General features: G+C 68.1%; 58 protein-coding genes and 1 riboswitch (2 of these 59 only partly in view). Of the genes, 30 read left to right on the top strand and 28 right to left on the bottom strand.

Annotated features, from left to right (window positions below):
- Together NUV79_RS17025 and NUV79_RS17020 are read left to right on the top strand one after the other, a co-directional pair.
- A protein-coding gene (locus NUV79_RS17025; protein WP_257734282.1) for a GMC family oxidoreductase crosses the window boundary here: on the top strand, positions 1-140 show its final stretch. It extends 1,525 nt beyond the left edge of the window; 140 of the gene's 1,665 nt are visible here — the last part of the coding sequence; the start codon falls outside the window, past its left edge; the stop codon is at positions 138-140.
- Between the two features lie 56 nt (positions 141-196).
- A complete protein-coding gene (locus tag NUV79_RS17020; RefSeq protein ID WP_257734281.1) occupies positions 197-724 on the top strand; it encodes a hypothetical protein in 528 nt (175 codons plus the stop codon).
- Between the two features lie 3 nt (positions 725-727).
- On the opposite strand, the gene NUV79_RS17015 is transcribed toward NUV79_RS17020, so the two are convergent.
- The 3 genes from NUV79_RS17015 to cobD all read right to left on the bottom strand — a co-directional run bounded on the left by NUV79_RS17015 (position 728) and on the right by cobD (position 4,054).
- On the bottom strand, positions 728-1,948 hold the full coding sequence (locus tag NUV79_RS17015; RefSeq protein WP_257734280.1) for an MFS transporter: 1,221 nt from the start codon (positions 1,946-1,948) through the stop codon (positions 728-730).
- 20 nt (positions 1,949-1,968) lie between these two features.
- Positions 1,969-2,940 carry a D-2-hydroxyacid dehydrogenase gene (locus NUV79_RS17010; RefSeq protein ID WP_257734279.1) on the bottom strand — a complete coding sequence of 324 codons (972 nt, stop codon included), beginning with the start codon at positions 2,938-2,940 and terminating at the stop codon, positions 1,969-1,971.
- An 82-nt stretch (positions 2,941-3,022) separates the two neighbouring features.
- A complete protein-coding gene (gene cobD, locus NUV79_RS17005; protein WP_257734278.1) occupies positions 3,023-4,054 on the bottom strand; it encodes a threonine-phosphate decarboxylase CobD in 1,032 nt (343 codons plus the stop codon).
- On the opposite strand from cobD, the gene cbiB reads away from it, so the two are divergent.
- Entirely contained in the window at positions 4,053-5,030 is a 978-nt protein-coding gene (gene cbiB, locus NUV79_RS17000; protein WP_257734277.1) for an adenosylcobinamide-phosphate synthase CbiB, read from the top strand. The two genes, cobD and cbiB, sit on opposite strands and share 2 nt — an antisense overlap.
- Before the next feature lie 4 nt (positions 5,031-5,034).
- On the opposite strand, the gene NUV79_RS16995 is transcribed toward cbiB, so the two are convergent.
- The 5 genes from NUV79_RS16995 to cobU all read right to left on the bottom strand — a co-directional run bounded on the left by NUV79_RS16995 (position 5,035) and on the right by cobU (position 9,164).
- A complete protein-coding gene (locus NUV79_RS16995) occupies positions 5,035-6,690 on the bottom strand; it encodes an acyl-CoA dehydrogenase family protein (protein ID WP_257734276.1) in 1,656 nt (551 codons plus the stop codon).
- Positions 6,687-7,307 (bottom strand): TetR/AcrR family transcriptional regulator, encoded by a 621-nt coding sequence (locus NUV79_RS16990; protein WP_257734275.1) that lies wholly within the window; start codon positions 7,305-7,307, stop codon positions 6,687-6,689. Before NUV79_RS16990 ends, NUV79_RS16995 begins: the two co-directional genes overlap by 4 nt.
- Before the next feature lie 168 nt (positions 7,308-7,475).
- A complete protein-coding gene (locus NUV79_RS16985; protein WP_257734274.1) occupies positions 7,476-7,940 on the bottom strand; it encodes an MgtC/SapB family protein in 465 nt (154 codons plus the stop codon).
- 97 nt (positions 7,941-8,037) lie between these two features.
- Positions 8,038-8,646 carry a cob(I)yrinic acid a,c-diamide adenosyltransferase gene (cobO, locus tag NUV79_RS16980; RefSeq protein WP_257734296.1) on the bottom strand — a complete coding sequence of 203 codons (609 nt, stop codon included), beginning with the start codon at positions 8,644-8,646 and terminating at the stop codon, positions 8,038-8,040.
- Positions 8,646-9,164 (bottom strand): bifunctional adenosylcobinamide kinase/adenosylcobinamide-phosphate guanylyltransferase, encoded by a 519-nt coding sequence (gene cobU, locus NUV79_RS16975; protein WP_257734295.1) that lies wholly within the window; start codon positions 9,162-9,164, stop codon positions 8,646-8,648. Before cobU ends, cobO begins: the two co-directional genes overlap by 1 nt.
- Before the next feature lie 54 nt (positions 9,165-9,218).
- A riboswitch (cobalamin riboswitch) is annotated at positions 9,219-9,404 on the top strand.
- Between the two features lie 37 nt (positions 9,405-9,441).
- Between cobU and NUV79_RS16970 the strand changes: the two genes are divergently transcribed.
- The 9 genes from NUV79_RS16970 to cobJ are packed head-to-tail and all read left to right on the top strand — an operon-like array spanning position 9,442 to position 18,605.
- Complete coding sequence (locus NUV79_RS16970) at positions 9,442-9,618, top strand: CbtB domain-containing protein (protein ID WP_257734273.1); 177 nt, start codon at positions 9,442-9,444, stop codon at positions 9,616-9,618.
- A gap of 12 nt (positions 9,619-9,630) precedes the next feature.
- Positions 9,631-10,371, top strand: a complete 741-nt coding sequence (locus tag NUV79_RS16965; RefSeq protein WP_257734272.1) for a CbtA family protein — start codon at positions 9,631-9,633, stop codon at positions 10,369-10,371.
- A 10-nt stretch (positions 10,372-10,381) separates the two neighbouring features.
- The gene (locus tag NUV79_RS16960) at positions 10,382-10,771 is read left to right on the top strand and encodes a DUF1636 family protein (RefSeq protein WP_257734271.1); all 390 of its coding nucleotides are present in this window, start codon (positions 10,382-10,384) and stop codon (positions 10,769-10,771) included.
- A gap of 4 nt (positions 10,772-10,775) precedes the next feature.
- A complete protein-coding gene (gene cobW, locus NUV79_RS16955; protein ID WP_257734270.1) occupies positions 10,776-11,846 on the top strand; it encodes a cobalamin biosynthesis protein CobW in 1,071 nt (356 codons plus the stop codon).
- Positions 11,847-11,855: 9 nt separating this feature from the next.
- Positions 11,856-15,167: a cobaltochelatase subunit CobN gene (gene cobN, locus NUV79_RS16950; protein ID WP_257734269.1), complete on the top strand. Its 3,312-nt coding sequence runs from the start codon at positions 11,856-11,858 to the stop codon at positions 15,165-15,167.
- Entirely contained in the window at positions 15,164-16,444 is a 1,281-nt protein-coding gene (gene cobG / locus NUV79_RS16945) for a precorrin-3B synthase (RefSeq protein WP_257734268.1), read from the top strand. Before cobN ends, cobG begins: the two co-directional genes overlap by 4 nt.
- Entirely contained in the window at positions 16,441-17,073 is a 633-nt protein-coding gene (locus tag NUV79_RS16940) for a precorrin-8X methylmutase (protein WP_257734267.1), read from the top strand. Before cobG ends, NUV79_RS16940 begins: the two co-directional genes overlap by 4 nt.
- Before the next feature lie 3 nt (positions 17,074-17,076).
- Positions 17,077-17,817 carry a precorrin-2 C(20)-methyltransferase gene (locus tag NUV79_RS16935; protein WP_257734266.1) on the top strand — a complete coding sequence of 247 codons (741 nt, stop codon included), beginning with the start codon at positions 17,077-17,079 and terminating at the stop codon, positions 17,815-17,817.
- Entirely contained in the window at positions 17,814-18,605 is a 792-nt protein-coding gene (gene cobJ, locus NUV79_RS16930) for a precorrin-3B C(17)-methyltransferase (protein WP_257734265.1), read from the top strand. Before NUV79_RS16935 ends, cobJ begins: the two co-directional genes overlap by 4 nt.
- Here cobJ and NUV79_RS16925 read toward each other — a convergent pair.
- The gene (locus NUV79_RS16925; protein ID WP_257734264.1) at positions 18,548-19,312 is read right to left on the bottom strand and encodes a cobalt-precorrin-6A reductase; all 765 of its coding nucleotides are present in this window, start codon (positions 19,310-19,312) and stop codon (positions 18,548-18,550) included. The genes cobJ and NUV79_RS16925 overlap by 58 nt on opposite strands.
- On the opposite strand from NUV79_RS16925, the gene cbiE reads away from it, so the two are divergent.
- Genes cbiE through bluB form a run of 5 tightly spaced genes read left to right on the top strand, consistent with a single transcriptional unit; the run spans position 19,311 to position 23,644 of the window.
- Complete coding sequence (cbiE, locus tag NUV79_RS16920; RefSeq protein WP_257734263.1) at positions 19,311-20,561, top strand: precorrin-6y C5,15-methyltransferase (decarboxylating) subunit CbiE; 1,251 nt, start codon at positions 19,311-19,313, stop codon at positions 20,559-20,561. The two genes, NUV79_RS16925 and cbiE, sit on opposite strands and share 2 nt — an antisense overlap.
- Positions 20,558-20,950, top strand: a complete 393-nt coding sequence (locus NUV79_RS16915) for a cobalamin biosynthesis protein (protein WP_257734262.1) — start codon at positions 20,558-20,560, stop codon at positions 20,948-20,950. Before cbiE ends, NUV79_RS16915 begins: the two co-directional genes overlap by 4 nt.
- Entirely contained in the window at positions 20,947-21,711 is a 765-nt protein-coding gene (gene cobM, locus NUV79_RS16910) for a precorrin-4 C(11)-methyltransferase (RefSeq protein ID WP_257734261.1), read from the top strand. Before NUV79_RS16915 ends, cobM begins: the two co-directional genes overlap by 4 nt.
- A complete protein-coding gene (locus tag NUV79_RS16905; RefSeq protein WP_257734260.1) occupies positions 21,708-23,036 on the top strand; it encodes a cobyrinic acid a,c-diamide synthase CobB in 1,329 nt (442 codons plus the stop codon). Before cobM ends, NUV79_RS16905 begins: the two co-directional genes overlap by 4 nt.
- Complete coding sequence (bluB, locus tag NUV79_RS16900; RefSeq protein WP_257734259.1) at positions 23,033-23,644, top strand: 5,6-dimethylbenzimidazole synthase; 612 nt, start codon at positions 23,033-23,035, stop codon at positions 23,642-23,644. Before NUV79_RS16905 ends, bluB begins: the two co-directional genes overlap by 4 nt.
- Here the strand turns inward: bluB and NUV79_RS16895 are convergent.
- The gene (locus NUV79_RS16895; protein ID WP_257734258.1) at positions 23,619-24,851 is read right to left on the bottom strand and encodes an MFS transporter; all 1,233 of its coding nucleotides are present in this window, start codon (positions 24,849-24,851) and stop codon (positions 23,619-23,621) included. The genes bluB and NUV79_RS16895 overlap by 26 nt on opposite strands.
- Positions 24,852-24,944: 93 nt before the next feature.
- Between NUV79_RS16895 and NUV79_RS16890 the strand changes: the two genes are divergently transcribed.
- Complete coding sequence (locus NUV79_RS16890; RefSeq protein ID WP_257734257.1) at positions 24,945-25,853, top strand: LysR family transcriptional regulator; 909 nt, start codon at positions 24,945-24,947, stop codon at positions 25,851-25,853.
- Positions 25,854-25,927: 74 nt separating this feature from the next.
- Here NUV79_RS16890 and NUV79_RS16885 read toward each other — a convergent pair whose 3' ends face one another.
- A complete protein-coding gene (locus NUV79_RS16885; RefSeq protein WP_257734256.1) occupies positions 25,928-27,538 on the bottom strand; it encodes a caspase family protein in 1,611 nt (536 codons plus the stop codon).
- 440 nt (positions 27,539-27,978) lie between these two features.
- Between NUV79_RS16885 and NUV79_RS16880 the strand changes: the two genes are divergently transcribed.
- The 5 genes from NUV79_RS16880 (at position 27,979) to NUV79_RS16860 (ending at position 32,773) form a co-directional block, all read left to right on the top strand.
- Positions 27,979-28,749, top strand: a complete 771-nt coding sequence (locus tag NUV79_RS16880; protein ID WP_257734255.1) for an ABC transporter ATP-binding protein — start codon at positions 27,979-27,981, stop codon at positions 28,747-28,749.
- Positions 28,736-29,482 (top strand): ABC transporter ATP-binding protein, encoded by a 747-nt coding sequence (locus tag NUV79_RS16875; RefSeq protein WP_257734254.1) that lies wholly within the window; start codon positions 28,736-28,738, stop codon positions 29,480-29,482. The genes NUV79_RS16880 and NUV79_RS16875 overlap by 14 nt, the downstream gene beginning before the upstream one ends.
- A gap of 60 nt (positions 29,483-29,542) precedes the next feature.
- Positions 29,543-30,745 (top strand): ABC transporter substrate-binding protein, encoded by a 1,203-nt coding sequence (locus tag NUV79_RS16870; protein ID WP_257734253.1) that lies wholly within the window; start codon positions 29,543-29,545, stop codon positions 30,743-30,745.
- Positions 30,746-30,870: 125 nt separating this feature from the next.
- Positions 30,871-31,758 carry a branched-chain amino acid ABC transporter permease gene (locus tag NUV79_RS16865; protein ID WP_257734252.1) on the top strand — a complete coding sequence of 296 codons (888 nt, stop codon included), beginning with the start codon at positions 30,871-30,873 and terminating at the stop codon, positions 31,756-31,758.
- Positions 31,759-31,780: 22 nt separating this feature from the next.
- Positions 31,781-32,773, top strand: a complete 993-nt coding sequence (locus tag NUV79_RS16860; RefSeq protein WP_257734251.1) for a branched-chain amino acid ABC transporter permease — start codon at positions 31,781-31,783, stop codon at positions 32,771-32,773.
- A gap of 13 nt (positions 32,774-32,786) precedes the next feature.
- Here the strand turns inward: NUV79_RS16860 and NUV79_RS16855 are convergent, their stop codons facing one another.
- A complete protein-coding gene (locus NUV79_RS16855; RefSeq protein ID WP_257734250.1) occupies positions 32,787-33,317 on the bottom strand; it encodes an isochorismatase family protein in 531 nt (176 codons plus the stop codon).
- A gap of 132 nt (positions 33,318-33,449) precedes the next feature.
- Between NUV79_RS16855 and NUV79_RS16850 the strand changes: the two genes are divergently transcribed.
- The 3 genes from NUV79_RS16850 to NUV79_RS16840 all read left to right on the top strand — a co-directional run bounded on the left by NUV79_RS16850 (position 33,450) and on the right by NUV79_RS16840 (position 36,163).
- A complete protein-coding gene (locus NUV79_RS16850) occupies positions 33,450-33,896 on the top strand; it encodes a MarR family winged helix-turn-helix transcriptional regulator (RefSeq protein ID WP_257734249.1) in 447 nt (148 codons plus the stop codon).
- Between the two features lie 117 nt (positions 33,897-34,013).
- Positions 34,014-35,507 (top strand): MDR family MFS transporter, encoded by a 1,494-nt coding sequence (locus NUV79_RS16845; protein ID WP_257734248.1) that lies wholly within the window; start codon positions 34,014-34,016, stop codon positions 35,505-35,507.
- A gap of 95 nt (positions 35,508-35,602) precedes the next feature.
- Positions 35,603-36,163: a DUF1269 domain-containing protein gene (locus NUV79_RS16840; protein WP_257734247.1), complete on the top strand. Its 561-nt coding sequence runs from the start codon at positions 35,603-35,605 to the stop codon at positions 36,161-36,163.
- Positions 36,164-36,252: 89 nt separating this feature from the next.
- Here NUV79_RS16840 and dapD read toward each other — a convergent pair whose 3' ends face one another.
- The 7 genes from dapD to NUV79_RS16805 form a co-directional block, all read right to left on the bottom strand.
- Entirely contained in the window at positions 36,253-37,095 is an 843-nt protein-coding gene (gene dapD / locus NUV79_RS16835; RefSeq protein ID WP_047580860.1) for a 2,3,4,5-tetrahydropyridine-2,6-dicarboxylate N-succinyltransferase, read from the bottom strand.
- Positions 37,096-37,156: 61 nt separating this feature from the next.
- Positions 37,157-37,915, bottom strand: a complete 759-nt coding sequence (gene cobF, locus NUV79_RS16830; protein WP_257734246.1) for a precorrin-6A synthase (deacetylating) — start codon at positions 37,913-37,915, stop codon at positions 37,157-37,159.
- Positions 37,916-37,967: 52 nt separating this feature from the next.
- Positions 37,968-38,285: a hypothetical protein gene (locus NUV79_RS16825; RefSeq protein WP_257734245.1), complete on the bottom strand. Its 318-nt coding sequence runs from the start codon at positions 38,283-38,285 to the stop codon at positions 37,968-37,970.
- Positions 38,275-38,559 carry a hypothetical protein gene (locus NUV79_RS16820; protein WP_257734244.1) on the bottom strand — a complete coding sequence of 95 codons (285 nt, stop codon included), beginning with the start codon at positions 38,557-38,559 and terminating at the stop codon, positions 38,275-38,277. Before NUV79_RS16820 ends, NUV79_RS16825 begins: the two co-directional genes overlap by 11 nt.
- Positions 38,560-38,716: 157 nt before the next feature.
- Positions 38,717-39,496: a VOC family protein gene (locus tag NUV79_RS16815; RefSeq protein ID WP_257734243.1), complete on the bottom strand. Its 780-nt coding sequence runs from the start codon at positions 39,494-39,496 to the stop codon at positions 38,717-38,719.
- A gap of 23 nt (positions 39,497-39,519) precedes the next feature.
- Positions 39,520-40,506, bottom strand: a complete 987-nt coding sequence (locus NUV79_RS16810; protein ID WP_257734242.1) for a TRAP transporter substrate-binding protein — start codon at positions 40,504-40,506, stop codon at positions 39,520-39,522.
- 66 nt (positions 40,507-40,572) lie between these two features.
- Entirely contained in the window at positions 40,573-41,172 is a 600-nt protein-coding gene (locus tag NUV79_RS16805; RefSeq protein WP_257734241.1) for a nitroreductase family protein, read from the bottom strand.
- 290 nt (positions 41,173-41,462) lie between these two features.
- Between NUV79_RS16805 and NUV79_RS16800 the strand changes: the two genes are divergently transcribed.
- Complete coding sequence (locus NUV79_RS16800) at positions 41,463-42,338, top strand: aldose 1-epimerase family protein (RefSeq protein WP_257734240.1); 876 nt, start codon at positions 41,463-41,465, stop codon at positions 42,336-42,338.
- Between the two features lie 163 nt (positions 42,339-42,501).
- On the opposite strand, the gene NUV79_RS16795 is transcribed toward NUV79_RS16800, so the two are convergent.
- The 6 genes from NUV79_RS16795 to NUV79_RS16770 form a co-directional block, all read right to left on the bottom strand.
- Positions 42,502-44,091 (bottom strand): ABC transporter substrate-binding protein, encoded by a 1,590-nt coding sequence (locus NUV79_RS16795; RefSeq protein ID WP_257734239.1) that lies wholly within the window; start codon positions 44,089-44,091, stop codon positions 42,502-42,504.
- Between the two features lie 71 nt (positions 44,092-44,162).
- Complete coding sequence (locus NUV79_RS16790; RefSeq protein ID WP_257734238.1) at positions 44,163-45,668, bottom strand: serine hydrolase domain-containing protein; 1,506 nt, start codon at positions 45,666-45,668, stop codon at positions 44,163-44,165.
- An 11-nt stretch (positions 45,669-45,679) separates the two neighbouring features.
- On the bottom strand, positions 45,680-46,840 hold the full coding sequence (locus NUV79_RS16785) for an amidohydrolase (RefSeq protein ID WP_257734237.1): 1,161 nt from the start codon (positions 46,838-46,840) through the stop codon (positions 45,680-45,682).
- A 221-nt stretch (positions 46,841-47,061) separates the two neighbouring features.
- Positions 47,062-47,277, bottom strand: coding sequence for a hypothetical protein (locus NUV79_RS16780; protein WP_257734236.1), 216 nt, complete (start codon positions 47,275-47,277; stop codon positions 47,062-47,064).
- 93 nt (positions 47,278-47,370) lie between these two features.
- Positions 47,371-48,111, bottom strand: a complete 741-nt coding sequence (locus NUV79_RS16775) for a M48 family metallopeptidase (RefSeq protein ID WP_257734235.1) — start codon at positions 48,109-48,111, stop codon at positions 47,371-47,373.
- Between the two features lie 47 nt (positions 48,112-48,158).
- Entirely contained in the window at positions 48,159-49,463 is a 1,305-nt protein-coding gene (locus NUV79_RS16770) for a polyhydroxyalkanoate depolymerase (protein WP_257734234.1), read from the bottom strand.
- Positions 49,464-49,644: 181 nt separating this feature from the next.
- Here NUV79_RS16770 and NUV79_RS16765 point away from each other — a divergent pair, with 181 nt between their 5' ends.
- Together NUV79_RS16765 and NUV79_RS16760 are read left to right on the top strand one after the other, a co-directional pair.
- On the top strand, positions 49,645-50,997 hold the full coding sequence (locus NUV79_RS16765) for an ActS/PrrB/RegB family redox-sensitive histidine kinase (RefSeq protein ID WP_257734233.1): 1,353 nt from the start codon (positions 49,645-49,647) through the stop codon (positions 50,995-50,997).
- A gap of 84 nt (positions 50,998-51,081) precedes the next feature.
- Positions 51,082-51,648 (top strand): ActR/PrrA/RegA family redox response regulator transcription factor, encoded by a 567-nt coding sequence (locus NUV79_RS16760; protein WP_257734232.1) that lies wholly within the window; start codon positions 51,082-51,084, stop codon positions 51,646-51,648.
- Positions 51,649-51,721: 73 nt separating this feature from the next.
- Here the strand turns inward: NUV79_RS16760 and NUV79_RS16755 are convergent, their stop codons facing one another.
- Positions 51,722-52,900, bottom strand: a complete 1,179-nt coding sequence (locus NUV79_RS16755; RefSeq protein ID WP_257734231.1) for an MFS transporter — start codon at positions 52,898-52,900, stop codon at positions 51,722-51,724.
- 99 nt (positions 52,901-52,999) lie between these two features.
- Here NUV79_RS16755 and NUV79_RS16750 point away from each other — a divergent pair, with 99 nt between their 5' ends.
- Positions 53,000-53,965: a LysR family transcriptional regulator gene (locus NUV79_RS16750; RefSeq protein ID WP_257734230.1), complete on the top strand. Its 966-nt coding sequence runs from the start codon at positions 53,000-53,002 to the stop codon at positions 53,963-53,965.
- On the opposite strand, the gene NUV79_RS16745 is transcribed toward NUV79_RS16750, so the two are convergent.
- Both NUV79_RS16745 and NUV79_RS16740 read right to left on the bottom strand, forming a co-directional pair.
- Positions 53,957-54,424 carry an MmcB family DNA repair protein gene (locus tag NUV79_RS16745; protein ID WP_257734229.1) on the bottom strand — a complete coding sequence of 156 codons (468 nt, stop codon included), beginning with the start codon at positions 54,422-54,424 and terminating at the stop codon, positions 53,957-53,959. The two genes, NUV79_RS16750 and NUV79_RS16745, sit on opposite strands and share 9 nt — an antisense overlap.
- Before the next feature lie 42 nt (positions 54,425-54,466).
- Positions 54,467-55,162, bottom strand: the 3' portion of a protein-coding gene (locus NUV79_RS16740; RefSeq protein WP_257734228.1) for a threonine ammonia-lyase. Its footprint extends 249 nt past the window's final position; 696 of the gene's 945 nt are visible here — the last part of the coding sequence; the start codon falls outside the window, past its right edge; it ends in the stop codon at positions 54,467-54,469.

Genomic DNA, 55,162 nt, shown 5'->3' with positions numbered 1-55,162 from the left:
TCAGGGTACGCGGCGTCGAGGGCCTGCGCGTCATCGACGCCTCGGTGATGCCGACGATCACCTCCGGCAACACCGCCAATCCGACGATGATGATCGCCGAGAAGGGCGTGGCGATGCTGAAGGAAGACGCTCGCCGCTAGAGGCAAGCCGGGCGGCATGGAATTGCCGCAAATCGCGATCTATGAATCGGATCGCGATGCCCGACGATCTCCAGCCCTCGCCCGCGCCCGAACGCGGTCCGCTCATGCGCGGGTTGCTCGCACTCCTGCGTGCCGTCATCACCGTGTTCGTCATCCTCGACGAGTTCCTGCGGCCGCTCTATCGGCCGCTGCTGCGCCGGCTCGCGGAGCTGCGCATCATGCGCCGGCTGGAGGAGAGCGTCGCCGCGCTGCCGCCGCCGCTCGTCCTGCTGGCGCTGGCCATCCCCTTCGCCATCGCCGAGCCCTTGAAGCTGTTCGGCCTGCTGCTCTTCGCGCGCGGGCAGTTCTGGGCCGGACTGATCGTGACAGCCTTCGCCCATCTGATGAGCTTCGTCTTCGTCGAACGCATCTACCATGCTGGCCGCGAGAAGCTTTTGAGTTATCGCTGGTTCACCTGGGTCATGGGCCAGATCGTGCGCGTGCGCGACAACGTGCTCGGCTGGGTTCGGAGCACCGCCGCCTATGGACTGGCAATGCGGACGCGTGACGCCGTGCGCCATTGGTGGCGAACGGTGCGAGCCTGAAATTCAGACCGAACGCCCGCGCGCCAGCAGCATGAGCGCACCGGCGGCGAAAGCCGAGAAGGCGATCAACAGCAGCGTCGAGAGCATGACGCCGCCACGTTCCAGCGCGATGGCGAAGACGAGCGGCGCCGCCGCTTTGATGACGAGGCCGGGCGCCGCAAGCTTGCCCATGGTCGCGCCGAAGCCGACCGGGCCGAAAAGCTGAAGCGGGACGGTGCCGCGCACGATCGAGCTCAGGCCCATGCTGATGCCGAAGGCGATGGCGAAGAGTCCGGCGACAGCCGGCAGCGAGCCGCCGATCAGGAGCAGGACGAGGCCGAACGGCATCAGCCAGGCCGAGACCCAGGCCGTCGTGACCGGCGCAACGCCACGCCCGAACAGCATCTCGGTCAGGCGCCCGGCGACCTGAGAAGGCCCGAGCATCGCGCCGATGCCGACCGCGACGGCAGCGCCGAGGCCAAAACCCTGCAGCAGCGCCAGCATATGCACAGCCATGGCCGAGACCACGAAGCCCTGCAGCGACAAGGCCAGCGCCAGCAGCAGGAAGGCGCGGCGACGGATATCGCCCGTCAGGTAGGCCGTCTCCGGCTCCTGCGCGACGGAAGGAGCCACAGCACCGGCCTCGGCGGCGACCGGTCTCTTCACCCGGCCGGGCAGGAAGACGAGATGCAGGGGCAGGCAGAACAGGATCTGCGAGAGGCCGTAGAGCCGGTAGACGCCGCGCCAGTCGAGGAAGGCGAGCAGGCTCGATGTCAGCGGCCAGAACAGGGTCGAGGCGAAGCCGCCGATCAGGGTGAGCTGGCTGATGGCGCGGCGCGCCTGACTGCCGCGGGCCTGCGTCAGCGCGGCGAAGGCGGCGTCATAGAACACGGCGGTGGTCACTGCCTGGAGGGCGGCCATCGCGAGCGTGTAGCTGACGATGCCGCGTGCCTCGGCCAGCACGAAGAGCGAGAGACCCGCCAGCCCGGAACCGGTCGTCATCACCAGCCGGGTGCCATAGCGATCGATCAGGCTGCCGGTGACAGGAGCGACCGCGCCGCCCAGCAGAAGCCCGACGGCGAAGCCGCCAAAGGTCCATTCCGGCGCCCAGCCGAAATCGGCGGTCATGCGCGGCGCCAGCACGGTGAAGGCGTAGAACAGCGTGCCGTAGCCGAAGACCTGCGTGACGCCGAGCGCAGGGATAAGTGACGGCCCGCCCGGCCGGGCGAAACGCGGCGAAGCCATGGCCGCCTCCTCGCTCTCGCTCAGACGATCTGGTTGCGCAAGCCCGTTTCGCCGCGCGCCAATCGGTCCAGATTGTCGAGGAGGATATCGACGACATTGCCTTCATAGGCACGGGTCTCGCCGGCGCTATGCGGGGTGACGATGACCTGCGGCATGCGCCAGAAGGGTGAGATCGGCGGCAATGGCTCCTCGTGGAAGCAATCGAGTCCGGCACCGGCGATGCTGCTGTTGCCGAGCGCATCGAGCAAGGCCATCTCGTCGACGACGCGGCCGCGCGCGACGTTGATCAGGTAGGCGGAAGGCTTCATCGCGCCGAGAATGCGGGCATCGATCAGCCCTTCCGTCTCCGGCGTCAGCGGGCAGGTCAGGGCGACGAAATCGGCCCCGGCCACCGTCTCGGCCAGCTTGTCCGGATGGACGACCGCCTCGACATGCGGCTGCGGCTCGGCGCTGCGGCGCACGCCGATGACGCGCATGTCGAAGGCGCTCGCGAGCTTCGCGAGCCTGAGGCCGATGCGGCCGAGCCCGACGATGACCAGCGTCTTGCCGCCGAGTTCGTCCTCGCGACGCGCACGATCCCCGATCATCGGGCGCCAGACCTGCTTCGCCTGATTATCCCTAGCGAAATGGATCTGGCGGGTGAGCGCCAGGATCAGCGACATCGCATGCTCGGCCACGGCCCGCTCATTGCCGCCCTGGGCGCTGGCAAGACGGGCGCCGGCCTTGCCGATCGCCGGCTTGTCGAACTGGTCGGTGCCGGCGCTGATCGACTGGATGAAGCGCAGCTTCGGCAGGCGTGGCAGCAGATCGTTGCGCCACAGGCCGGAAACGACGAGCACATCGGCCTCCGGCGCCCGCTCGCGCAACTCGTCCAGGCTGCGGACCTCGAAACTCCCAGCGGCACGGCCGCGCGTCAGGAATTCGTCGCGGAGCTGATAGGCAGCGTGAGCGAAGCCGATCGTCAGGTCGCCTTCCGGCGGCAGGAATACCATGCGTCTTCTCTCCCCGAATCCCTATGCGCTCGACGTTAGCCGGCCCGCCGGCTCCTGTCCCCGCATCCGCCGCATGCAAGCTTCACGCTGGCGGCGATGCTTCCGGGGCATCGAGGGTGAGCGCCGCGCGCAGACGCGACCATTCGGCCTCGTCGCCGGGCAACCCGAAGCGAAGTCGATCCGGCGCATTCTGGAAGCGGCGGACATAGATGCCGTGCTGGCCGAGACGGGCGAAGAGCGCCGCCGCTTCCGGTGTTTCGAGCAGGCGGAACAGGGTCGTGCCGCCAACGATCCGGCCATGCGGCGCCAGCAGGGCGTCGAGGCGGGCGGAATCGCGGGCACGCTCCCGGCCGGTCTCGGCGAGCCAACCGGCATCGGACAGCGCCGCGGCACCGACGTGGAGCGCAGGACCGGCCACCGACCACGGACCGAGAGCCGCCTTGAGCTTCGCCATCGGCTCGGGCGCACCGATGGCGAAGCCGAGCCGCAGGCCAGCGAGGCCATAGGTCTTGCCGAAGGAGCGCAGCACGATCGTCGCGGGCGGCAGTTCCGGCACGATGCTGGCTTCGGGCGTGAAATCGGCGAAGGCCTCGTCGATGACGAGCAGGCCGCCATCGGCGGCACAATGCGCGGCGAGGCTTGTGAGCTCGCCCCGAGACAACAAGCGCCCATCGGGGTTGTTGGGATTGACCACGACGACGGTCGCGGCCGCCTCGGCAGGTGCAGCGGTTTCGGCGACGGCATAACCCGCCTTGCGCCAGGCATGGCCGTGCTCGGCATAGGTCGGCCCGAGGATGGCGACAGGACCGGAGGGCAACAGGCGTGGCAGCAATTCGATCAGGATCTGCGTGCCTGGCGCGGCGACGATGCCGGCATGGGCCGGCACGCGATAGGCGGCACGGGCGGCTGTGATCAGCGCGGCCTCGTCATCGGCGCCGGGCAGGCGTGTCCACAGGCTTAACGGGAGCGCCGGAAGCGGATAGGGGATCGGATTGATCCCGGTGGAGAGATCGACCCAGGGCTGCGGCGCCTCCGGAAAGAGCGCGCGGGCCGTGGCGAGATCGCCGCCATGCCAGATACCGTCCTCAGCCAAGATCGCGCCCGCCCCTCGCATGAACCTCACCGTCAGCCTTGCATTGCTGCTTCTCGCCCTCGCGATCGAGGCCGGCATCGGCTATCCCCAGCGCTTCTATGCCGCGATAGGCCATCCCGTCACCTGGATCGGCAAGCTCATCACAACGCTCGATCAATGGTTCAACCGCGAGAGCGACTCCTTCATCACCCGCGAGATCATGGGCGTGTTCGTGACCACGCTCATCGTGGTCGCCGCGCTGGCCTTGGGTGCGTTCATCCAGCAGCTGTGCCTTTCATTCGGCCTCCTCGGGTTGATACCGCTCGCCCTGATCGCCTCGACGCTGATTGCGCAGCGTAGCCTCTACGAGCATGTCGCCCGTGTTGCCGAGGCATTGGAACGGGAGGGCCTCGAAGGCGGGCGGCAGGCTGTCTCGATGATCGTCGGGCGCAATCCGCAGACGCTTGACGAGGCTGGCGTATCGCGCGCGGCGATCGAAAGCCTTGCCGAGAATTTCTCCGACGGCATCGTCGCGCCGGCCTTCTGGCTCGGCCTCGGCGGTTTGCCGGGCATCGCCGCCTACAAGGCGATCAACACCGCCGATTCGATGATCGGCCACCGCACCCCGCGCCACCTCGCCTTCGGCTGGGCTTCGGCCCGCCTCGACGATCTCGTCAACCTGCCGGCTTCACGATTGACGGCGTTGCTGCTGGCCGCCTCCGCCGCCTTCGACAGGTCCGCGGATGCCGGGGGCGCTTGGCGGGCGGTCTGGCGCGATGCCGGCAAGCACCGCTCGCCCAATGCCGGCTGGCCGGAGGCTGCGATGGCCGGGGCGCTGGGGCTGCGCCTCGCCGGGCCACGCATCTATGGCGAGACCCATGTCGAGGATCACTGGATGGGCGATGGCCGTGCGGAGGCGAACGCCGCCGATATCCGGCGGGCTCTCACGCTCTACAAACGCTCCTGCGGGCTGCTGTGGGCGCTGGCCGCACTGCTAGCCGCCGTGACGCTGCTCTGAAGCCTCAGTTCGGCACCGGTACGGCCCGCCGGGCTATCGCCTGCAGATCGGCGCCCTGCGGCAGCGAGCCGAAATGGCCGGACCAGCCGCCGGCCAAGCGCGAGGCCACATAGGCATCGGCGACCGCGTGCGGCGCGTGGCGGATCAATAGCGAGGCCGCAAGGGCCAGCGCCATGCGCTCGACGAAGCGCCGCGCCAGATGCTCGTGCCTGAGCACATCGACCAGATCGGTCTCCAGTTCGGTCAAGAAGGCGTCGTAACGCGGGTCGCTGCCGCGGGCAGTGCGCAACTCGTCGAGCAGGGCCGGCACGCAATCGGGATAGCGGCGGATCGAACGGAGCACGTCGAGGCAGACGACATTGCCCGTGCCCTCCCAGATGCCGTTGAGCGGCGCCTCGCGATAGAGCCGCGCCATCAGATGGTCCTCGATGAAGCCGTTGCCGCCATGGCATTCAAGCGCCTCGACCACGACCGGGGTGGCGCGCTTGCAGTTCCAGTATTTGGCGATCGGCGCACCGATGCGGCCGATCAGCTTCTCCGCCTCGCTCGCATCCTCCCGGTCGAGCGCATGGACGAAGCGGAAGGCGAGCCAGGCGGAGGCTTCGACCTCAAGCGCAAGGTCGGCGATGACATTCGCCATGATCGGCTGGTCGATCAGCGCCTTCTGGAAGGCGCGTCGATGGGCGGTGTGGTGCGCGGCCTGTGCCACCGCATGGCGCATCAGCCCGGCCGAGCCCACGGCGAAATCGAGCCGCGTGTAATGGTTCATCTCCAGCCCGGCGCGGATGCCATGGCCGGGCTCGCCGATGAGATGGGCGATCACGCCGCGGAATTCGACCTCGGACGACGCGTTCGACTTGTTGCCACACTTGTCCTTGAGCCGCTGGACCTGCAGCCGGTTGCGCGACCCATCCGGCAGCCAGCCCGGCACGACGAAGCAGGAGACGCCCTCCTCGGTCCGCGCCAGCGTCAGGAACACGTCGGAATGCGGAACCGAGAAGAACCATTTATGGCCGGTGAGGGAATAGGTGCCGTCGGCATTGCGCGTCGCGACAGTCTGGGTCTGGCGCAGGTCGGAGCCGCCCTGCTTCTCGGTCATCGCCATGCCGACCGTGCCGCCGCGCTTCTGCGCCGCCGGCAGCGGGCGCCCATCGTAATCGGTTGAGGTGATCAGCCGGCCGAACTCGGCCCAGCGCGCCGGATCGCGCTGCAGGACGGGAATCGCCGAATAGGTCATGCCGAGCGGGCAGCAGATGCCGTTCTCGCCCTGGTTCCAGAGATAGGAGATGGCGGCCCGCGCCACCTGCGCACCGGGGCGCGGTTTCGTCCAGCACAGCGAATGGAACTCGTCGCGCATCGCGAGCCCCATCAGTTCGTGCCAGGCCGGGTGGAACTCGATCTGGTCGATGCGCCGGCCCCAACGGTCATGCGTGCGCAGTTCCGGCAGGCTGCGATTGGCCTGCCGCGCCAGGTCCTGCACGCGTTGCGACCCGACATGACCGCCGACGACACTCGCCTGCTCGCGGAACCAGCCGGCGCCGAAGGTGTCGAGGATATGGCCGAGCGCAGGGTCTGCGGCGAAGGCATCGTAATCCGCGAGCGCAGGCGCCTGATTCAACACCTCATGGGTGTCATAGCCGTAAGCATCGAGCGTGGTCATGCGGCCTGTCCTTCTCGGGAAATCAGCGCGGCGAGGGAGAGATCGGCCAGCGCCGTCGCGATCTCGCGGCCGCGTTCGGGCGTGATCGGGCGATCCGGCGAGAGCGGGCCGATCAGCGCCTCCATGAAGCCGCCGACGATCATCGCGGCCGCGGCATCGGGGTCGACCGGGCGAAAGGCGCCCTGCCCTTCACCTTCGACGACGAGCGCGCGAAAAATGCCGGCGATCTCACGGCGATAGTCGAGCCTCGTCGCGTCGACGGCCGGATCGGCAGGTTCTGCGATCATCGACCAGGCGAGGCGACGATTGGCGAAGGCCCGGCGGGCGAAAGCCTCGACCGCAGCAGTCAAACGCTCGGCGACGGGCGCGTCGCTCGCGGCAATCTCGCGCAGCACGGCCAACTCGCGCGACGACACGGCCGCGACGATCTCGGCCATCAATTCGGCCTTCGAGGCGAAATAGGAATAGACGCTGCCGGTCGAGACGCCGCTGGCGGCAGCGACCGCAGCGATCGCGGTTTCATGGAAACCGACCTCCGAGACGATGCCGCGCGCGGCGGCAAGGATCGCTTCGCGCTTCCCTGCCTTGCGCGGTTGCTTCTGCTGAGTGCCAACCATACACGGCCTCGAAACTGAATCTGAATTCAGATTCAGTTTGAAGAGATAGCTTGGAACCGTCAAGGGGCGGCGGTTGGGGCGCGTGGCAAAGCAGGGCAGCCGGAGACTCAGGTCGCCGACAGCATCCTCCCGCGTGCCCTGATGTCAGGATGTAAGCCGATCCGGAACTCAGGAAGGCGGCGCCTCGCCCGTTCCGGCCGCTCCGTCGCGGCCGGCCCAACGCTCGACCGAATGGTCGATGGCGAGCAGGACGAGTGCAAGCAGCGTGGCCGACACCACAATCGCATGATCGCCGAGCCCGGCAGCGCAACCGAGCGCAGCGGTGACCCAGATGGCTGCGGCGGTGGTCAATCCGGTCGGCGTCGAATGGCCCCGGCGCAGCACGATGACGCCGGCGCCGAGAAAGCCGATTCCGGTCAGCAGCCCCTGGACGACGCGGCTCGCGGCGTCAGCCTCGTTCGGCTCGCTAAAGATCGTCGCGGCGGCGGCCGTGCCCAACCCGACCAGCCCGAAGGTGCGGATCCCGGCCGCGCGTTGCTTGTTGGTCCGCTCCCAGCCCACGACGATGCCGGCGGCCATGCCGGCCAGCAATCTGAGCAGCAGATCCAGCTCTCCCCAGAGAAAACCACTCATCGCCCTACCCCCGAAAACTGTGATCGAGGACATGAACGCATGAGAGCCGCCCGCGTTCGTTCTCCGGCAAACGAGCGGCAGCCGGCGGCGTGGCCTGCTAGAACTCGATTCCCTGCTGCGCCTTCACGCCTGCCGCGAAATGGTGCTTCACCAGCGTCATCTCGGTGACGAGGTCGGCAGCTTCGATCAATTCCGGCTTGGCGTTGCGGCCGGTGACGACGATGTGCAGGTCAGGCCGGCGCGCGGCCAGCGTCGCGACGACCTCGGCGAGCGGCAGGTAGTCGTAGCGCAGGGCGATGTTGAGTTCGTCGAGGACGACAAGCCTGATCTCGGGATCGGCCATCAGCTCCTTCGCCTTTGCGAAGGCGCGCTCGGCGGCGGCGATGTCGCGGGCCTTGTCCTGCGTCTCCCAGGTGAAGCCCTCGCCCATGCTGTGCCAGCTCACCTGATCGCCGAAGGCTTCGAGCGCCTTGCGCTCACCGGTCGACCAGGCGCCCTTGATGAACTGCACCACGCCGATGCGCCAGTCATGGCCGAGCGCACGCAGGATCAGGCCGAAGGCCGCCGTCGACTTGCCCTTGCCGGGGCCGGTATTGACGATCAGCAATCCCTTTTCGAGCGTCTTGGAGGCGACTTCGGCGTCCTGCACCGCCTTGCGCTTCTCCATCTTCGCCTTGTGGCGGGCGGCGTCTTCACTGTCGGTCATCATTTCACTCGCATCGGCAGTCCGGCGACCATGAAGACCACGCTGGCCGCACGCGCCGCAAGCGTCTGATGGAGGCGCCCGGCCTCGTCACGGAAGCGGCGAGCGAGCGCATTGTCCGGCACGATGCCGAGCCCGACCTCGTTGCCGACCAGCAGGAGCGGGGCGGATGCGCGCTCGCAGACGGCCATCAGGGCCTCGCGTGCGGCGGCGGTATCGTGCTCTGCGAGAATGAGATTGGTCAGCCAGAGCGTCAGGCAATCGACCAGGATCGGGCGCCCTTCCGGCTGGACGGTGATGGCTTCGGGCAGGTCGAGCGGCGCATCGACCGTCTGCCAACCCGCCGGCCGGCGCGCGCGGTGCTCGGCGATGCGCTCCCGCATCTCGTCGTCATAGGCCTGCGCCGTGGCGATATAGGTCCAGGGCGCAGGCCACGCCTCGATCAGCGCCTCGGCATGGCGGCTCTTGCCGGAACGGGCACCGCCGAGGACGAGGGTGAGGTGGGGTATGTCGTTCGGCATCGCGGAAGCAGGGCTCAAGGGACCATCCTGCATTGCACAGCAACACGGCGATGGCTAATGATGATCCGTGACGGTGCCTCCGCGAGGAGGTGAAAAGGGAACGCGGTGCGAGACCGCGGCTGCCCCCGCAACTGTAAGCGGATGTCCTTCGCCATCGGCCACTGGAGCGTACGTTCCGGGAAGGCGGCACGGGGCGCCAAATCCGCGAGCCAGGAGACCTGCCGTCGACCCGCAGAGATCCAACCGGCTGCCGGCGGGGCGGCCACGGAGAACGCCTATGAACACCGCTTCGGTTTCCACCCCCACGCTCAGCGTTTCGGAACGCGTCAAGGCGGTCGCCGCCGCGCTCGTGATCGGCGTCGCGCTGATCTACACGACCGGCTTCGCGGCCTCGACCAATGTCCACAACGCCGCGCACGACACCCGTCACGGCCTCGCCTTTCCCTGCCACTGAGGGAAAGCATCCATGGTCACGCGCGTTCTCACGGTCAGCATCCTGGCCGGGCTTCTGGCTGGCTTGATCGTCGCCGCCCTGCAGCATGTCACCACCACCCCGCTGATCCTCAAGGCCGAGACCTATGAGGCCGCGCTCGCGCTGAAAGCGCCGACGCTGGCAGCCTTCGACGGCGAGGCGAAGATCATCCTCGCGCACGGACCGGCAGGCGATGCGCCCGGCCATGACCATGCCGAATGGAAGCCGCAGGACGGCCTCCAGCGCACGCTTTTCACCAGCGCTGTGACGATCGCGACCGCGATCGGCTTCGCGGCGCTGCTACTCGCGGGCATGATCGCAGCCGGCGACAGCATCGACCAGCGCAGCGCCCTCGTCTGGGGGGCCTGCGGCTTCCTCGCGCTCGGGCTCGCGCCTGCCATGGGTCTCGCGCCGGAACTGCCGGGTGCGGCTTCTGCCGCGCTGGAGCAGCGTCAGCTCTGGTGGCTGTGGACCGCCGTCGGCACCGCGGCCGGACTCTTCCTGTTCCTGCGCTTCGATCAGCCCTGGCTCAAACTCGTGGCGATCGTCCTGATCCTGCTGCCGCATGTCGTCGGCGCCCCGCATCCGGCCGCGCCGGAGAGCAAGGTGCCGGCCGAGGTCGCCGCGCATTTCGCGTCGCTCTCGCTCGGCATCCAGGCTGCGCTCTGGCTCGTCACCGCCTTCATGGTCGGCGTGCTCTGGCCTCGGGCGAGCCGCCGGGCCGCCGAAGCCTGAAGGCAAGCCAATGTCCGAGGGCGACCTCACCATCCATGTCTGCACGGCCTGCCGCCGTGCCCGCGCCGATCTCCCGGAGGGTTACGACCAACCCGGGCTGGCGCTGGCCGAGCGGCTCTCCGCGCAGCTCGCAGCCAAGGGCAGCACGATCCCCGTGCTGCCCGTCGAATGCCTCGCCGTCTGCAAGCGGCCCTGCACCATCGCGCTCAGCGCCGATGGCAAATGGACCTATCTGATCGGCGATCTCGACACCGACACCCATCTCGACGAAATCGTCGGCGCCGCGGAGGCCTATGCCGCCAGCGCCAACGGCATCGTTCCCTGGAAAGAGCGGCCGCAGTCCTTCCGCAAGGGCGTGGTCGCGCGCGTGCCGCCTTTGCCGGCGCGCCAGCAAGGATGACATCATGAACGCTCCGCAGACCGCCAATCTGGGCAAGACGTCACTTAGCAAGACGCCCTGCACCATCATCACCGGCTTCCTCGGCGCCGGTAAGACGACGCTGGTACGCCACCTCCTCGAGAACGCGCAGGGCAAGAAGCTCGCCGTGCTCGTCAACGAATTCGGCGATCTCGGCTTCGACGGTGAGTTCCTGAAGGGCTGCGGCATCGCCGGCTGCAGCGACGAGGATGTCGTCGAACTGCCGAACGGCTGCATCTGCTGCACCGTCGCCGATGATTTCGTGCCGGCGCTGGAGAAGCTGCTGAACCGACCCAATCCGCCGGAGCATATCCTGATCGAGACTTCCGGCCTCGCCTTGCCGAAGCCGCTCGTCACCGCCTTCAACTGGCCGGCGATCCGTTCGCGCGTCACCGTCGACGGCGTGATCGCGGTGGTCGACGGCCCGGCCGTGGCCGAGGGCCAGTTCGCCGATGATCCCGAGGCGCTCGCCGCGCAGAAGGCGGCCGACGCCTCCGTCGAACACGACAACCCGCTGGAGGAGGTGTTCGAGGACCAGATCCTCTGCGCCGACCTGATCCTGCTCAACAAGAGCGACCTCGTCGACGAGGCCGGCCGGGCGCGGGTCAAGGCCGAGATCGCCGAGCATCTGCCGAAGGCGATCAAGATCATCGAGACCGCCCATGGCAAGGTCGAGCCGGCGCTGATCGTCGGCCTCGGCGCCGCCGCCGAAAGCGACCTCGCCGCCCGCCCCTCGCATCACGGCGAGGGCGAGCATGATCACGACCATGACGATTTCGACTCGGTCGCCGTGCAGCTGCCGGCCGGCTTGTCGCCGGAGGAGCTCACGGCGCGCGTCGCCAAGGCGGCCGAGGCCGAGGGCGTGTTGCGGCTCAAGGGCTTCACCGCCGTGCCGGGCAAGCCGATGCGGCTCGTCGTGCAGGGCGTCGGCCGGCGCGTCGGCCATCATTTCGACCGCCCTTGGGGTGCAAGCGAGCCGCGCGATGGCCGCCTCACCGTGATCGGCCTCAAGGGCTTCGACCTCAAGGCCGTGGAAGCGGCTCTCGCGGGGGCGTAAACTGGCGCGATGCATCTTCTCCCGACCATCGAGATCAGGCTCGACGACGGCGAGGACGCCGTCGATCTCGCCCTGCCGCCGGGAGACGTGCTCGTGCTGTCCTTCACCGACAGCGACCTTTCGGCGCTGGCGGTGACAGCAGTTGACAGCGGCCTGTCGGTGCGGCTCGCGCCGCTCCGACGCCTGAAGCATCCGCTCTCGGTCGATTTCCTGATCGAGAAGACGGCGGCGCAGTGCCGCTTCGTGCTGCTGCGTTGCCTCGGCGGGCTCGACTACTGGCGCTACGGCATCGAGCAGCTCGGCACGATTTGTCGTGAGCGCGGCATTCCGCTGGCGATCCTGCCCGGCGACGAGCGCGACGATCCAAGGCTGGGCGAGCATGCGACGGTGCCGGCGGAGTTCGCTGTCGAGCTACTGGCCTATTTCCGGGTCGGCGGCGGCACCGAGAATATGCGGCGGTTGCTGGGGCGGATCGAGGGATATCTGGCGGATCAGCGTCAGCGGGACAGTACTGAAATCGCTCCCGTCCCGCTGCCTTCCTTCTTCGCGCTTGGCGCCGGTGGCCGCCCCTTGCCTTGGCGCGCCGCGCTTGCCGCCCTGCCCCCCGATCACGCGCTCGTACCGGTCCTGCTCTATCGCTCCGGCGTCGCGGCCGGCGACACCGCCATGGGCGAAGCGATCGCCTCCTCGCTGACCGCACGCGGCCTGGCGCCCTTGCCGCTCGCGCTGACCAGCCTGAAGGACCCCACCACCACGGCCGAACTCGCGGCGCTGATTGCGATCCGGAAGCCCGCGCTGATCATTACCACCACCGCCTTCTCCGCCCGCGAAGGTGCGGATTTCTTGCTCGACGGCGCCGATTGCCCGATCCTGCAGGCGGTGCCGGTCGGCAGCCCCCGCGAGGCGTGGGAGGCATCGCCGCGCGGGCTATCGGCCGCCGATCTCGCCATGCAGGTGGCGCTGCCCGAGTTCGACGGGCGCATCGGCGCGGTCCCCGTCGCCTTCAAAGCGGAACAGACCGATCCGGCGACCGGCCTGTCCATCCGCCGGCTCGTGCCCGATCCGGAGGGGATCGCCGCGCTCACCGATCTGGCGGAAAGCTGGGTCGCGCTGGCCCGAAAGCCTGTGGCAGAGCGCCGGCTGGCGCTGGTGATGTCGGACTACCCCGCGCGCGGCGGACGCGCCGGCTTCGCCGTCGGGCTCGACACGCCGGCGAGCGTGGCGGCGATCCGGGAATTGCTGGCTGGAGCGGGATATGAGGTCGGTGAGGCTCGGCCCGATAGTCAGACTCTCATGGCCGCCCTGACGACGGGTTCGCTCAGCCTCAGCATCCCGCTCGCTGCCTATCGCGACTGGCTCGCCACGATCCCCGCCGCCGCCCGCGAAACCCTCGTCGCCAGCCACGGCACTCCCGAAGCAGACCCCGCCTGCCGCGATGGCGTCTTCCATTTCCGGGCCGTGCGCCATAGCCATCTGACGGTGGCCCTGCAGCCAGCACGCGATGCGACCCCCGACCGCAAGGCACGCTATCACGACCCCGACGCGCCGCCAGGCCATGGCTATCTCGCCTTCTATCTCGCACTGCGCCAGACGGAATCCATCGACGCGCTGATCCATCTCGGCACCCATGGCACGTTGGAATGGCTGCCGGGCAAGGCGGTTGCGCTCTCGACCGGTTGCTGGCCGCGGCTCGCCATCGGCGGGCTGCCGGTGGTCTATCCCTATGTCGTCGACGATCCCGGCGAGGCCGCTCCGGCCAAGCGGCGGCTCTCGGCCCTCACGCTCGGCCATCTGCCGCCGCCGCTCGCCGAGACGGAAGCCGCCGGCGAAGCCGCCCTGCTGCGCGACCTCGTCGAAGAGTTCTCGCAGGCGCAGGTGCTCGACCCGCGCCGCGCCGACATCGTCGCGAGCGAAATCCGGGCCCGGGCCGAGGCGAGCGGGCTCGCCGCCTCCTGCGGCGTCGCAGAGGATACCGAGATGAACGAGGCGCTGACGCGGCTCGACGCGCATCTCTGCGACATCGCCGAACTGCCCTTCCGCGACGGCCTGCATGTCTTCGGCCGTTCCGCGATCGACGCGGTCTCCGCCCGCAACGAACGCGACAACCTGCTCGCCGCCCTCGATGGCCGTTTCGTTCCGCCCGGCCCCGCCGGCTCGCCGCATCGTGGGCGGCCTGATGTGCTGCCGACAGGGCGCAATCTCTCGACCCTCGATCCGCGCGCGATCCCGACGCGCGCAGCCGCAAGGCTCGGCAAGTTGGCGGCGCAGGCGGTGGTCTCGCGCCACCTGCAAGACCATGGCGACTATCCGCGCCGGATCGTCATGGATCTCTGGGCCTCGCCGACACTGCGCTCGGGCGGCGAGGATATCGCCCATGCTCTGGCGCTGATGGGCGTCGAGCCCATCTGGGACAATGCCTCGACCCGCGTCACCGGCTTCAGCATCGTCCCGCAGCCAAAGCTCGCCTATCCGCGCCTCGACGTGACCGTGCGCATCTCCGGCACCTTCCGAGACACTTTCCCCGGCCAGATCTCCTTGCTCGACCAGGCGGCGCGCGCCGTCGCGGCGCTGGACGAGACCGACGACTGGAACGAGCCTGCCGCAGCCCGCCGCCGCGGCGAGTACAATGCGCGCATCTTCGGCGCCGCGCCCGGCCGCTATGGCGCTGCCATGGCCGATCGCGCGCTCGACGGCGACTGGACGGAGCGCGCCGAACTCGGCGCCGCCTATCTCGCCGCTTCCGATCATGCCTATGGCGGGCCGGAAGGCGTGGGCAGCACGGATGCCGGCTTCGCCGAGCGCATCCGCGCCTCCGATGCCTTCATCCATGTCAGCGACACGGCCGGGCGCGACATCCTCGAAGCCAGCAGTGCGGCCGACGTGATCGGCGGGCTTGCGGCGGCGGCGAAGGCGCTCGGCGCCGATCCCGCGCTCTACAGCCTCGACAGCTCCAACCCGGAAGCGCCGAAGGCCCGGACGTTGGCCGAGGACATTGCCCGCATCGTCCATGGCCGCCTCACGCACCCGCGCTGGATCGCCGGTCAGCTCGCCCATGGCTGGCGCGGCGCGGCGGAACTGGCCGAGGCCGTCGACACGCTCTTCGTCTTCGCGGCGAGCACGGATGCCGTCGCGGATGGGCTGTTCGATGCCGTTTTTCAGGCCTATTGCGCCGATCCGCAGGTCTGGTCCGCGCTCGAAACCGCCAACGCACCGGCCGCCGCCTCGATCCGCTCGCGATTGGCCGAGGCAGCGCGGCGCGGGCTCTGGAACAGCCGGCGCAACTCGGTCGGCGCCTTCCTGGCGCGGGAGGCGGCGGAATGAGCGCCCTCCCCAAGGAAGCGCTGCGGCGAGGCTGGTGCCCAAGCACGCTCAGGCCGATGGAGACTGGCGATGGCTGGCTGGTGCGCCTGCATCCGCCCGGTGCACAGCTGACACCTGCGCAGTTGCGGCGGATCGCGGCACTGGCGGACGCGCATGGCAACGGACTGATCGAGATTTCCGCCCGCGCTAATCTTCAGCTCCGCGGCGTGACGTCCAAGAGCCATCCCGTGCTGGTCGAGCACCTGCTGGCGGAACATCTCGTCGATGAGCACGAAGGCGACGGACCGCAGCGCGTGACGCTGGTCTCGCCGCTGGCTGGGCGGGACCCGACCGGCCTGATCGACGCCGCCGCACTGGCCGCGCAGATCGAGCAGCGCGCCCGCGCTGTATCCGGCCTGCCGGTCAAGCTCAGCGTGGTCGTGGATGATGGCGGCGCGCAAGCGCTGGATGAATTTCCCTGCGACATTCGCCTCGTTGGCGTCGCGGCCGGGCGCGCAGCCCTCTGCCTCGGAGATCGCCTCTGGCGTAGTCAGGTTGCCGAAGCGGAAGCCGCTGCGGAAGTCGAAACCGCCCTGCGCCGTTTCGCGGCCCTGCGCAAAGCCGCGCCCGATCGCATCCGCCGCCTGCGCGATCTTTCGCCCGATGAACTCGCGGGGCTGACCGACCTGCCTGCCACCGATGCTCCCGGCCTGCGCCCGGCTCCCCGGCGCGCGGGACTCTTCGCCTGGGGCGAGGATCGCTTCGCCCCACTTATCGGCCTGCCCTTCGGGCGCTACGATGCGACAGCACTCGACAGGCTCGGCGCAGAGCTCGATCGGGCCGCGATCGGGCTCTCGCCCTGGCGCGGGCTGGCATTCCGCGATCTCGGCCGCACCGAGGCCGAGAGCCTGCTGGCGCTGGCCGACGATCTCGGGCTGATCACGCGCGACGACGATCCACGCCTTTCGGTGCAGGCCTGCGCCGGCAGTCCCGCCTGCTCGCGCGCCGAGGCGCCGACCATGGCGGATGCCGCCAAGCTCGCCGAAGCTGCCGGCGACCTGCTTGCGCAGGGCGTGACGCTGCACGTTTCCGGCTGCATCAAGGCCTGCGCCCATCCAGCCGCGGCGGATCTCACGCTGGTGGGGCGTGACGGGCGCTATGACGTCGTGATGAGCGGCACGACGCGGGACAAGCCGGTCGCGACGCTTGACCTTCCGGCGCTGCTCACGCGATTGCAGCCCGGACAGGATATTCAAGCCCGGCTGAAGGCCGCGCGTTCGACGGGATCGCAGGGTTGAACAAGGCATACGACTATATCCAGGACGGCGCGGCGATCTACGAGCGCTCCTTCGCCATCATCCGCGCCGAGGCCGATCTCGCCCGCTTCAGCGGCGCGGCCGAGCGCGTGGTCGTCCGCATGATCCATGCCTGCGGCATGACCGACCTGCCCAGGGATGTGGAGATGTCCGCAGGATTCGCCGAGGCCGCGCAGGCCGCCCTCAAGGCTGGCGCGCCGATCCTCTGCGACGCCAAGATGGTCGCCAACGGCGTGACGCGCGCCCGCTTGCCGGCAAACAATGAGGTTCTCTGCACGCTGGACGATCCGCAGGTCCCGGCGCTGGCGGCGCAGATGGGCACGACACGCTCCGCCGCCGCCATGGAGCTTTGGAAACCGCGCCTCACCGGCGCCGTCGTCGTGATCGGCAATGCGCCGACCTCGCTTTTCCGCCTGCTCGAGATGCTCGATGCGGGTGCGCCCAAGCCGGCTGCCGTGATCGGCATCCCCGTCGGCTTCGTGGGCGCGGCCGAATCGAAGGAAGCGCTCGCTAAGGACGGGCGCCTACCCTTCGTCGTCGTGCATGGGCGGCGCGGCGGCTCGGCCATGGCCGCGGCGGCGGTCAACGCGCTGGCGCAGGACAAGGAATAAGCGATGAGCGGGACGAACAGGACCCTGCTCTACGGCGTCGGCCTCGGGCCCGGCGCCCCGGACCTGATGACGGTCAGGGCGCGGGAGATCATCACAACGGCCGACCGCCTCGTGCATTTCTGCAAGCGCGGCCGGCGCGGCAACGCCCGCAGCACGGCGGATGCGATCATCGCGCCCGATCCGGCCCGCGAGATCGAGCTCGCCTTTCCCGTGACGATCGAGGCCAGCGTCGGCGAGCCCGACTATGACGGACCGATCGCAGCGTTCTACGAGGAGGCGGCGGAACGGCTCGCGATCGAGATGCAGGCTGGGCGGACCCTTGCCGTGCTCTGTGACGGCGATCCGTTCTTCTACGGCTCCTTCATGCATCTGTGGCGGCGGCTTTCGCAGCGCTTTCCGACCGAGGTCGTGCCCGGCGTCACCGGGATGACCGGCGCCTGGGGCGAAGCCGGAGCGCCGATCACCTGGGGCGACGATGTCATGACCGTGCTGCCCGGCACTTTGCCAGAGGCGGAACTCGCGCGCCGTCTTGCCGATACCGACGCCGCCGTCATCATGAAGCTTGGCCGCAACCTGCCGAAGGTGCGCCGCGCGCTCGTGGCCGCCGGGCTGGAAGGGCGCGCGATCTATGTCGAGCGCGCGACGATGGCGCGGCAGGTCGTGGCGCGCCTCGCCGACAAGGCCGATGACGAGGCCCCCTATTTCGCGATGGTGCTGGTGCCAGGCGAGGGGCGGCGCCTGTGACGGGCTCGCTCACCATCGTCGGGCTCGGCCCGGGCACGGCGGAGTGGATCACGCCGGCCGCACAGGCCGCGCTCGATGCCGCGACCGATATCGTCGGCTACGGCCCCTATGTCGACCGCGTACCGGAGCGGACCGGGCTCACCAAGCATGCTTCCGACAATCGCGTCGAGGTCGAACGGGCTTCCCATGCCCTGCAACTGGCGGCGGAGGGCCGGACGGTCGCGGTGGTCTCGGGCGGCGATCCCGGCGTCTTCGCGATGGCGGCGGCGGTGTTCGAGGCGCTGGAGGCCGGGCCGGCGGAATGGCCGGCCATCACGATCACGGTCGAGCCCGGCATCACCGCGATGCTGGCAGCAGCGGCACGGGCCGGCGCCCCGCTAGGCGGCGATTTCTGCGCGATCTCGCTCTCGGACAACCTGAAGCCCTGGGATGTCGTGACGGCGCGGCTCGAAGCGGTGCTCGCCGCAGACCTAGTGATCTGTCTCTACAATCCGATCTCGAAGGCCCGGCCCTGGCAGCTCGGCGCGGCATTGGAACTCGCGGCAGAACAGCGTGACGCGGCGACCCCGGTGCTTTTCGCCCGCGCTGTCGGGCGGCCGGACGAGATTCTGCGCATCCTGACGCTGGCGGAGGCCGTCACAGCCGCGAGCACGGCGGACATGGCGACGCTGGTGATGATCGGCGCGTCGAGCACGCGCCTGATCGCGCGCGAGGGCGCAGCGCCTTACGTCTACACGCCGCGCTCGGTGGCGAAGATGCCCTGCGCCACCAGCCAGGGCAGGACCTGATCGATATGATCGACGGTCTCGACAGCAGGCTTGGGCGGGCGCTCCACCATCACCACCGGCAGGGACAGCCGGCGCGCCGCCACGAGCTTGCCGACCGTCGCCGGCCCGCCGGAATTCTTGCTGACGAGAATCTCGATGCCCTCGCGGCGCATCAGATCCTCCTCGTCATCGGCATCGAAGGGGCCGCGCTGCTGGATGACATCGACATGCGGCACGGGCAGACGGTCGCCGATCGGCTCGATGGCGCGCACGAGATAGCGATGCTGGGGCGCATCCGCGAAGGCCGGCAGTTCGAGCCGGCCGACGGTGAGGAAGACGCGCCGCGGCTCGTCGCCCAGCGCCTGCGCGGCCGCCTCGATGTCGGGCACGGATTTCCAGCGATCTCCGGCGCGCGGCTTCCAGGACTCGCGGCGGATCGCGAGCAGCGGCACGCCCTCGGCCTTGCAGGCATGCTCGGCATGGAAAGGCATGATCGCGGCGAAGGGATGGGTCGCGTCGACGACGGCGACAATGCCTTCCTCGACCAGATAACGCCTCAAGCCCTCGACGCCGCCGAAGCCGCCGACGCGGACCGGCAGATTGCTCGGGCGGGGATCGACGGTGTGCCCCGCCAACGAGATAATGGCGCGAATATCGGGAGCCTGATCAGCCAGGTGCTGGTCAAGCGCAGCAGCTTCGCTCGTTCCGCCAAGGATGAGGACGGTCATGTCGCCAGTTTTGCGTGAATCCGATGTTCTGTCGAGCCATGAGGCGCCGGCTCCCTGGCTGGCGCTGATCGGCCTCGGCGAGGACGGGGCAGCTGGCCTGTGCCGCGAGGCGCTGGCAGCTCTGAACGAAGCCGAGATCGTCTTCGGTGGCGAACGGCATATCGCGCTGGTCGGCGCCGTGCCGGGCGAACTCAGGCCCTGGCCGCAGCCCTTCCGCAATGCGCTTCCCCAGATTCTCAAGGAGCGCGGCCGCAAGGTCTGCGTGCTCGCCACCAGCGACCCGTTCCACTACGGCATCGGCAACAGCATCAGCCGGGCAATCCCCGCCGCTGAGATGCGGATCATCCCGCAGCTCTCCTCCTTCTCGATGGCCTGCACGCGGATGCGCTGGCCGCAGGAGGAATGCGCGCTGGTCTCGCTGCATGGCCGCACGCTCTACCGGATCGTGCCGCATCTCCAACCGGAAGCTCGCATCCTCGCCCTCTCCTGGGACGAGACGACGCCGCGCGCCGTGGCCGAACTCATGACCGCGCGCGGCATGGGCGCAAGCCGGATCGTGGTGATGGAATCGCTCGGCGGGCCGCATGAGCGCATCCGCGAGTGCCGGGCCGACGCTTTCGCGCTCGACGATATCGTGCCGCTCAACCTGATCGCGGTCGAGGTCGCGGCGACCCGTGACTCGCGCATCCTGCCGCTGGCGCCGGGGCTCGACGAGGAGTGGTTCGCCCATGACGGGCAGATCACCAAGTCGGAAATCCGCGCGATCACGATCTCGGCGCTGGCGCCGCGCGGCGGCGAACTGCTCTGGGATGTCGGCGGGGGCTCGGGCTCGGTCGCCGTCGAATGGTGCCAGCGCCATCTGCGGAACCGGGCCATCGCCTTCGAGGCGAAACCGGAACGGGCCGAGCGGATCAGACGCAACAAGCTGGAGCTCGGCGGCCTCTCCGTCGAGGTGGTCGGTGAGGCCCCGGCCGGCTTCGTCGGGCGCGAGGCGCCGGATGCGGTGTTCATCGGTGGCGGGCTGACCGAGGAAGGCCTGTTCGATGCTGCCTGGGTGGCGCTGAAACCGGGCGGGCGGCTCGTCGCCAATGTGGTGACGATCGAGGGCGAAGCCAAACTCGCCGCCCTCCATGCCGAGCATGGCGGTTCGCTGCGCCGCATCTCGATCGACCGGCTGGCGCCCGTCGGCGGCAAGCATGGCTGGCGCCCGGCGATGCCGGTAACGCAGTGGCGGGTCGAGAAGCCTTGAGCACGGGCCGCCTCATCGCCGGCATTGGCATCCGACCCGGCACGGAGGCCGCCGATATCCTCGCCTGTCTTGATCATGCCCTGGCGAGCGCCGGGCTTACCGGTGCGCAAACGCCGCGCTTTGCCACGTTGGCGAGCCGCGTCGCGGAGGCCGGCATGATTGCGGCCGCGACCGAACGCGCGGCAGAACTCGTCGCCATCCCCGACGAGGCGTTGAAGGGTTTCGAGGCCGCCTGCGCGACGCGCTCAACCCGGATCGCCTCGCTCTACGGCGTCGGTTCGGTGGCGGAAGCCGCAGCGCTGGCCGCGGCCGGGCCCGGCGGCGAGCTGGTGCAGCCGCGCATCGCGACCGCGCGCGTCACCTGCGCGCTTGCCAGAAGTCTCGCATGACCATCCATTTCATCGGCGCCGGCCCCGGCGCGCCCGATCTCATCACGCTGCGCGGACGCGACCTGATCGCGGCTTCGCCTGTGTGCCTCTATGCGGGATCGCTGATCCCGAAGGCGATGCTCGACTGGTGCCCGCCGGGTGCGCGCATCGTCGACACCGCCCCGCTCGATCTCGATGCCATCATCGCGGAGATGGAAGACGCGCACCGCACCGGGCAGGATGTGGCGCGGCTGCATTCCGGCGACCTCTCGATCTGGAGCGCCTGCGGTGAACAGATGCGCCGGCTCGACCGATCAGGCATTCCCTATACGGTGACGCCGGGCGTGCCGGCCTTCGCCGCCGCAGCCGCCGTACTGAGGCGCGAGCTCACCTTGCCCGGCGTCGCGCAATCGCTGGTGCTGACGCGCACCTCCGGCCGCGCTTCAGCCATGCCCGAGAGGGAAAAACTTGCGACATTCGCCGCCTCGGGTGCGACGCTGGCCATCCATCTCTCGATCCATGTCGTCGAGCAGGTCGTGGCGGAGCTGACGCCGTTCTACGGCGCCGATTGCCCGGTCGCCGTGGTGTTCCGCGCGACATGGCCGGATGAGACCGTGCTGCAAGGCAGGCTCACCGATATCGTCGGGAAGGTCCGCGCCAGCGCGCTCGAACGCACCGCGCTGATCCTCGTCGGTCCGGCGCTGGCGGCCGATGACTTCAGCGAGAGCGCGCTCTATTCGATCGATTACGACCGCCGCTTCCGGCCGCGGGGCGGACAATGAGTGCGCGCGGACTGCTCATCGCCGCACCGCGCTCCGGTTCCGGCAAGACCACGATTACGCTTGGCCTGCAGCGCGCTTTGGCGCGCCGAGGCCTCACCGTGCGCGGACTGAAATGCGGACCGGACTATATCGACCCGGCCTTCCATGCCGCAGCGACCGGGGCGCCCAGCGCCAATCTGGACAGCTACGCCATGACCGACGGGCTGCTCGGTCGGATCGCGAGCGAAGCGTCTGATGCTGCCGATATCGTCATCGCCGAGGGCTCGATGGGCCTGTTCGATGCCGTGCCGGGGTCCGAGGGGCATACCGGCGCCAGCGCCGATATCGCCGCGCTGACCGGCTGGCCGGTCGTGCTCGTCATCGACGTCTCCGGCGCGGCGCAATCGGTCGCGGCGGTCGCGCTTGGCTGCAAACTCTATGATCCGCGCATCCGCGTCGCCGGCGTGATCCTCAACAAGGTCGCAAGCGCCCGGCACGAGCGCCTGGTACGGCAAGGCATGGAGCGGATCGGCCTGCCCGTGCTGGGCGCGCTGCCGCGCGAGGCAAGCCTGATCCTGCCCGAGCGCCATCTCGGGCTGGTCCAGGCCGGCGAGACCGCCGACCTTCATGCCCGGCTCGATGCGCTGGCGGAAGCTGTCTCGAAAGCCGTCGATCTCGATGCCGTGGCGGCTGCTGCCGGGGCCACGTCGCTTCCGGGTGTGACCGCTGACGGCATCGCGCCCCTGCCGGCGCCCGGACGGCGGATCGCAGTCGCCCGCGATGCCGCCTTCTCCTTCATCTATCCGCATGTCGAAGCGGGCTGGCGCGCGGCAGGCTCGGAACTGGTGCCGTTCTCGCCCCTCGAAAACGAGGCGCCTCCAGAAAGTTGCGACGCCTGCTGGCTGCCGGGCGGCTACCCCGAATTGCATGCCGGCACGATCGCTGCGGCGAGGCACTTCCTGAACGGTCTCCGCTCTTTCGTCGAGACCCGGCCAGTCCATGGCGAATGCGGCGGCTACATGGTGCTCGGCCGTAGCCTGACCGATGCCGACGGTGTCGCCCATGCCATGGCCGGCCTGCTTTCGGTCGAGACCTCCTTCGCGAAGCGGAAGATGAATCTCGGCTACCGTCGAGCCGTCCTGGAGGCGGATGGCTCGCTCGGGCCAGCGGGCTCGGCGCTGACCGGACATGAATTCCACTACGCGAGCATCGTCGCGCAAGGCGAGGACCCTCCCTTCGCCGTCGTCACCGATCCGCATGGCTCGGCTCCCGTTCCCGCCGGCAGCCGCCGAGGGCTGGTCACCGGCTCGTTCTTCCACGCCATCGCCACGGCGGACACCGCGTGAGCCAGCCGCCGGTCTTCGACGAAGCTTTCGCGCGCCAGTTCGAGGAGCTGCTGCGCTGGCGGCGCGATGTCCGGCGGTTCAAGCGCGATGCGGTCCCGGCCGAACTGATCGAAACGCTGCTGGCGCAGACCAAGCTCTCTCCTTCCGTCGGACATGCCCAGCCTTGGCGCTGGATGCCCGTCGCGGAACCGGCGCAACGCGCGACCGTGCGGGAGAGCTTTAGCCGCTGCAATGCGGATGCGCTCGCGTCCTATGAAGGCGAGCAAGCGGCCCTCTATGCTCGCCTCAAGCTCGAAGGCCTAAGGGAAGCCCCCGTGCAGTTCGCCGTGTTCTGCGACCATGGCACGGCGCGCGGCCACGGGCTCGGCCGGCGCACCATGCCGGAGATGCTGGATTATTCGGTGGTCGCGGCGATCACGCAGTTCTGGCTGTCCGCTCGCATCCATGGGCTGGGCGTCGGCTGGGTCTCGATCCTCGATCCCCGGGAGATCGCCAAGACCCTCGATACACCGCCGGAATGGAAGCTCGTCGCCTATCTCTGCGTGGGCTGGCCGGAGGAGGCATGCGATGTCCCCGAGCTGGTCAGGGCTGGCTGGGAGCGCGACTGAACGCAAGGCCGGCGAAATCGCGACGCAGACCGACAGCGGTCAACACCGCCAAAAGGGCAAGGATCGCCACAAGCCAGGCGGCAGCCGTCCAGCCGATGCCGGAAATCACCAGCCCGACGACGGCCGGGCCGAGAACCTGGCCGAGATTGCTGCCCTGCATCAGGAGCCCGATGCTGGCCGGGACCAGATTGGGGCGGGGCGCGAACGCGGCAGCGCTCGAGAGCAGGGTCGCGGGAATGAAGCCGCCAGCCGTCGCAAACAGGACGCCGGACAGGAAAGCGCCTGCCGGCGGCAAAAGCGGCAGGAAGACGAAGACGGCTGCCAGCCCCATCGCGAAGCTGGCGCCGGCCAGCACCATGAGGCGTGACACGCCGCGAGCGAGCAACACACCCGCGAGCAGATTCCCGACGATATTGCCCGCAGTCGCGAGGCCGCTGAGCAGACCCGCAAGCGCCAGGGAGCTGTGCATCCGCTCGAGCAGCAACACGGGCAGGAAGCTCAGCACGGCGAAGAACATCATGGCGTAGAGCGCGAAGCACAGCGCCAACAGCAGCGGCCCGCGCGACAGGAACATGCTCCCGGCATCGGCAGCGATCTGCCGCCAGGACACGATAGCGCCGCTCGCGGAGACCGGCACTCTCAAGGCAACCGCGATTCCGCAGGCCAGTGCGAAGACCGCGCCAGCCAGCCAGATGGCGCGCCAGCCGCCGAAGAGCGGGCCAAGCAGCATCGCCAGCGCCATGCCGGCCGGCATGAAGCAGCTCCACAAGGCCATGGCGATCTCGCGGTCGCGCTCGCCGACGCAGCGGCGCAGCAGCGCCGGGCCGGAGACGCTGACCATCAGGAAGCCCGAGCCCTCGACGACGCGACAGGCGAGCAGGAGGCCGAAGCCGGACGTGGCCGCGCCGAGCGCGCTGCCGAGCGCGAGCAGAAGCAGACCGAGCAGCAGGATGCGCCGGTCGCCGAAGCGCGTCGCCAGCGCGCCGACCGGCACACCGCCGAACAGGCCCAGCACCGCGAAGATCGAGCTGACCCAACCGAGCACGGCGAGGTCACGCCCGGTTTCCGCTTGCAGCAGCGGGATCGCGATCGCAGCCTTGCCGATCTGGAGCGAGGCGGCGATGCCGGCCGCGACGACCAGAACCACGACCCACCAGTCGGTGCGGCCGGCCGTCATGCCTCCCGCCGTTTCATCGATCTCGCGCAAGCTGCGTCACCTGGTTGACCCGGCTGTGATGCACCCTCACGCCAATCGACAGGAGTGAGATAATTCTCATCAAACCGATCTATAATATCGATCATGCTCGACAATCTCTCACTCGATCAGATGCGGATGTTCCTGACGGTCTGCGATCGAGGAAGCTTCCGTGCCGCGGCGACAGAACTCGGCCGCGTGCAGTCGGCCGTCAGCCATGCCATCGCCAAGCTGGAGGATGAGCTTGGCGTCACGCTGTTCGATCGCTCCGGCCACCGACCGGTCCCGACGCCGGAAGGCCGGGCCCTGCTCGCGAATGTGCGCGACGTGCTGTTGCGCGTCGATGCGATGCGGGCGCGGGCCCGGGGATTGCGCGAGGGCGTCGAGCTGGAATTGTCCCTGACGATCGACGTGCTGTTCCCTCCCCTGCTGGTGGGCGCAGCGCTGGCGGAGATGAGCCTGGCCTATCCGTCGGTCGCGATCCGGCTCTCGGCCGAGGCCTTGGGCGGTCCGATCACGGCACTGCTGGAGCAACGCAGCCAGGTCTCGGTCATCGTCGGCGAAAGCTTTCGCGATCCGCGTATCGCGATCGAGGCACTGACATCGATCGAGATGATCGCGGTGGCGGCTCCCTCGCACCCGCTCGGACAGGCAACTGGACTGGCGCTCGACGCCGCTGCGCTCGCCGACCATCTCCAGATCGTCCAGTTCGACCGCTCGCCCCTGACAGACCAGCGCGATATCGGCGTGATCTCGCCGCGGACCTGCCGGGTCGGCGGGCAGGACATCAAGCACGCGATGATCCGGGCGGGGCTCGGCTGGGGTCGGCTGCCGGGCTGGCTGGCAGAGGAGGATCTCGCCAGCGGCCGGCTGGTTCGAGTCGAGACCGGCGTCCTCGGCCGGCGAGGTCAACTTTCGGCCGAGGCCTATATCGGGCACCGACTGGATGCGCCGCTTGGGCCCGCCGCCCGCAGCTTCGCGGCGGCACTGAAACGGCTCTGCGGCGATCGGTAGATTCGTGACGGCAGAAGCAAGAAAGGCCGGTCCAAGGGCCGGCCTTTCCAATCATGGGAGCGGAAAGCGATCCGTCAGCGCCGGAAACCGCCACCGATCGCGCCGCCGAGCACGCCGCCGACGATGCCGCCGAAGATGGCCGCGCCAGCACTGTCACTGGCATCGCCGTCACGCGTCCGGACACGGCCCTGATAGCCGGTGCTGGTCGTGCCGCGGCGCGGCGTCGTGGTCGTACCCTGGTAGGCTTGACCGCGCTCGCGGGCGAGGTCGCGCCGGTACATCTCGTCGCCCTCATAGGAGGAGACGTTGCGGGTCGAAGCCTTGCCCTCTCCCGCCGTCTTGCTGCTGCGCTTCTTTTCGGCAGCCGCCTTCTCCTCGGCGAGGACAGCCTGATAGGCGATTTCGCTCTGGGCACGCAGCGCGCTGACCTGCATCGCGGTCAGGAAGCCGGTCTCCGGGATGCTGCGCGACTTCTGCCAGGCCTGGATCGCCTTGCGATGGCTTGGACCGAAGGTCGTGGCAGCCTTGCCCGGCTGGAAGCCGCTGACGCGCAGGCGGGTCTGCACCTCGCGCCGGTCCTTGGCCTCGAGCTTCATCGCGGTCTCGGTCTGCGCCGTGCCGATCTCCTTCTTGAGCGCTTCCTCGGTGACGCCGGGAGGGGTCGCAAGGAAGCCGGCAGCCGGCTTCGCCGCTTCGAGGCTGGCGAGGCGGTTACGGGCGAAGGTCGCGAACTGGCCCGACGGGAAGGCATCGAGATAGGCGCGGTAATCGGCGGCGGAATTGCCGCGCTCGGCGACTTCCCAGGTCTTGATGTCGATCTGGGCACGGTCGAGCGAGGGCGCCGCCGGCATGGCCGGCATCGGAACGGCGGCGTCGATGGTCTTGGTCGCCGCCACGCCCGGATCGACCGCGGCGAGCTTCAGCGTCGGGTTGAGCTTGAACTCGCCGATGATCGAGGAATTGGTCCAGGGCTTCTGCTTCTTGCCGGTGGTCTCCCAGACATCGGCGCGAACACGATCCATCACCGTGGTGATCGACACTTCGGGCGTCTCGATATGCTTGAGCAGCGCGCTGGTGAAGGGGCTGTTGCCGTCGCGCTCGCCATCGAGCGCCGTGGCGCGCGGATCGGTGGCGAAGGCGATCAGAATGCCCGAAGCCGACTGCGTCTCGATCGCGGTCAGACCACGGGTGACGGCACGCGACTTCGCGGCGAGCTGGGCGGCGAAGGGATTGTCGCGGCAGGCATCGAGGATGACGATGTTGACGCGCTCGTCGCGCTGCATCTGGCGCAGAACGAGCTGGACGTTGACGGCGCGAAAGTCGAGATCGGCTTCGGAGCGCAGCGAGGCATCGACGGGAATCAGGTAGTTCTCGTCGCCGACAGCGATGCCGTGACCGGCATAATAGACGAGGCCGGCCTTGGCGCCGTCGAGCTTCTGCGCGAACTCGCGCACGATGCCCGTCATCGCGTCCATCTTGAGGTCGTAGCCCTCGACGACGTCGAAGCCGAGCCGCTTGAGCGCGGCCGAAATGCCCTTGGCATCGCGCTGCGGATTGGCGAGCGGCGGCACCGAGGTATAGGCGCTGTTGCCGATAACCAGCGCGACCCGCCGCTCGGGCACGGCGGCAGAGCCAGGAGAGGCCAGCGCCACCGCTGAGAGCACCAGCGCAAAGGCGACAGCCATTCGGGCACGGAACCCTGGAACCAGAGACGCGAAGTTCACGACAACCTCCCCAATTCGGCAATCGGCTGCCCGCCCGCAACGGTCGGCGCAGCGCACGATCAAAAACACGGCGGCAATATGGACGAAAGATGGCCGTCTTTTTTACCGCAACAGGCTCCGATGGTAAACCGGAACGTCTCTTCGTCGCGCGAGCAACGATGCAGGTTCAAACCCTTTCTCGCGTTCGCACGCCCGAGCGCGAGCAATGCCCGGTCACGCAGGTGCCCGCATCCTCCAATCGCATGAGATAAGCGGCATAAGACGAAGGGATGAGAGCACGCCTGCCAAGACCGCTTTGAAACCCGCCAGCGTTGACTTATGCCCGGAGCGCGGTGCAGCATGACATGCAAGGGGAACCGCACAAGCAAGAAAGATAAAGCTGATGAAGGCTGGCAACCGGCATGTCTGAGGATACTATTCTTTCGACATCAGGTCTTACAAAAGAATTTGCCGGCTTTACAGCTGTGAACGGCGTCGACTTGAGCGTGCGCCGCGGCTCTATTCACGCACTGATCGGACCGAATGGTGCGGGCAAGACGACCTGCTTCAATCTGCTGACCAAGTTCCTCGCACCCACACGCGGCGCGATCGTCTATAACGGGCGCGACATCACGCGTGAAAAACCCGCCGAGATCGCAAGGCTCGGGCTGGTGCGCTCCTTCCAGATTTCCGCCGTGTTCCCGCAGCTCTCGGTGCTGACCAATGTCCGCATCGCGCTGCAGCGGCGCAAGCGCGGTGATTCGTTCGATTTCTGGCGCTCGGAGCGCTCGCTCAGGGAGCTCGACGCCGAAGCGGAGAGCCTGGTCGATGCCGTCGGCCTGACCCCGTTCCTCGGCCTGACCGCGGGTGAGCTTTCCTACGGCCGCAAGCGGGCGCTGGAGATCGCGACGACGCTGGCGCTGGATCCGGAGATGCTGCTGCTCGACGAGCCGATGGCCGGCATGGGCCGCGAGGATGTCGAGCGCATCGAGGCCCTGATCCGCAAGGTCTCGAAGAACCGCACCATCCTGATGGTCGAGCACAATCTCTCGGTCGTCGCCTCGCTCTCGGACCGCATCACCGTACTCGCGCGCGGCCAGGTGCTGGCGGAGGGCGACTACGCCACCGTCTCGAAGGACCCGCGCGTGGTCGAGGCCTATATCGGCTCGGGAGTCGGCCATGGCCACCACTGAAGCGCTGAAGACGCCGGCCCCTGCCGCCGGCACCGCCCCGCTGCTCAAGGTCCGCGGGCTCGAAGCCTGGTATGGCGAGAGCCATGTCCTTCATGGCATCGATTTCGACGTCGCGCCCGGCGAGGTCGTGACGCTGCTCGGCCGCAACGGCGCCGGCAAGACCACGACGCTGAAATCGATCATGGGCGTGATCGGCAAGCGCAAGGGCTCGGTCATGCTGGAGGGCAAGGAGACCATCGCCCTGCCCTCGCGGTCGATCGCAAGGCTCGGCATCGGCTTCGTGCCGGAGGAGCGCGGCATCTACTCGACCCTCTCGGTCGAGGAGAACCTGATGCTGCCGCCGCAGGTGAAGCCGGGCGGCCTGCCGGTCGAGCAGATCTTCACGCTCTTCCCCAACCTCAAGGAGCGGCTGAAGAGCCAGGGCACCAAGCTCTCCGGCGGCGAGCAGCAGATGCTGGCGATCGGCCGCATCCTGCGCACCGGCGCCAACCTCTTGCTGCTCGACGAGCCGACCGAAGGTCTCGCCCCCGTCATCATCGACCAGATCGGCGCCACCATCCGGATGCTCAAGCAGAAGGGCTTCACCATCATCCTGGTCGAGCAGAACTTCCGCTTCGCCCAGACGGTCGCCGACCGCCACTACGTGGTCGAGCAAGGCAAGGTGATCGACATGATCCCGAATGCCGAACTCGACGCCAATATCGACAAGCTGCATCGCTATCTCGGCGTCTGAAGCAGCGCGATCCACCAGAACAGCACCGGCTCGCCCGGTATCGACAGAGGGAGAACGATCATGCAGCTGAAGACGATTCTCGCGACCACGGCGCTCGCGACCCTGATGGCAGCCCCCGCGCTTGCCCAGCAGATCACGGTCAAGGCCGGCGTGCTGAACGACCGCTCCGGCCTCTATGCCGACCTCGCCGGCGAGGGCTCGGTGATCGCGGCGCGCATGGCGGTCGAGGACTTCAAGGCGGCCGAGAAGGGCATCAAGGTCGAGATCGTCTCGGCCGACCACCAGAACAAGCCCGACGTCGGCTCGACCATCACCCGGCAGTGGTACGACCAGGACGGCGTCGACCTGATCCTCGACGTGCCGACCTCCTCGGTCGCGCTGGCGGTGAGCCAGATCACCAAGGAGAAGAACAAGGTCCATATCAATTCGGGCGCCGGCACCTCGGACCTATCCGGCAAGGCCTGCAGCCCCAACACCATCCACTGGACCTATGACACCTATGCGCTGGCCCAGGGCACCGGCGGCGCGATGGTGAAGGCCGGCGGCGACAGCTGGTTCTTCATGACCGCGGACTATGCCTTCGGCCACGCGCTGGAGCGCGACGCCAGCGCGACCGTCACCAAGAACGGCGGCAAGGTCGTCGGCGCGGTGCGCACCCCGTTCCCGGGCACCGACTTCTCGTCCTTCCTGCTCCAGGCGCAGGCCTCCAAGGCCAAGGTCATCGGCCTCGCCAATGCCGGAAGCGACACCACCAACGCGATCAAGCAGGCGGGCGAGTTCGGCATCGTCGCGGGCGGGCAGAAGCTCGCGGGCCTGCTCGTGTTCCTGACCGACGTGCACTCGCTCGGCCTGCAGGCGGCGCAGGGCCTTGTCCTGACCGAGTCGTTCTACTGGGATCGCGACGACGGCACCCGCGCCTGGTCGGAGCGCTTCGCCAAGCTCAATGGCGGCAAGAAGCCGACCATGGTCCAGGCCGGCGTCTATTCCGGGCTGCTGCACTATCTCAAGGCGGTCGAGGCGACCAAGAGCAAGGACTCGGCCACCGTCATGGCCAAGATGAAGGAGATGCCGACGGAGGATCCGCTGTTCGGCAAGGGCTCGATCCGTCCGAACGGCCGCAAGATGCACGACATGTATCTCTACGAGGTCAAGAAGCCCTCGGAGTCGAAGGGCCCGTGGGACTACTACAAGCAGGTCTCGGTGCTGCCGGCGGAGCAGGCCTTCCAGCCGCTGGCTGAAACCGGCTGCTCGCTCGTCAAGTGACGTGCGCCTGAAGCCCGGCACGCCCGGGCTTCGAATCCTCCGGCGCCGTTCCGGCCCCGCCACAAGGCAGGGCCGGAAGTGGCGCACGAGGTTCCGTCAAGACCTCCAGATGATCTGAGTCCCGCATGTTCGAGCTTCTAGGCGTTCCGCCGCAAGCGCTGTTTGGCCAGGTTCTTCTCGGCCTGATCAACGGCTCGTTCTACGCCATCCTCAGCCTCGGGCTGGCGGTGATCTTCGGGCTGCTCAACATCATCAACTTCACCCATGGCGCGCAGTACATGATGGGCGCCTTCGTCGCCTGGATGTGCCTGAACTATCTCGGCCTCAACTACTGGGCGGCCCTGCTGCTGGCGCCGATCATCGTCGGCGCGACCGGTGTCGCGATCGAACGATTGCTGCTCAAGCGCATCGCCCATCTCGACCATCTCTACGGATTGCTGCTGACCTTCGGCCTGGCGCTGATCATCCAGGGCCTGTTCCGCAACCAGTACGGCTCGTCGGGCCTGCCCTATGCCATCCCGCCGCAACTGACAGGCGGCCAGAATCTCGGCTTCATGTTCCTGCCGAACTACCGGGCCTGGGTGATCGTCGCCTCGCTCGTGGTTTGCCTGGGCACCTGGTTCCTGATCGAGAAGACCAAGCTCGGCGCCTATCTGCGAGCCGCGACCGAGAACCCGACCCTGACCCAGGCCTTCGGCATCAACGTGCCGCTCCTTGTGACGCTGACCTATGGCTTCGGCGTGGCGCTTGCCGCCTTCGCCGGCGTGCTCGCCGCGCCGATCTACTCGGTCAACCCGAACATGGGCGGCGATCTGATCATCGTCGTCTTCGCGGTCGTCGTGATCGGCGGCATGGGCTCGATCATGGGCGCGATCGTCACCGGCTTCTCGCTCGGCCTGATCGAGGGCCTGACCAAGGTGTTCTACCCGGAAGGCGCCGCGACCGTGATCTTCGTCATCATGGTGCTGGTGCTGCTGGTGAAGCCTGCCGGCCTGTTCGGCCGCGCGGCCTGACGCAAGACGCAAGGATAAGACCATGACCGACCTTGCCTCGACCGACGCAGCCGGCAGCGGCCTCGCCCTCAGCGAGACCGACGACAGCACGGCGCGCCTGCACCGCAACCTGTTCATCGCGATCGCCGCGGTGCTCGTGGTCGCGCCGTTCGTCGCCTATCCCATCTTCGTGATGAAGGTGCTCTGCTTCGCGCTGTTCGCCCTCGCCTTCAACCTGCTGCTCGGCTATGGCGGCCTGCTCTCCTTCGGCCACGCCGCCTATTTCGGCATGGCGAGCTATGTCTCGGCCTATACCGCCAAGCATTGGGGCCTGACGCCGGAGCTTGCGATCCTGCTCGGCACTGCCGTCGGCGCGGTCCTCGGCCTCGTCTTCGGCGCGCTCGCCATCCGGCGGCAAGGCATCTATTTCGCCATGATCACGCTGGCGCTCGCCCAGATGGTGTTCTTCTTCTCGCTGCAGACCCCGCGCTTCACCGGCGGCGAGGACGGCATCCAGGCCGTGCCGCGCGGCAAGTTCCTCGGTCTGATCAGCCTCGCCGACGACCGCGCCCTCTACTGGCTCGTCGCCGCCATCTTCCTCGGCGGGCTCCTGCTGATCTATCGCGTCATCCACTCGCCCTTCGGCCAGGTCTGCAAGGCGATCCGCGACAACGAGCCCCGTGCCATCTCGCTCGGCTATCGCGCCAACCAGTACAAGCTGATGGTCTTCGTGCTCTCGGCGACGCTCGCGGGTCTTGCCGGCGCGACCAAGGCCATCGTCTTCCAGCTGGCCTCGCTCACCGACGTCTACTGGACCATGTCCGGCGAGGTCGTGCTGATGACGCTGGTCGGGGGCTTAGGCACCGTCTTCGGACCGATCGTCGGCGCCATCGTCATCGTCGCCATGCAGAACTATCTCGCGACCCTCGGCGCCTGGGTCACGGTCGTGCAGGGCGTGATCTTCGTGCTCTGCGTCCTGCTCTTCCGCGAAGGCATCGTCGGCGTCATCGCAAAGGCCATCAAGAAGCCGCTGTGAGAGTGGCTTCGATCTAACGGATCAGCTTCGAGACCGTTCGGAACTGCGGATGCTCGGCACTCCGCAGCCATTCGAACAGCACCATCTCGGTGGTGACGATCTCGGCGCCATGGCTCGCCATGCGCTGCAAAGCGATCTCGCGCGATAGCGGCACGCGCGAGCCGATCGCATCGGCGACCACGACGACGCGGCGGCGATGCTCCAGCAGCGTCAGCACGGTCTGGCCGACGCAGACATGCGCCTCGCAGCCGCAGACGACCAGCTCGCGATCCCCCGCCACGGCTTCGAGGAAAGCGGGCTCGCCGCAGGCATCGAAGCTCATCTTGGTCACGGCGGGAGCGAACCCGGCCAATTCCGGCACCGTGGCACCAAGGCCGCGCGGATATTGCTCGGTCAGGACAGCGGGCACATCGAGCAGACGCGCTGCCTCCGCAAGACGCCCGGCATTGAGCAGGACTTTCTCGCCGTCATGGATTGCGGGCATCAGCCTCGCCTGGAAGTCGATGACGACCAGCATGGCATTCCCGGCGCTGAGCAGCGGCATGAGCGGCCTTCCTCTTCGTGCCCATCCAAGAGAAGAGCATAGCGCTTCAAGGAGCGGCCTGCGTCAACAGGCGCGGCATCTTCGGTCAGTCCGTCGCTTGACTTGCCCAGCGGCAGTCAACATGCAGATGAGATGGACGGTAAACAGATCGTTCCCTTCGCGACGACGCTGCATGTGCGCGACCATTGCCTGTGCCTGCATGTGCAGCGCGCGGCGCGGGTGCTGGCGCGCCGGTTCGACGACGCCTTGCGCCCGGTCGGGCTGACCAACGGCCAGTTCTCGCTGATGATGGCGATGAATCGCCCAGTGCCAGCGTCGCTCGGCCCCGTGGCAGACCTGCTGGCGATGGACCGGACGACGCTCACCGCCGCATTGAAGCCATTGCAACGGCGCGGGCTCGTCGCCGTCGCAGTCGATCCCGCCGATCGTCGTGGTCGCCTGCTGACACTGACGGAGGCCGGGATGACGCTGCTCGCCTCGGCCGTGCCGATCTGGCAGGAGACGCACACCGTCATCGAAGCCGCGCTGCCCGATGCTACGCCGGAAACCTTGCGCGACATGCTGCGCAGCCTCGGTTGACCGTCGCCCCTGCCCCGCCCGCGCCGCAGGGCCGCTCCGTCAATGCGACTCTGGCGCATGGCGCGCGCTGCGGCTACCGTCTCGCCATTCCCTAGACGCAAGTAAGATCGCAATTTCATGGACAAGCGGCTCGACATTCCCGCCCCGGCCGCAGCCATGACGCCGGCGGATATTCGCTCGGTCCTGATCGGCGTCATGCTGGCGATGTTCCTGGCTGCGCTCGACCAGACCATCGTCGCGACAGCGCTCCCCACGATGGGGCGCGAGCTCAACGACGTCACGCATCTCTCCTGGATCGTGACGATCTACCTGCTCGCCTCGACCGCGGTGACGCCACTCTACGGCAAGCTCGCCGACATCCATGGTCGTCGGGTGACGCTGCTCGCCGGCATCGTCGTCTTCGTGATCGGCTCGATCGCCTGCGCGCTGGCCCCCTCGCTCTGGCTGCTCGTCCTCGCGCGCTTCGTGCAGGGGCTTGGCGGCGGCGGGCTGATCGCGCTGGCCCAGACCATCGTCGGCGACATGGTCCCGCCCAAGGAGCGCGGGCGCTATCAAGTCTATTTCGCCAGCGTCTTCATGTCCTCCTCGCTGCTCGGCCCCGTGCTCGGCGGCTTCCTCGCGGAAAAGCTGCACTGGTCGGTGATCTTCTGGATCAACCTGCCGCTCGGGCTCGGCGCCTACTGGATGTCGAGCGCGGCGCTGAAGCGGCTGCCGCGCCATGAGCGGCCGCACAAGCTCGACGTGCTCGGCGCCGTGCTGATGACTCTGGGGACGGTGTCGCTGCTGCTCGCGCTCTCCTGGGGCGGCACCGCCTATCCCTGGCGCTCGCCGCAGATTGCCGGGCTCGTCGCTGCCTCGCTCGTGCTCTGGGCGCTGTTCGCCTGGCGTTTGCGCCGGGCGGCGGAGCCGCTGATCCCGCTCGACCTCTTCAGCAATCGCGTCGTCCGCCGCGGCACGGTCGCCGCCGGCTTCGGCATGGGCACCTTCATCGGCCTGACCATCTACCTGCCGCTCTATTTCGAGACGGTGATGGGCCTGAGCGCCACCCATTCCGGCCTCGGCCTGCTGCCGCTGACCTGCGGCACGGTGCTGGGCGCGACCAGCTCCGGGCGGGCGATGTCGCAGCTCACCCATTACAAGCGCGTGCCGTTGGCCGGGCTGTTCGTCGCGATGGCCGGCACGGCAGTGCTGGCCGCCTTCTCCGGCCAGATTCCGCTCCTGCCCTTCTGCGTCATCCTGGCGATCGTCAGCATCGGCTTCGGCACGCTGCTGCCCGTCGCGACGGTCTCGATCCAGAACGCGGTACAGGCGCATCAGCTTGGCACGGTGACGGCCGTCGCCAATTTCTTCCGCCAGATCGGTGGGGCGCTGATCGTCGCGGCGTTCGGCGCGATCGTGCTCGGCGGTGTCGGCGGGGCCGGCGCGCAGCTTTCGCCCGAGGCACTGAAGCTCGGCACCGTCGACCGTGAGACCATGGTCGTGCTGTTCCGCTATGTCTTCGGCGCCGCGAGCCTGGGGTTCGCGCTCGCATGGCTCTCGCTGGCGCGGATGGAAGAGCTGCCGCTGCGTGGCCGCGCGGTCGAGGCGGCCAAGGCGATCGGCGGCGAATAACGGAAAACGGAACCTGACCAGCCGGCCGCGCGTTGCCATGAACCCGTCATCCGTCCGGGCCAGCATGCCAGCATCGGCTAGCCAGGAGTTCCGCCATGTCCGATCTCGTCGTCATCGTCTATCCGACCGAGGCTCGCGCCGAGGAGATGCGCCAGAAGCTGATCAGCCTGCAGAAGGAATATCTGATCGAGATCGGCGATGCCGCCATCGCGGTGATGCACGAAGGCGGCAAGGTGAAGCTCAATCAGCTCCTGAACACGACCGCAATGGGCGCCGTCTCCGGCTCGTTCTGGGGCCTGTTGATCGGCGCGATCTTCCTGATGCCGATCTTCGGTGCGGCTTTGGGTGCTGCTTCCGGCGCGCTCGGCGGGGCGCTGACCGATTACGGCGTCGACGACAAGTTCATGAAGGAACTGTCCAACAGCCTGCAGCCCGGCAATGCGGCGCTGTTCGTGCTGGTCACCAAGGTCACAGGCGACAAGGTCCTGGAGGCGATCCGCGGCGCCGGCGGCACCGTGCTCAAGACCTCGCTCGACCGCTCGCAGGAGCAGAAGCTGCGCGATGCGCTGGCCGACGCGCACGGCACGACGCCGCCCGCGACCGAACCGCCGGCCCCCTACCCCCAGGGTACGGGCGCCCCGACGCCGGTGGGTTGAGGCATCTCAAGACGATATTCCCGGGCGAAGCGGAGCTTCGACCCGGGAATTTCATAAAGACAGACCGTTGGCTTCCGGGATGCCCCGGATCAGTCGCGCAGCAGCTCGTTGATGCCGGTCTTGGAGCGCGTCTGCGCGTCGACCGTCTTGACGATGACGGCGCAGGAGAGCGCCGGGCCCGGCGTGCCATCCGGGAAGGGCTTTCCGGGCAGCGAGCCCGGCACCACCACCGAATAGGGCGGCACCTTGCCGACATGGACCTGGCCGGTGGCGCGGTCGACGATCTTGGTCGAGGCCGAGATGAAGACGCCCATCGAGAGCACCGAGCCCTCGCCGACGATCACGCCCTCGACGACCTCCGAGCGGGCGCCGATGAAGCAGTTATCCTCGATGATGGTCGGGTTGGCCTGCAGCGGCTCGAGCACGCCGCCGATGCCGACGCCGCCCGAGAGATGCACATTCTTGCCGATCTGGGCGCAGGAGCCGACCGTCGCCCAGGTGTCGACCATGGTGCCGCTATCGACGTAGGCGCCGATATTGACGAAGGACGGCATCAGCACGACGCCGGACGCGATGAAGGAGCCCTTGCGCGCGGCGGCCGGCGGCACGACGCGGAAGCCGGCGGCGCGGAAACGGTTCTCGCCCCAGCCCTCGAACTTCGACGGCACCTTGTCCCAGAATACGGCCTCGCCCGGGCCATTGGCCATGATGACGTTATCGGTCAGGCGGAAGGAGAGCAGCACCGCCTTCTTCAGCCACTGATGGACGATCCAATCCGCGCCCTGCTTTTCCGCGACGCGGGCCTGGCCGGCATCGAGCATCTCGATCGCCTGCTCGACGGCTTCGCGGACGGCGCCTTTGGTCTGGACGCCGATCTCGGCCCGGTTTTCCCAGGCGGCGTCGATGGTCTGGTTGAGATCGGCGAGGGACATCAGGTGGCTCCGGCGCTTCCAGAAAGATCGGGGCGAGCGATGGCGGATGCGGGCGGCTGCGTCAAGCCGGGCGGCGGCGCAGCAGATATGTATCCATGATCCAGCCATGCCGCACGCGGGCCTCGGCCCTCACCGCGGCGATCTCGGCCGAGAGCGCGACCAGCGGGCCGGCGCGCAGGATTTCGTCGGGCGTGCCGAGATAGGCGCCCCAGAAGATGTCCAGCCCGGCAGGATCGACCTTTGCAAAAGTCTGCTCGCCGTCGAGCATGACGACGACGCTGTCCTGATCGGCCGGAAAGCCAGCCGCGAGCCGGCGGCCCGTGGTGATCAGGATTGGCGCGCCGATCGTATTGAGCGGGATGCGATGGCGCGCGGCCAGAACCTGAACGCTGCTGATGCCGGGATAGACCTGCCAGTCGAGGCCGAGGCCGGAAGCCGCGACGCGCTCCATGATGCGCAAGGTGGAATCGTAGAGCGCCGGGTCGCCCCAGACCAGCAGCGCACCGGTCTGGCCTTCCTGCAATTCGGCTTCAAACAGAGCGCGGTACCGGCCGGCTATGCGCTCGTGCCAGTCATCGACGACGCCGTGATAGTCGCTGCCGGCCTCGGCGCGGCGCGGAATCTCGACGGGCACGGTACGGTAGCTCGCGTTGCGGATGAAGCGGGCGCAGATCGCCTCGCGCAGGGCCCGAAGCGCGGCCTTCTCCTCGCCCTTGTCGGGAATGAACAGAATGTCGGCGCGGTTCAGCGCCTCGATCGCCTCGATCGTCATGTGGTCGGGATTGCCGGCCCCGATGCCGATGATGAGGATGTTACGCATGCCGCTCCGCCGTTCGCGGCGGCTTAGCATGGCCTGTGAGTGAAATGCGAGATCAGGCCCGGCCGAGCACGGCCATGCGGGCGAGATCGGCCTGTGGCGCCGGCGTCGCGTTCAACGCCAGCGCCGCCTGAAGCGCCTCCAGATCCGCCTGGAGGCGCGGATGCCAGCCGCAAGGGCATGGCTGGTCACCGCAATGAGCATCCGCCACCTCTCTGTAGACAGAACCGACCGCTGCCGCCGCCAGTTCGAGCAAGGCGAGCGGCGGCAAGCGAGTATCGCGGAGCGCGGCACAAAAAGCTGTCATGACCGCTTCCCGGATGTCCGCCCGGGCGGTTTCCAGCGTTTCGGCGCTCCCCTGATCAGGCTGCACGTTCGATGCCCTTGATGGCGGCATGGCGGCGCCGCTGTGGCCCTTGCAAGGGTCTGGGTCCCTGTTCCGGCAAGGTCACGGCAAGCAGGTCGACAAGGCGCTGCATGCGCGGCGGCAGGGCCGCGTCGGCGCCGAGATCGCCTGGCCCTTTGGCGAGCGCGAGCGCCCGGCGCAATTCAGGGCGGCTCGCCCCCGTGCGGACGATCTCGCGGATGATGATCTCGTCGATGCGGCCGATCGCGGCTGCGACATCGACCTCGGTGACGCCACCCATTCGGTTTCTCCGTCGGCTGTTTCACTGATCGCGAGGGAGAGATAGGCGCGTCGTCGATTCTATGCAAGCTCTTGTTATTACTGCATAAATAGAACCATTTTAAGGTAACGGGTCACTCTCACCTGCAGGCGTGACCGGATTATGACGGCGCCAGCGGCTAGAGGTCGCGGATGATTTCCAAGCGAGCGCCATGGGCGAGGCTATCGTCCAGGCGGGCATCGTCCGAACCGTAGAAGGAAACGGAATAGGCGCCCTGCCCGCGGCGGACGAGATGCTCACCGAGGCTGGCCGCGGCCGGGCCATGCGGCTCGGCCAGGGACAGCGTCTGCCGGCCGATGCGGAACTGCGCGAGCCCGAAGCCGAGGCCGGGGACGCCGCCGATGGCGACCGGATCCCGCCCGAGCAGGGCGCGATAGCGGGCGACCGAGGTCGCGAGGTCCTGAACCGCCACGGTGACACCCGCGACGCCGGTCACACCATTCGCGTGGCGTCGCCCCGCCCCTTCGGGCACGCGCAGGCTGCGCGCCGTGACGTCGGTGCAGAGGAAGGGGATATCGGGCTCGGGCGGACGGGCCGAGCGCCAGGCGATGCGCGTGCCGTCGGGCTGGAGTCGGCCGCCGTCGATCGGACCGTCCATGACGATGCCGGCGGCTCGCGCACGGGCGAGATCGGCATCGAGATCATCCGGCAGCACGGCATAGTCGACGAGGCCGGGGCCGGCGCGATCCAGCACCTGCCACCAGCGATACTCCGGCAGCGGGCGCGGGAAGGCGATGATCTCGAGATAGGCGCCGTCCGCGAACACGACCAGCGCATTGCGCGAGCCGCGCGGATGCTCGCCGCCGGGCAGCACGGTGAAGCCGAGCGCCGTGTGGTCGCGGACTGCCGCGTCGAGATCAGCGACAGCGATGACGATATGGTCGATCGAAAGCGGCATGGTTCTCGTTCCCGATGCTGGTCTCAGCGGCTCTGCGCGATGGCCTCGATGCCCGACATGCCGCCAAGCTGCGGCGCGAAGCTCTCCCAGACCTTGCGCGCTCCATCCTGCCAGCCCGGACGATCATCGGCCGACACGACTTTGCCGCCCTCGGCCCTGGCCCGTGCCATCGAGGCTTCCTCATCGGCCAGCATCAGTTCGTCGAAATAGGCGATGCCCTCTGTCACGGCTGCCGTCAGCGCCTCACGATCCTGCGGCGCCAGGCTCCTCCAGAAGGGGGCGGCGAACATGACGACGCCGCTCGCCCAGATATGGCCGGTCTCGATCAGGACCGGGACGACCTCGTGCAGGCGGAAACCGACATAGGCCGACTTGGTCAAGTCCATGCAGTCGACCACGCCGGTCTTCAGCGCATTATAGGTCTCGGGGATCGGGATCGGGGTCGGATGAGCGCCGAAGCTCGACCAGAGTGCGGTATGGAGGGGGCTCTGGATGACGCGGATGCGCTTGCCCCTGACCGAGCCGGGGGTGGTGAGCGGCTCCTTTGCCAGGAGATGGCGGGCGCCATAATTGATGAAGCCCGGCACCACGAAGCCCTGGGCCTGATAGAGTTCCTTCAGCGCGTCACCCAGCGGCCCGGCCAATGTCCGCGCCAGATGACCCCGGTCGCGGAACAGGAAGGGCAGGTCGAGGATCTGCCCGGCCGGCACCCAGGCCGAGAGCGAGGACACCGTCGAGAGCGCCGCCTGGATCGAGCCGACGCGCAGGCCCTCGGCCACCTCTTTCTCGCCGCCCAGCGCTGCATTGGGCACGATCCGCAGATCGAAGCGGCCGGGCGCCGTACGGTTGAGGATATCGGCGATGCGCCGCCAGACCTTCGTCTCCGGCTTGTCCTCGCCCAGCAGCGAGGCGACGGTGACGGGCCGGCCGGCGGCGGAGGCCAAGCTGCCCTTCAGGATGGCGGGCGCGGCGAGCGAACTGGCGGCGAACTGGCGGCGGGTGATTAGCAAGGCTTGCCTCCTTCGGCGCATACAGCGGGATCGCGCGAAACGCGCCCCGCTGCAAGAGGCCATCGCTCAACCGGAGAAGACGCCTTCGAAGACAGTGGCGCCGATCGGGCTGCGCTGGCTCGGCGTCTCGCGCGCCTGCAAGGCCTCCGGCAACTGCGCCTTGTCGCCGGGCTTGCCGATGGCAACGGCGGCCTCGACGCGATAGCCCGCCGGCAGCTTCAGCGCGTGAGGCGCCCGCGCGTGGTCGAAGCCGGCCATGCCATGCGCCTGCCAGCCGATACGCACCGCCTGCAGCGCGAGATTGGCCCAGGCGGCGCCGGCATCGAAGGAATGGGTATAGGACGGCACCTCCTCGGTCTTGCCGGGAACCGCCATCGTCTCCTTGGAGACGACGAAGACAAGGGCCGCCGCATGTTTCGCCCAGGATTGGTTGAACTCGCCGAGCAGGCCGAGCAGCGCCGGCCAATGATCGGTGCCGCGCCTTGCATAGATGAAGCGCCAGGGCTGCGAATTGTACGAGGACGGCGCCCAGCGCGCGGCCTCGAACAGCACCGCCAGCTCGCCTTCGGAGATGATCTCGCCGGTGAAGGCGCGCGGCGACCAGCGCTCCAGGAAGAGAGGATCGATCGCATGGTCGGCGGTGCGGCTATTGGCGGTAACGGTCATCGATGGTCCTAGCGACATGTCTTGCGGCGGCGAAAGCCGCGCGGTGATGGCAGCAGGATCGGCATCGCCGATAGGCCCGTCAAGCAATGGGATTTCTCAAGAAAGACCATTTCCTGCAAAGCCTTGCTGATTTCGATGACCTTATCGAGAAATACCTCTGCCGCATGACTACTCCGGCCGAGGCGGCTCTTCTTGCGCGAAACGCATGTCATATCGGATCAGCGCCCTGCGCGGTGGATTTCACGGCGCCCGATCGGCTATCCCGGAAGGAGTTGCCGACGGAGACGATGATGAGCGAGACCCATGCGATTGCCTCCGACCGGCTGCGCGCGACGGTACGCGCGCAAGGCGGCGAACTGATCGCGCTGTCCGATGCGAACGGGCCGGCACTCTGGAACGGCGGACCGGACTGGCCGCGCCATGCGCCGGTGCTGTTCCCGATGGTCGGGCGTCTCACCGACGATACGCTGATCCACGAGGGACGCTCCTACCGCCTGACCCAGCACGGCTTCGCCCGCGACAGCCTGTTCAGCTGGGTCGAGCGCAGTGCCGACCGAGCGGTCCTGGAATTGCGGGAAAGCCCGGAGACGCTGGCGATCTATCCATTCCGGTTCGTGCTGCAGATGATCTACGCGGTCGCGGGCGATACGCTGACCGTGACCTCACGAGTGAGTAATCCAGCCGAAGTGCCGTTGATCTGCGGCGTCGGCGCCCATCCCGCCTTTCTCTGGCCTCTGACTGAGAGCGTCACGAAGCAAGCGCATCGCCTGACCTTCCCGCAGGCGGAGCCGGGCCAGGGGCGCGGCGTCGAGGCCGGGCTACTGACCGCGCCGATCCCCCTGCCCTTCTCCGACAGGGAACTCGATCTCGACGAAAGCCTCTTCATCAACGACGCGATCGTGATTCCGGATGCGGCCAACCGCTCGGTGCGCTTCGCGGCATTGGACGCGTCAGGGCGGGAGAGCCGCGCCCTGACCGTGAGCTGGGAGGGCTACAAGGATCTCGGCATCTGGTCGAAGCCATCCGGCGCGCCGTTCCTGTGCATCGAGCCCTGGTACGGCATGGCGAGCCCCGCCGGCTGGCAGGGCGAAATCGCGGAGAAGCCCGGCATCCTCACATTGATGCCGGGCGAGAGCCGCGATTTCGTCTGGCGCGCGACGCTGTAGCATTTCACCCGCGACGTCATCCCGGGCGGAGCGAAGCGGAAACCCGGGATCCATTCCGGGGCATTTCCCAAGAAGCTTCAGGCATGGATCCCGGATCAGCGCCGCTGCGCGGCTTGTCCGGGATGACCTCTTGGAGGGTACGGGTGGAGAACTCCCGTCGTCCTCACTTCTTCTCGACGTTCCAGAACAGCATGACCGGGGCCGCCAGCACGCCGGATACATTGGTACGCCGGGCATAAGGCTGGTCGAACTGGCCGAGCACGCGATAGGGCTGCATCTCGGTCAGGCGCTTGTGCAGCGCCTCCAGCGCCACCTTGCGGCTGGCATCGTCGGGCGCATCGACGAAGGCGCCACGCAGCTTCTCGGCCTCGGCATCGCAGGGCCAGCCGGCCCAGGCGCGCTCGCAGGCCATGTTGGTGCCGATATTGGTCAGTGGCGATTGCATCGTCGCGCCCGAGGCATAGGTGACGAAGAGGTTCCAGCCGCCCTGATCCGGCGTGCTCTTGTTCTGCTGGCGCGTGGTGACGGCGCCCCAGTCGGCGAACTGGACATCGACATTGAAACCGACCTTCTTCAGCGAAGCCGCCGCGACCTCGGCCATGCGGCCGATCGGAGCAATATCGTTGCTGGTCGAGAGCACAAGCTTCTCGCCCTTATAGCCGCTCTCCTTCAGGAGCTCGCGCGCCTTGTCGAGATTGGGCTTGGCGTAGCCCTCGCTGCCGACCTCGGTGCCGTTCGGGCCGCCGCAGATGAAATAGGCGTTGCAGCGCTTCCACCATTCCTCATCGCCGAAGCCGGCCGCGAGGAAATCAGCCTGCTCGGTCGCATAGGCCAGGGCGAGCCTCGCCTTTGGATTGTCGAAGGGCGGGTGGAGATGGTTCGGCCGCAGCATCACCTGGTTGGCAAGGTTCGAGTAGCGGTCGACCTTGACCTGCTTGTTGGTCGAGATGACCGGGATCAGGTCCTGGCTCGGCTGCTCCCAGATATCGATCTCGCCGGTCTGGAGCGCGGCAGCCGCAGTCGCCGCGTCCGGCATGATCTGCCATTCGACGCGATCGACCTTGACGACGCGCCCGCCGGAAAGCCCGTCGGCCGGCTCGGAGCGCGGCACGTAGTCGGGATTGCGGTCGTAGACGACCTTCGAGCCGCTGCGCCAATCCTCGCGGTTGAACTTGAACGGGCCGGAGCCGATCGTCTCGGTGATCGGCTTCATCGGATCGGACTTGGCGTCGGACTCGCGCATGATCACCGGGATCTGGCCGACCGCCGAGCCGAGCGCGAAGGGCACCAGCGCCATCGGACGCTTCAGCTTGAGGCGGAAGCTGGCGTCGTCCACCGCCTCCATGCCCTCGGTATATTCCGCGAGCTTGCCGCCGATGGTGTCGCGCTTCATCCAGCGGCCGAGCGAGGCGATGACGTCCTTCGTCGTCACCGGCTGGCCGTCATGGAATTTCAGGCCGGGACGGAGCTTGAAAGTCCAGGTCAGCTTGTCGGCCGAGGTCTCGAAGCTCTCGACCATCTGCGGCTTCGGCTGGAGGTTCGAATCCCAGGCGAATAGCGTCTCGTAGATCATCAGCCCATGCATGCGGGTGATGACGATGGAAGCCGCGACCGGATCGAGCGTCTTCAGATCCGCGTGCGGCGCAACGCGCAGGATGCGGTTAGAGGCCGGCTGCGACTGCGCCGATGCCTGAAGCGGCAGGAACGCGGCAGCCGACAACAGCAGCGCGGCGGTGAAACGGGACAGTTGCATCAGGCGTTCTCCTCCTTCGTCACCGGCCCTGCGGCACCGCCCCTCTGCGGAGCCGCCTCAGCCGGCGCGTTTCATGCTCGTTGCATCTGCAAAATTCTTGCCCGATGGCCGGCAACCCGCAAGCTGCCTTCCGCATCGAGCCAGAGGCAGGGCCGCGCGCGCCACGGGCCGTGCAGGTGATCGGCGAGCGCGCGGCCGTTCGGCAGCGGTGTCAGGCGCGAGGCGGTCCCACTGGCAGGCCAGGGCATCAGCGCCGTGCCATCGGCCCGGATCTCGATCTCCGTGCCGAAGCGCGGATCGCGCCAGCGCCCGACCAGGCGCGGATCGAGCCGCGTATCGGCCGGCACGCGCCGGAGCGAGCGCGGCACGCCACCGATCAGGCCGGTGAGGCGATCCTCTCCTTCCCGCTTCAGGCGGATGTCGAGATAGGCCGGCAGGCTGCGCAGGCCGCCATCGCCATCCGTCACAAGGCGCTCGAAACCGCCCATGAAGCTGATCGAATCCGTGGCGAGTTCGGCCCAGAACGGCCCCTCGCCGCTGGCGAAGAGGCCGACCGGCGCTTCGGCAATCGTCGGCAGGTCCTGCCCGAGCAGGGCTGCCAGTACCGTGAGGGCTGGCCAGAGTGCCTCTTCCTCGCGGTTGGACAGCACGACGACACCAACGCCATGGGCCGGCGACATCCAGAAATGGTTGCGATAGCCGGCGAGCGAGCCGCCATGGCCGACGATGCCGGTCTCGCCGAGCCGGCTGCAGACAAGGCCCAATCGATAGACGCTCTCGCTGCCGTCAGCGAAATGGCGCGGCGCCGTCAGGCGCTCCAGCATGCCAGCGAGCGGGCCGCGGCCCGCCAGCAGGGCCGAGGCCCAGCCGGCGAGATCGGCGGCGGAACCGACGATTCCGCCCGAGGCGGAGAAATGCGGACCATTATGGCCGCGCCGCCAGGCCGTGCCGTCGTTCCAGTAGCCGGTGGCGAGGCCGGGAACGATTTCCGAGGCGTCATAGGGCAGGCGGAAGGCGGCACCCAGTTCGCCGGAGAGCTCCGCGACGGTTTCCTTGTAGGGTTTGCCCGTGACCTGCTCGAGGATACGCTGCCCGAGCCGCCAGCCGGTGTTGGAATAGGCCATCTCGGTGCCGGGCTCGGCATTGAGCGCGGGCAGGCTGCAAGCGAACGCGAAAACCTCCTCCGCACTCAAGGTCGCGGTGAAGGGCACGCCCTGGTGCCAGAGGGCCTCCATCATGTCCGGCAGAGCGCCGGTCATGTCGAGGGCGCGGCCGAGTTCGACCGCAGCGAGCGGCGCGGACAATTCCTTCAGCCAGCGGCCGAGCGGCGCATCGAGCGGGATGCCGGCGCGCAGCAAGGCGATCGCGAGGATATGCTTGCTGATCGAGGCGAAGCGGTTCGGCGTCTGCGCCGTGAAGGGTACGCCATATTCGATGCTGGCGTGGCCGCCGGCAAAGGCCTCGCGTACGCCGTCGCGATCGAAGAGCACGACGGCGCCGCCCGGCCCGGCTGCACTTTGCCAGCTCGCGGCGATTTCCTGCGCGCGGGACGCGGCGCGGGTCCAGTTCAGGGCCATGTCCTGCTCCCTCAACCCTGCGGGCGGGCTTCGCCGAGGAGATTGCGCAGGGCCCGCATGAAGACGCGCGCGCCGGGGCCGATCGCATCATCCGGGAAGTCGAAATCCGGATTGTGCAGATGCGCCGTCTCGCCCGAGCCGAGCAGGAACATCGCCGATTTGGACCGGCGCCCGAACAGGCCGAAATCCTCCGAGCCGCGCGAGGGCGGCGTCGGGCCATGCGGCACCTTCTCCTCGTCCATCGCCCGGCGCAGCATCGCGACGGCCTCCGGCTCGTTCTCGCAATGGTGGAAGATGTCGTGATAGCTGATCTCGACCGTCAGCCTCCCGGCCTCGGCCGCCTCGCGCGCAAGCTTCTCGGCAGCTTCGCAGAGCGCGCCCATCTGCGCATCGTTGACGGTGCGCAGCGTCGCCCAGAGCTCGCCTTGGCCCGGCGCGATGCCGAAGGCCTGCTCACCGATCTCGACATGGGTCACCGTCACGAGCCGGAAACTGGCGTCGAGCGGGCCGCCCGGTCCGAGCGCGGTAAGGGCGGGGATCAGCGATGCGATGGCCGGGGCCGGCGAACGGCCATGCTCGGGCGTCGAGGCATGCGAGGTCTCGCCGGTCAGGATGATCTTGATGCCGCGCGAGGCGCAGTTGGCGGCGCCTTCCGAGATGCGGGCATGGCCGACGGGCACGCCCGGACGGTTGTGCAGTGAGAAGGCGTAATCCGGCACGATCTCCTCGAATTTCGGATCGGCCATCACCGCAGCGGCGCCCGCGCCGGTCTCCTCGGCCGGCTGGAACAGCAGGATGGCGCGGCCCTTCTTGGGCGGATTGCGCTGCAGGCCGCGCGCCAGACCGGCGAGGATAGTCATATGGCCGTCATGGCCGCAGAGATGGCCCTTGCCGGGGATCTCGGAGCGATGGTCGCTGTCGGAGAGTTCCTCGATCGGCAGCGCGTCGAGTTCGGCGCGGATCAGCACTGTCGGGCCGGGCTCAACGCCCTCGTAGATCGCCGCGACGCCATGGCCGCCGAGCTCGGTGACGATGTGGTCAGGCCCGGTCGGCTTCAGGAATTCGACGATGGTCGCGGCGGTCTCGCGCTCCTCGCCCGAGATTTCAGGCCTGCGATGCAGCCGATGCCGGAGATCGACGAGATCGACCATATCGCTGTTGGTCAGGAACACGGATGAAGCCTCCCGGGCTGTTTCACCGGCGGATCACCGGCTCTTTCCCGGAAAGGTTCGACACTTCAGCCGCTTCGGCAACCCGCGTCATCGCCGGGGGCGGCATGCGCGAGCGCTAGAGCAATCCGCAATTCTTCAAATCGCGAAACTGCTCTACGCCTTTGATGTAACGCATTTTCTTCACGCGAACCGGTGTCCACTTCGCTCGAAAATGCTGTAGATCAGTTGCCGAGTTCGGCCTCGATCTCGGCATTGAAGGCCTGCGCCAGCATCGCCCGGCAGGCTTCGGCCTGCTGTCGCGCCGAATCCAGCGCGATATGGGGGAGAATCTCGGCGAGATCGCGCAGGGCGAAATCGACGGCCGACATCAGGCCGAGCACAGGCTCGGCGGCGGCAGCCGGCTGTTGCGGAAGGCGGAACGCGATGACCTGACCCATAGGCATACTCACGCTGAAAGCGAATCGGCCTTCAGTGTGCGGGGGCAGGCTTCAGGAAGTGGTTAACGGCGGAATTGCGGCAGCGCTGCCGGCTTAACCATAGCCATGCAGGCTGGCGCCATGGCGCTTCAGCCAGCCCTCCGCCTCCTCGGTATGGGGGCAGAGCTTGTGGGTCAGCGCCCAGAAGCGATGCGAGTGGTTCATCTCCTTGAGATGCGCCACCTCATGGGCCGCGAGATAATCGAGCACCGGGGACGGCGCCAGGACCAGGCGCCAGGAGAAGCTGAGATCCCTTTGAGAGGAGCAGGAACCCCAGCGGCTCGTCGTGTCGCGGATGGTGATCTTGCGGGCGGGGATGCCGAGCGTCGCGGTGTGGCGGCGCACCGCCTTCTCGATATCCTCGAGCGCGAGCTTCCGCAGGAAATCCTTGACCCGGCGCGCGACATGGGCGGCATCGCCGGCCACCGCGATGACGGGCGCGCCGTCAGCGTCACGCGTCGCCTGCGTCAGCCCGCGCGCCTTCGACCAGTGGACGATGCGATGCGGCACGCCGCGCAAGGGTATGCTCTGGCCGGGCTCGAAGGGCACAGGCCGCGGGCGCTTGGCCATGCGCGCCGCGATCCAGCCGCCATGGTTCTCGGCGAAGGTGCGGCCAGCCGCGAAATCGGCCCGCTCGGGCAGGGTCAAGGTGATCTCGCCGGTCGCCTGCGAGACGCGCAGGGTCATCCGCCGTGCAGCGGCGCGACGCTTGACCAGAACGGCATAGCGCGTGCCGGCATGCACGACCTCGATCCGGTCGGGGTCCGGCTGGCGCCTGAACAGGGAGATGCGCATCGCCCGCGATTGTGCGGGATTCGCGGGCGATTAGAAAGGGACGAGCTTCAGCCCGCGATCTTGAGCGCCTTGCGCTGCTCTTTGGCGCTGTCGTCGCGGCGCTCCTTGGCCGCTTCCATGTCGAGGCTGACCATGAAGTCGGAGATGCGCGGCTGAATCTCGGAGCGGAAGCGCGAGCCGTTGAAGACGCCGTAATGGCCGACCTTCGGCTGGAGGTAATGGACGCGCTTGTCGTCGGGGATGTTGACGCAGAGGTCATGCGCGGCCTGCGTCTGGCCGACGCCGGAGATGTCATCCATCTCGCCCTCGACCGTCATCAGCGCGACGCGGCGGATGGCGGTGAGGTCGACCGGCTTGTCGCGATGCATCATCTCGCCCTTGGGCAGGGAGTGCTTCACAAAGACGGTGTCGACAGTCTGGAGATAGAACTCGGCGGTGAGGTCCATCACCGCCAGGTACTCGTCGTAGAAGTCGCGATGCTTCTCGGCGGAATCGCCGTCGCCGCTGACGAGATGCTTGAACATGTCGTAATGGGCGGTGACGTGGCGGTCGATATTCATCGCCATGAAGCCCGAGAGCTGCATGAAGCCCGGATAGACCTGCCGGAAAGCGCCCAGGCTCGGGAACGGCACGACGGTGATGCAGTTGCGGCGGAACCAGTCCGTGCCGCGCTCCATCGCAAGCTGGTTGACGGCGGTCGGCGAGCGGCGGGTGTCGATCGGGCCGCCCATCAGCGTCATCGAACGCGGCGCGCAGGGGTCGGATTCGGCCTCCATGCGGGCGATCGCGGCGATGACCGGCACGGATGGCTGGCAGATCGCCATGACATGGGTGTCCGGACCCAGCATCTGCAGCATGCCGATGACGTAGTCGATGTAGTCGTCGAGGTCGAAGCGACCCTCGGAGAGCGGCACAAGGCGGGCATCGATCCAGTCGGTGATGTAGACCTCATGGCCGGGCAGGAAGGCCTCGACCGTGCCGCGCAGCAGCGTGGCGTAATGGCCCGACATCGGCGCGACCAGCAGCACCTTGGGCTGCGGCTTGCGGCGGCTGGATGGAATCTTGCGGTCGAAATAGACCAGCTTGCAGAAGGGGCGCTCCCAGACAACCCGCTCCTCGACGGCGACCTTGACGCCGTTGATCGTGGTCTCGTCGAGGCCGAAGGCCGGCTTACCGTAGCGGCGCGTCATGCGCTCGAAGAGCTCGCAGGAAGCCGCGACGCTGCGTCCGAACGGCGTGTAGGTCAGCGGATTGGCCGGGTTCTTGAAGGCCAGATGCATCGCATCCGAAACCCCGCGCACCGGGCTCACCATCATGTGAACCGCTTCGTAGGCATGGTAGGCGAACGACATGGCAGCCCCGTACATACGATTGAACGTCCTTCCGGCGACGCAACATGCGATGATGCGACGCAGCATCGCACCTTACGTTGATTTTGTTCTCATTCAACCCGGCTAAAGGCTAAGATTTTCCTGCAATGTGGATGAAGCCAGACAAACCACCGGCTGGCGGCGGGCGGGAGACCCTCGAAACGTGAGCTTTCCGGACCTTTCCGCGCCGGTTCTGGCGCGTTCCAGCCGTCATTTGCGCCTCGACACGCTGGTCCGGCTGCGCTGGCTCGCCATTGCAGGCCAAAGCCTCGCCGTCGCCGGCGTGCATTTCGGCCTCGGCTTTCCGCTTCCCTTCGGCTGGTGCTTCGGCATCATCGCGGTCTCCGCCTGGCTCAATATCGCGCTGCGCATCCGCTTTCCGCTGAGCCACCGCCTCAACGACAAGGCCGCGACCGCCCTGCTTGGCTTCGACATCGCCCAGCTCGCGGCCCTGCTCTTCATGACCGGCGGATTGCAGAATCCGTTCGCGATCCTGTTCCTGGCGCCGGTGATGATCTCGGCGACGGCGCTGCCGCCGCAGCGCACCTTGGTTCTCGGCCTGCTGGCGATGGGCCTTGCGACCCTGCTCAGCCGCTATCACCTGCCATTGCCCTGGGCCGGTGAGGACCGGCCGGTGCTGCCGGCTTTCTACCAGCTCGGCAACTGGGCCGCGCTCGTGCTCGGCCTCGGCTTCACCGGCATCTATGCCTGGCGCGTCGCCAAGGAGGCGCGCGACCTTTCCGACGCGCTCGCTGCGACCGAACTGGTGCTGGCGCGCGAGCAGCATCTGTCGCAGCTCGATGGGCTCGCCGCCGCCGCCGCACATGAGCTCGGTACGCCGCTCGGCACGATCGCGCTCGTCGCGCGCGAACTGACGCGCCTCGCCCCACCCGATGGCGAGATGGCCGAGGATATCGCGCTCTTGCGCGAGCAGGTGGAGCGCTGCCGCGGCATCCTCGGCAAGCTCTCCAGCCTGCAGGACGAGGATGCCGGGCCTCTCGGCCAGCTCACCTTGCGCCTGCTGATCGAGGAAGCGGCCGGGCCGCAGCGGCCCTTCGGCACGCCCTTCGAGATCACGATGACCGGGGAGAAGCCGGAGCCGGTCTGCCGCCGCAATCCCGGGATGATCTACGGCCTCGGCAATATCGTCGACAACGCCGTGGATTTCGCGCGCTCAGCGGTGGCCATCTCGGCGGAATGGAGCCAGAGCCAGGTCGTGCTGGTGATCGCCGATGACGGGCCGGGCTTCCCGCCGGACGTGCTGATGCGCGCAGGTGACCCCTATCTCTCGCGCGGCTCCGGCGAAGGCCGCGCAGGTGGCGGCCTCGGGCTCGGCCTCTTCATCGCCAAGACCCTGCTGGAGCGGGGTGGCGCGACCCTGGAATTCTCGAACAGGCCGGCGCCCGCGAGCGGCGCCTCGATCAAGATCGCCTGGTCCCGCGACGATTTCGAAGCCGACCTGCCTGTCGATGGGGGTACCCAGGCGGGCGCATCGGCCTTACATGAACCTGGCTGAGCAGGCTCCACAGGGCGCCTGCCAGCGAAGCGAAACCCTCATACGCGCAGCCGCAGCGCGCCGAGAAGCGGCAAGGAGAAGACGATGCAGGACGCAGCGAGCGAAACCGAAAGGCCTGGTCCGGCCGCCGACATGTCCCTTCTGCTGGTGGACGACGACAAACCGTTCCTGACCCGCCTCGCCCGCGCCATGGAAGGCCGCGGCTATGCCGTGCGCATCGCCGACAGTGTCGCGGCCGGCATCGCCGCCGTGGAAGAGGCCGCCCCCGCCTTCGCCGTGATCGACCTGCGCCTCGGCGACGGCAACGGCCTCGACGTGATCGCCCGCCTCAAGGAACGCCGCCCCGATGCGCGCGGCGTGGTCCTGACCGGTTACGGCAATATCGCGACCGCCGTCAGCGCCGTGAAGCTCGGAGCCTTCGATTTCCTCGCGAAGCCCGCCGATGCCGACGAAATCCATGCCGCGCTCGCCGCGCAGCGCGACGCCCGGCCCCAGCCGCCGGAAAATCCGATGTCGGCCGACCGGGTGCGCTGGGAGCATATCCAGCGCGTCTACGAATTGTGCAGCCGCAATGTCTCGGAGACGGCCCGCCGCCTCGGCATGCATCGCCGCACCTTGCAGCGCATCCTCGCCAAGCGCGCCCCGCGCTGATCCCAGCTTGAATGCGGAAAGCCCGCCGGACGACATGTCCGGCGGGCTTTTTCATGTCTCATGCTTGCGCGGCTCAGGTCGCGCAAGCTGGAGCGAGCCGGGCGGCACGGCGCTCCAGCGAGACCGCGAAGACGGCGAGGCCGAGCGCCAGCAACGGCACCACGGCGGCGACCGGCGCGATCGCGCCATAGCCGAGGCCTTGCGTGATCACCGCGCCACCGAGCCAGGCGCCGAAGGCATTGCCGAGGTTGAAGGCGGCGATGTTGAGGCTCGAAGCCAACCCCTGCCCCGCGCCACCGGCCTGCTGCAACACCCACATCTGGAGCGGCGCGACCGTGGCGAAGGCGGCGGCGCCGAGCACGAAGGCCGCGACGACGGCGCCGATCTGGCTGTGGAAGGCGAAGCCGGAGGCGAACATCGCGACGGTCAGCAGCGTGATCGAGCCGATCAGCGCCGGAGCCAGCCTGCGATCGGCCCAGCGTCCGCCGAGCAGGTTGCCGACGACGAGGCCGCCGCCGAAGACCAGCAGGATCGGCGAGACCGCCGCCTCGCTGAAGCCGGCGAGCTGGACGAGGATCGGCTGGATGAAGGTGAAGACCGCGAAAATGCCGCCGAAGCCGAGCACGGTCATGATCAGGCCAAGCTGAACCTGCGGCCGCGCCAGCACCTTGAACTCCTCGGCAAGCGAGCCGGGCACCACGCGCTCGCGATCCGCCGGCACGAAGACCGCCAGGACGACCAGGGCGACGAGGCCGATCGCGGTCACAGCCCAGAAGGTCGAGCGCCAGCCGAAGGCGAGGCCGAGCCAGGAGCCGAAGGGCACGCCGAGCAGGGTCGCCAGCGTCAGGCCGGTGAACATCAGGGCGATGGCCGAGGCCTTGCGCTCCGGCGCGACGAGGCTGGTCGCGACAAGCGAGCCGACGCCGAAGAAGGTGCCATGCGCCAAAGCCGTGACGATGCGCGCCGCCATCAGCCAGCCGAAGCTTGGGCTCAGCGCAGCGGCGAGATTGCCCAGCGTGAAGATCGCCATCAGCACGAGCAGCGTCGTCTTGCGTGGCAGGGAGCGGGTCGCGATCGTCAGCACGGGCGCGCCGACGAAAACGCCGAGCGCATAGCCGGTCATCAGCAGGCCGGCGAGCGGGACGCTGATCCCGAGATCGGCGGAAACCTGCAGGAGCAGGCCCATGATGACGAATTCGGTGACGCCGATGCCGAAGGCACCGACGGTAAGAGCGTAGAGGGCGACGGGCATGGGATGCCTCCGGGGAACGTGTTCGGGCCCGGAGATAGCGCCGGAAGCGCTTGTGAATTAGACTGCATGAAAGACCAGCAATTGTGAGATGAATTCACGATGCCGCGCAGCGAGATCAACCGGTCCGGCGAGATGGAAGTCTTCGCCCGCGTCGTCGAGCTCGGCGGCTTCTCGCCGGCAGCGCGCGCACTCAGGATGACCCCTTCGGCGGTCAGCAAGCTCGTCGCACGGCTGGAGGCGCGGCTGGGCGTGCGTTTGATCGTGCGCTCGACCCGCAAGTTCATGCTGACAGAGGAAGGCACGACCTTCCATGAGCGGACCTTGCGCGTGCTCGCCGATCTCGACGAGGCCGAGCGGGCGGTCGCCGCCTGCCAGATCCCGCGCGGGCGATTGCGCGTGAACGCCAATGTCGCCTTCGGCTGGCATTTCCTGCTGCCGGTGGCACCGCGCTTCATGGCGGCGCATCCCGGCATCCAGTTGGACATCTCGATTACCGATGCGGTGATCGACCTCGTCGACGAGCGCGCCGATGTCGCGATCCGGGTCGGGCCGCTGCGGTCCTCACAGCTCGTCGCGCGCAAGCTCGGCGAAAGCGTCTCGGCGATCGTCGCATCGCCGGATTATCTGGCGGCCCATGGCACGCCGGACCATCCCGAGAGACTCGCCGGCTGCGACCTCATCACCTTCAACTTCGCCCGTCACCGCGACACCTGGCCCTTCGTCATCGATGGCCAGCGCGTCTTCCTCCCGGCCCATGGCCGCGTCACGGTCGGCGACGGCGAAAGCGCGCGGCGCCTGGCGCTGGCGGGACAGGGCCTGACCCGGCTCTCGCTCTTCCACATCGCCGACGACATCGCCGCCGGCCGGCTCGTCGCCGTGCTGGAGGCTTTCAATCCCGGCGATATCGAGGAGATCCATGCCGTCTATGTCGGCCATGGCGGCAAATTGCCGGCACGGGTGCGCGCCTTCATCGATTTCCTGGTCGCCGAGATCGATCTGCGCCGGTTCGCCACGGTGCCAAAAGCGGTAATGGCCGGAGCCCGTGAGGCGGCCCTGTCAGGCTGAACCGTCCGGGTCCTCGATCGCGGCCAGCCGGCTCGATGCCAGCCGCGCCAATGCGATGGTCAGCATCTTGCGCCGCGCCGCGCTCAAGGGATGGCGCGGCGGCTCGCGCAGCAATTCGCCGCCATAGGCGTCGGCGACGATCAGGCCGACATCGTCTGGCAGGATTTCGCGCGGGAACTCCGGTGCGACAGCGAAGAGGAAGCCATCGCAATAATCGCGGTAATCCGGCCATTTGCCGTCGACGCGGTAATCAGCGATGCCCGACTTGACCTCGACGACCCAGAGCTCGCCCGAAGGCGAGAGCGCGACGATATCGCCGCGCCGGCCGTTGGCGAAGGTCATCTCCTTGACGATGGCGTAGCCGCGCTCGCGTAGATGCCGGGCCGCGCCGCGGCAGACGATGCGCGTGATATCGGGCCGCGCCGACGGCGGATTGAGAACAGAATCCGTGAGAGACATGAGATCATGTTCTCTCTTTGTTTCCCGGATTGCAAGCCGGGCTCAGCCCGGCAGGGAACCATCCGTGCCGGCGCCGCAGACCAGCGCGCAGATTTTCTCGCCGCGGGAGAGCGCGACGCGCCCCGCGTGGAGCGCGGCCAGCGCCGCCGCGCCCGACAGGTCAGCCGCGATGCCGAACTCGAACCAGAGCGACTTCGCCGCCCGCTCCATCTCGGCATCGGTGATCAGCACGATCTCATCAACATTGCGTGCCGTCGCCTCATAGATCGCCTGATCGGTCCGGCGGCAGGACATGGTGGCGACGCGGGTTTCCAGCGTGTCGAGCGCGACGAGCCTCCCGGCGGCAAGACAGGCATGCAGGGTCGGCGATCCCACCGGCTCGATGCCGATGATCCGGGTCTGCGGGCGCAAGGCCTTCACAGCCGTCGAGAGGCCGGTGATCAAGCCGCCGCCGCCGATGGCGACGAGGATGACAGCGACCTCGGGCATGTCGTCGAGGATATCGAGGCCGAGCGTGCCCTGGCCCGCGACGACCAGCGGATCGCTGAAGGGATGGGCATAGGTCGTGCCGGTTTCGCGGGAATGGGCGAGCGCGGCGGCGTTGGCATCGTCCCAGATCGCGCCGACGATATGGACGTCCGCGCCCCAGTCGCGCAGCTTGGCGATCTTGTCGGGTGCCGCGTTGGAAGGCAGGAAGATCGTCGCGCGCACGCCGAGCACATGGGCCGAGCGGGCAAT

It is taken from the genome of Allobosea sp. 47.2.35 (assembly GCF_024655635.1).
GTDB lineage: Bacteria > Pseudomonadota > Alphaproteobacteria > Rhizobiales > Beijerinckiaceae > Allobosea.
The sequence above is the reverse complement of the archived record's forward strand: the minus strand, read 5'-3'. Positions and strand labels throughout refer to the sequence as shown.

Coding starts and splice junctions, on each gene's coding strand:
- NUV79_RS17020 (WP_257734281.1), top strand. CDS start 197: ATGCCCGACGATCTCCAGCCCTCGCCCGCGCCCGAACGCGGTCCGCTC.
- NUV79_RS17015 (WP_257734280.1), bottom strand. CDS start 1,948: ATGGCTTCGCCGCGTTTCGCCCGGCCGGGCGGGCCGTCACTTATCCCT.
- NUV79_RS17010 (WP_257734279.1), bottom strand. CDS start 2,940: ATGGTATTCCTGCCGCCGGAAGGCGACCTGACGATCGGCTTCGCTCAC.
- cbiB (WP_257734277.1), top strand. CDS start 4,053: ATGAACCTCACCGTCAGCCTTGCATTGCTGCTTCTCGCCCTCGCGATC.
- cobD (WP_257734278.1), bottom strand. CDS start 4,054: ATGCGAGGGGCGGGCGCGATCTTGGCTGAGGACGGTATCTGGCATGGC.
- NUV79_RS16995 (WP_257734276.1), bottom strand. CDS start 6,690: ATGACCACGCTCGATGCTTACGGCTATGACACCCATGAGGTGTTGAAT.
- NUV79_RS16990 (WP_257734275.1), bottom strand. CDS start 7,307: ATGGTTGGCACTCAGCAGAAGCAACCGCGCAAGGCAGGGAAGCGCGAA.
- NUV79_RS16985 (WP_257734274.1), bottom strand. CDS start 7,940: ATGAGTGGTTTTCTCTGGGGAGAGCTGGATCTGCTGCTCAGATTGCTG.
- cobO (WP_257734296.1), bottom strand. CDS start 8,646: ATGACCGACAGTGAAGACGCCGCCCGCCACAAGGCGAAGATGGAGAAG.
- cobU (WP_257734295.1), bottom strand. CDS start 9,164: ATGCCGAACGACATACCCCACCTCACCCTCGTCCTCGGCGGTGCCCGT.
- NUV79_RS16970 (WP_257734273.1), top strand. CDS start 9,442: ATGAACACCGCTTCGGTTTCCACCCCCACGCTCAGCGTTTCGGAACGC.
- NUV79_RS16965 (WP_257734272.1), top strand. CDS start 9,631: ATGGTCACGCGCGTTCTCACGGTCAGCATCCTGGCCGGGCTTCTGGCT.
- NUV79_RS16960 (WP_257734271.1), top strand. CDS start 10,382: ATGTCCGAGGGCGACCTCACCATCCATGTCTGCACGGCCTGCCGCCGT.
- cobW (WP_257734270.1), top strand. CDS start 10,776: ATGAACGCTCCGCAGACCGCCAATCTGGGCAAGACGTCACTTAGCAAG.
- cobN (WP_257734269.1), top strand. CDS start 11,856: ATGCATCTTCTCCCGACCATCGAGATCAGGCTCGACGACGGCGAGGAC.
- cobG (WP_257734268.1), top strand. CDS start 15,164: ATGAGCGCCCTCCCCAAGGAAGCGCTGCGGCGAGGCTGGTGCCCAAGC.
- NUV79_RS16935 (WP_257734266.1), top strand. CDS start 17,077: ATGAGCGGGACGAACAGGACCCTGCTCTACGGCGTCGGCCTCGGGCCC.
- cbiE (WP_257734263.1), top strand. CDS start 19,311: ATGTCGCCAGTTTTGCGTGAATCCGATGTTCTGTCGAGCCATGAGGCG.
- NUV79_RS16925 (WP_257734264.1), bottom strand. CDS start 19,312: ATGACCGTCCTCATCCTTGGCGGAACGAGCGAAGCTGCTGCGCTTGAC.
- cobM (WP_257734261.1), top strand. CDS start 20,947: ATGACCATCCATTTCATCGGCGCCGGCCCCGGCGCGCCCGATCTCATC.
- NUV79_RS16905 (WP_257734260.1), top strand. CDS start 21,708: ATGAGTGCGCGCGGACTGCTCATCGCCGCACCGCGCTCCGGTTCCGGC.
- NUV79_RS16890 (WP_257734257.1), top strand. CDS start 24,945: ATGCTCGACAATCTCTCACTCGATCAGATGCGGATGTTCCTGACGGTC.
- NUV79_RS16885 (WP_257734256.1), bottom strand. CDS start 27,538: ATGGCTGTCGCCTTTGCGCTGGTGCTCTCAGCGGTGGCGCTGGCCTCT.
- NUV79_RS16880 (WP_257734255.1), top strand. CDS start 27,979: ATGTCTGAGGATACTATTCTTTCGACATCAGGTCTTACAAAAGAATTT.
- NUV79_RS16875 (WP_257734254.1), top strand. CDS start 28,736: ATGGCCACCACTGAAGCGCTGAAGACGCCGGCCCCTGCCGCCGGCACC.
- NUV79_RS16870 (WP_257734253.1), top strand. CDS start 29,543: ATGCAGCTGAAGACGATTCTCGCGACCACGGCGCTCGCGACCCTGATG.
- NUV79_RS16865 (WP_257734252.1), top strand. CDS start 30,871: ATGTTCGAGCTTCTAGGCGTTCCGCCGCAAGCGCTGTTTGGCCAGGTT.
- NUV79_RS16860 (WP_257734251.1), top strand. CDS start 31,781: ATGACCGACCTTGCCTCGACCGACGCAGCCGGCAGCGGCCTCGCCCTC.
- NUV79_RS16855 (WP_257734250.1), bottom strand. CDS start 33,317: ATGCCGCTGCTCAGCGCCGGGAATGCCATGCTGGTCGTCATCGACTTC.
- NUV79_RS16850 (WP_257734249.1), top strand. CDS start 33,450: ATGGACGGTAAACAGATCGTTCCCTTCGCGACGACGCTGCATGTGCGC.
- NUV79_RS16845 (WP_257734248.1), top strand. CDS start 34,014: ATGGACAAGCGGCTCGACATTCCCGCCCCGGCCGCAGCCATGACGCCG.
- NUV79_RS16840 (WP_257734247.1), top strand. CDS start 35,603: ATGTCCGATCTCGTCGTCATCGTCTATCCGACCGAGGCTCGCGCCGAG.
- dapD (WP_047580860.1), bottom strand. CDS start 37,095: ATGTCCCTCGCCGATCTCAACCAGACCATCGACGCCGCCTGGGAAAAC.
- cobF (WP_257734246.1), bottom strand. CDS start 37,915: ATGCGTAACATCCTCATCATCGGCATCGGGGCCGGCAATCCCGACCAC.
- NUV79_RS16820 (WP_257734244.1), bottom strand. CDS start 38,559: ATGGGTGGCGTCACCGAGGTCGATGTCGCAGCCGCGATCGGCCGCATC.
- NUV79_RS16815 (WP_257734243.1), bottom strand. CDS start 39,496: ATGCCGCTTTCGATCGACCATATCGTCATCGCTGTCGCTGATCTCGAC.
- NUV79_RS16805 (WP_257734241.1), bottom strand. CDS start 41,172: ATGACCGTTACCGCCAATAGCCGCACCGCCGACCATGCGATCGATCCT.
- NUV79_RS16800 (WP_257734240.1), top strand. CDS start 41,463: ATGAGCGAGACCCATGCGATTGCCTCCGACCGGCTGCGCGCGACGGTA.
- NUV79_RS16795 (WP_257734239.1), bottom strand. CDS start 44,091: ATGCAACTGTCCCGTTTCACCGCCGCGCTGCTGTTGTCGGCTGCCGCG.
- NUV79_RS16790 (WP_257734238.1), bottom strand. CDS start 45,668: ATGGCCCTGAACTGGACCCGCGCCGCGTCCCGCGCGCAGGAAATCGCC.
- NUV79_RS16780 (WP_257734236.1), bottom strand. CDS start 47,277: ATGGGTCAGGTCATCGCGTTCCGCCTTCCGCAACAGCCGGCTGCCGCC.
- NUV79_RS16775 (WP_257734235.1), bottom strand. CDS start 48,111: ATGCGCATCTCCCTGTTCAGGCGCCAGCCGGACCCCGACCGGATCGAG.
- NUV79_RS16770 (WP_257734234.1), bottom strand. CDS start 49,463: ATGTCGTTCGCCTACCATGCCTACGAAGCGGTTCACATGATGGTGAGC.
- NUV79_RS16760 (WP_257734232.1), top strand. CDS start 51,082: ATGCAGGACGCAGCGAGCGAAACCGAAAGGCCTGGTCCGGCCGCCGAC.
- NUV79_RS16755 (WP_257734231.1), bottom strand. CDS start 52,900: ATGCCCGTCGCCCTCTACGCTCTTACCGTCGGTGCCTTCGGCATCGGC.
- NUV79_RS16750 (WP_257734230.1), top strand. CDS start 53,000: ATGCCGCGCAGCGAGATCAACCGGTCCGGCGAGATGGAAGTCTTCGCC.
- NUV79_RS16745 (WP_257734229.1), bottom strand. CDS start 54,424: ATGTCTCTCACGGATTCTGTTCTCAATCCGCCGTCGGCGCGGCCCGAT.